Source organism: Komagataeibacter oboediens, assembly GCF_018491655.1.
Taxonomy (GTDB): Bacteria; Pseudomonadota; Alphaproteobacteria; order Acetobacterales; family Acetobacteraceae; genus Komagataeibacter; species Komagataeibacter oboediens.
Window position 1 is genome coordinate 229,003 of the sequence record NZ_JABLUU010000002.1, and the last position, 55,922, is coordinate 284,924.

General features: G+C 62.6%; 56 protein-coding genes and 2 tRNA genes (1 of these 58 running past the window's edge). 34 read left to right on the forward strand and 24 right to left on the reverse strand.

Annotated elements, in window-relative coordinates:
- Positions 1-115 precede the first annotated feature (115 nt).
- On the reverse strand, positions 116-1,081 hold the full coding sequence (locus tag HNO79_RS02975) for a magnesium transporter CorA family protein (RefSeq protein WP_010513612.1): 966 nt from the start codon (positions 1,079-1,081) through the stop codon (positions 116-118).
- Between the two features lie 195 nt (positions 1,082-1,276).
- On the opposite strand from HNO79_RS02975, the gene trpB reads away from it, so the two are divergent.
- The 4 genes from trpB to HNO79_RS02995 all read left to right on the forward strand — a co-directional run bounded on the left by trpB (position 1,277) and on the right by HNO79_RS02995 (position 5,612).
- A complete protein-coding gene (gene trpB, locus HNO79_RS02980) occupies positions 1,277-2,506 on the forward strand; it encodes a tryptophan synthase subunit beta (RefSeq protein WP_010513613.1) in 1,230 nt (409 codons plus the stop codon).
- On the forward strand, positions 2,503-3,327 hold the full coding sequence (trpA, locus tag HNO79_RS02985) for a tryptophan synthase subunit alpha (protein ID WP_214164673.1): 825 nt from the start codon (positions 2,503-2,505) through the stop codon (positions 3,325-3,327). Before trpB ends, trpA begins: the two co-directional genes overlap by 4 nt.
- A 70-nt stretch (positions 3,328-3,397) precedes the next feature.
- Entirely contained in the window at positions 3,398-4,267 is an 870-nt protein-coding gene (gene accD / locus HNO79_RS02990; RefSeq protein ID WP_214164674.1) for an acetyl-CoA carboxylase, carboxyltransferase subunit beta, read from the forward strand.
- Between the two features lie 22 nt (positions 4,268-4,289).
- On the forward strand, positions 4,290-5,612 hold the full coding sequence (locus tag HNO79_RS02995; protein WP_214164675.1) for a bifunctional folylpolyglutamate synthase/dihydrofolate synthase: 1,323 nt from the start codon (positions 4,290-4,292) through the stop codon (positions 5,610-5,612).
- 138 nt (positions 5,613-5,750) lie between these two features.
- Here HNO79_RS02995 and HNO79_RS03000 read toward each other — a convergent pair whose 3' ends face one another.
- From HNO79_RS03000 to HNO79_RS03015, 4 genes are all read right to left on the reverse strand, one after another.
- The gene (locus HNO79_RS03000) at positions 5,751-7,166 is read right to left on the reverse strand and encodes a sugar porter family MFS transporter (protein ID WP_010513617.1); all 1,416 of its coding nucleotides are present in this window, start codon (positions 7,164-7,166) and stop codon (positions 5,751-5,753) included.
- Between the two features lie 43 nt (positions 7,167-7,209).
- Positions 7,210-7,752, reverse strand: coding sequence for a hypothetical protein (locus HNO79_RS03005; RefSeq protein ID WP_244987406.1), 543 nt, complete (start codon positions 7,750-7,752; stop codon positions 7,210-7,212).
- Positions 7,753-7,813: 61 nt separating this feature from the next.
- Positions 7,814-8,317, reverse strand: coding sequence for a Fur family transcriptional regulator (locus tag HNO79_RS03010; protein ID WP_214164676.1), 504 nt, complete (start codon positions 8,315-8,317; stop codon positions 7,814-7,816).
- A gap of 287 nt (positions 8,318-8,604) precedes the next feature.
- Positions 8,605-9,099, reverse strand: a complete 495-nt coding sequence (locus tag HNO79_RS03015) for a flavin reductase (RefSeq protein WP_010513622.1) — start codon at positions 9,097-9,099, stop codon at positions 8,605-8,607.
- A 122-nt stretch (positions 9,100-9,221) separates the two neighbouring features.
- Here HNO79_RS03015 and HNO79_RS03020 point away from each other — a divergent pair, with 122 nt between their 5' ends.
- From HNO79_RS03020 to HNO79_RS03030, 3 genes are all read left to right on the forward strand, one after another.
- On the forward strand, positions 9,222-10,280 hold the full coding sequence (locus HNO79_RS03020) for an enoyl-CoA hydratase/isomerase family protein (protein ID WP_214164677.1): 1,059 nt from the start codon (positions 9,222-9,224) through the stop codon (positions 10,278-10,280).
- Between the two features lie 28 nt (positions 10,281-10,308).
- Positions 10,309-11,739, forward strand: coding sequence for a protein adenylyltransferase SelO family protein (locus HNO79_RS03025; RefSeq protein ID WP_214164678.1), 1,431 nt, complete (start codon positions 10,309-10,311; stop codon positions 11,737-11,739).
- A gap of 64 nt (positions 11,740-11,803) precedes the next feature.
- Positions 11,804-13,282: a sugar porter family MFS transporter gene (locus HNO79_RS03030; protein ID WP_048856121.1), complete on the forward strand. Its 1,479-nt coding sequence runs from the start codon at positions 11,804-11,806 to the stop codon at positions 13,280-13,282.
- A 189-nt stretch (positions 13,283-13,471) separates the two neighbouring features.
- On the opposite strand, the gene HNO79_RS03035 is transcribed toward HNO79_RS03030, so the two are convergent.
- Complete coding sequence (locus tag HNO79_RS03035) at positions 13,472-15,469, reverse strand: S9 family peptidase (protein ID WP_214164679.1); 1,998 nt, start codon at positions 15,467-15,469, stop codon at positions 13,472-13,474.
- Between HNO79_RS03035 and HNO79_RS03040 the strand changes: the two genes are divergently transcribed.
- Together HNO79_RS03040 and HNO79_RS03045 are read left to right on the forward strand one after the other, a co-directional pair.
- On the forward strand, positions 15,468-16,235 hold the full coding sequence (locus tag HNO79_RS03040) for a DedA family protein (RefSeq protein WP_029329336.1): 768 nt from the start codon (positions 15,468-15,470) through the stop codon (positions 16,233-16,235). The genes HNO79_RS03035 and HNO79_RS03040 overlap by 2 nt on opposite strands.
- Positions 16,232-17,173 carry an SDR family oxidoreductase gene (locus HNO79_RS03045; protein ID WP_010513629.1) on the forward strand — a complete coding sequence of 314 codons (942 nt, stop codon included), beginning with the start codon at positions 16,232-16,234 and terminating at the stop codon, positions 17,171-17,173. Before HNO79_RS03040 ends, HNO79_RS03045 begins: the two co-directional genes overlap by 4 nt.
- A gap of 99 nt (positions 17,174-17,272) precedes the next feature.
- On the opposite strand, the gene trmB is transcribed toward HNO79_RS03045, so the two are convergent.
- From trmB to HNO79_RS03075, 6 genes are all read right to left on the reverse strand, one after another.
- The gene (trmB, locus tag HNO79_RS03050; protein ID WP_214164680.1) at positions 17,273-17,977 is read right to left on the reverse strand and encodes a tRNA (guanine(46)-N(7))-methyltransferase TrmB; all 705 of its coding nucleotides are present in this window, start codon (positions 17,975-17,977) and stop codon (positions 17,273-17,275) included.
- A 232-nt stretch (positions 17,978-18,209) separates the two neighbouring features.
- On the reverse strand, positions 18,210-19,397 hold the full coding sequence (metK, locus tag HNO79_RS03055) for a methionine adenosyltransferase (RefSeq protein ID WP_010513632.1): 1,188 nt from the start codon (positions 19,395-19,397) through the stop codon (positions 18,210-18,212).
- 143 nt (positions 19,398-19,540) lie between these two features.
- On the reverse strand, positions 19,541-20,332 hold the full coding sequence (gene dapB / locus HNO79_RS03060) for a 4-hydroxy-tetrahydrodipicolinate reductase (protein WP_010513633.1): 792 nt from the start codon (positions 20,330-20,332) through the stop codon (positions 19,541-19,543).
- Positions 20,333-20,512: 180 nt separating this feature from the next.
- Complete coding sequence (gene dnaJ, locus HNO79_RS03065) at positions 20,513-21,640, reverse strand: molecular chaperone DnaJ (protein ID WP_039733375.1); 1,128 nt, start codon at positions 21,638-21,640, stop codon at positions 20,513-20,515.
- Positions 21,641-21,830: 190 nt separating this feature from the next.
- Entirely contained in the window at positions 21,831-23,735 is a 1,905-nt protein-coding gene (dnaK, locus tag HNO79_RS03070; protein ID WP_214164681.1) for a molecular chaperone DnaK, read from the reverse strand.
- Between the two features lie 185 nt (positions 23,736-23,920).
- A complete protein-coding gene (locus tag HNO79_RS03075; RefSeq protein WP_010513637.1) occupies positions 23,921-24,526 on the reverse strand; it encodes a nucleotide exchange factor GrpE in 606 nt (201 codons plus the stop codon).
- 243 nt (positions 24,527-24,769) lie between these two features.
- On the opposite strand from HNO79_RS03075, the gene HNO79_RS03080 reads away from it, so the two are divergent.
- Together HNO79_RS03080 and HNO79_RS03085 are read left to right on the forward strand one after the other, a co-directional pair.
- Entirely contained in the window at positions 24,770-25,480 is a 711-nt protein-coding gene (locus HNO79_RS03080; protein WP_010513638.1) for a response regulator transcription factor, read from the forward strand.
- A 113-nt stretch (positions 25,481-25,593) separates the two neighbouring features.
- On the forward strand, positions 25,594-27,270 hold the full coding sequence (locus HNO79_RS03085; RefSeq protein WP_244987411.1) for a stimulus-sensing domain-containing protein: 1,677 nt from the start codon (positions 25,594-25,596) through the stop codon (positions 27,268-27,270).
- Here the strand turns inward: HNO79_RS03085 and pqqE are convergent.
- Genes pqqE through pqqA form a run of 5 tightly spaced genes read right to left on the reverse strand, consistent with a single transcriptional unit; the run spans position 27,251 to position 30,429 of the window.
- The gene (gene pqqE / locus HNO79_RS03090) at positions 27,251-28,357 is read right to left on the reverse strand and encodes a pyrroloquinoline quinone biosynthesis protein PqqE (protein ID WP_214164682.1); all 1,107 of its coding nucleotides are present in this window, start codon (positions 28,355-28,357) and stop codon (positions 27,251-27,253) included. The two genes, HNO79_RS03085 and pqqE, sit on opposite strands and share 20 nt — an antisense overlap.
- Entirely contained in the window at positions 28,354-28,635 is a 282-nt protein-coding gene (pqqD, locus tag HNO79_RS03095; RefSeq protein ID WP_214164683.1) for a pyrroloquinoline quinone biosynthesis peptide chaperone PqqD, read from the reverse strand. The genes pqqE and pqqD overlap by 4 nt, the downstream gene beginning before the upstream one ends.
- On the reverse strand, positions 28,632-29,369 hold the full coding sequence (gene pqqC, locus HNO79_RS03100) for a pyrroloquinoline-quinone synthase PqqC (protein WP_010513643.1): 738 nt from the start codon (positions 29,367-29,369) through the stop codon (positions 28,632-28,634). Before pqqC ends, pqqD begins: the two co-directional genes overlap by 4 nt.
- The gene (pqqB, locus tag HNO79_RS03105; protein ID WP_214164684.1) at positions 29,366-30,289 is read right to left on the reverse strand and encodes a pyrroloquinoline quinone biosynthesis protein PqqB; all 924 of its coding nucleotides are present in this window, start codon (positions 30,287-30,289) and stop codon (positions 29,366-29,368) included. The genes pqqC and pqqB overlap by 4 nt, the downstream gene beginning before the upstream one ends.
- Positions 30,290-30,348: 59 nt before the next feature.
- Positions 30,349-30,429, reverse strand: a complete 81-nt coding sequence (pqqA, locus tag HNO79_RS03110; protein WP_010508617.1) for a pyrroloquinoline quinone precursor peptide PqqA — start codon at positions 30,427-30,429, stop codon at positions 30,349-30,351.
- A gap of 295 nt (positions 30,430-30,724) precedes the next feature.
- Between pqqA and HNO79_RS03115 the strand changes: the two genes are divergently transcribed.
- The gene (locus HNO79_RS03115; protein WP_232275606.1) at positions 30,725-31,987 is read left to right on the forward strand and encodes an AI-2E family transporter; all 1,263 of its coding nucleotides are present in this window, start codon (positions 30,725-30,727) and stop codon (positions 31,985-31,987) included.
- On the opposite strand, the gene HNO79_RS03120 is transcribed toward HNO79_RS03115, so the two are convergent.
- Positions 31,984-32,751 carry a Crp/Fnr family transcriptional regulator gene (locus tag HNO79_RS03120; protein WP_010513646.1) on the reverse strand — a complete coding sequence of 256 codons (768 nt, stop codon included), beginning with the start codon at positions 32,749-32,751 and terminating at the stop codon, positions 31,984-31,986. The genes HNO79_RS03115 and HNO79_RS03120 overlap by 4 nt on opposite strands.
- A gap of 228 nt (positions 32,752-32,979) precedes the next feature.
- Between HNO79_RS03120 and HNO79_RS03125 the strand changes: the two genes are divergently transcribed.
- The 7 genes from HNO79_RS03125 to HNO79_RS03155 all read left to right on the forward strand — a co-directional run bounded on the left by HNO79_RS03125 (position 32,980) and on the right by HNO79_RS03155 (position 39,991).
- On the forward strand, positions 32,980-33,444 hold the full coding sequence (locus HNO79_RS03125) for a hypothetical protein (protein ID WP_048856079.1): 465 nt from the start codon (positions 32,980-32,982) through the stop codon (positions 33,442-33,444).
- 120 nt (positions 33,445-33,564) lie between these two features.
- A complete protein-coding gene (locus HNO79_RS03130; RefSeq protein WP_029329342.1) occupies positions 33,565-34,371 on the forward strand; it encodes an OmpW/AlkL family protein in 807 nt (268 codons plus the stop codon).
- A gap of 4 nt (positions 34,372-34,375) precedes the next feature.
- A complete protein-coding gene (hemN, locus tag HNO79_RS03135) occupies positions 34,376-35,743 on the forward strand; it encodes an oxygen-independent coproporphyrinogen III oxidase (RefSeq protein WP_214164685.1) in 1,368 nt (455 codons plus the stop codon).
- A gap of 57 nt (positions 35,744-35,800) precedes the next feature.
- Positions 35,801-36,442: a 2OG-Fe(II) oxygenase gene (locus HNO79_RS03140; RefSeq protein ID WP_214164686.1), complete on the forward strand. Its 642-nt coding sequence runs from the start codon at positions 35,801-35,803 to the stop codon at positions 36,440-36,442.
- A 146-nt stretch (positions 36,443-36,588) separates the two neighbouring features.
- Positions 36,589-38,229 carry an electron transfer flavoprotein-ubiquinone oxidoreductase gene (locus tag HNO79_RS03145; protein WP_010513653.1) on the forward strand — a complete coding sequence of 547 codons (1,641 nt, stop codon included), beginning with the start codon at positions 36,589-36,591 and terminating at the stop codon, positions 38,227-38,229.
- Positions 38,230-38,300: 71 nt separating this feature from the next.
- Positions 38,301-39,050, forward strand: coding sequence for an electron transfer flavoprotein subunit beta/FixA family protein (locus HNO79_RS03150; protein ID WP_200410198.1), 750 nt, complete (start codon positions 38,301-38,303; stop codon positions 39,048-39,050).
- Positions 39,051-39,052: 2 nt separating this feature from the next.
- Positions 39,053-39,991 carry an electron transfer flavoprotein subunit alpha/FixB family protein gene (locus HNO79_RS03155; RefSeq protein WP_214164687.1) on the forward strand — a complete coding sequence of 313 codons (939 nt, stop codon included), beginning with the start codon at positions 39,053-39,055 and terminating at the stop codon, positions 39,989-39,991.
- 69 nt (positions 39,992-40,060) lie between these two features.
- Here the strand turns inward: HNO79_RS03155 and HNO79_RS03160 are convergent, their stop codons facing one another.
- The gene (locus HNO79_RS03160; RefSeq protein WP_010513656.1) at positions 40,061-40,264 is read right to left on the reverse strand and encodes a hypothetical protein; all 204 of its coding nucleotides are present in this window, start codon (positions 40,262-40,264) and stop codon (positions 40,061-40,063) included.
- A 519-nt stretch (positions 40,265-40,783) separates the two neighbouring features.
- Here HNO79_RS03160 and HNO79_RS03165 point away from each other — a divergent pair.
- Positions 40,784-42,217: an MATE family efflux transporter gene (locus tag HNO79_RS03165; protein WP_214164688.1), complete on the forward strand. Its 1,434-nt coding sequence runs from the start codon at positions 40,784-40,786 to the stop codon at positions 42,215-42,217.
- A 257-nt stretch (positions 42,218-42,474) separates the two neighbouring features.
- Here HNO79_RS03165 and HNO79_RS03170 read toward each other — a convergent pair.
- Together HNO79_RS03170 and HNO79_RS03175 are read right to left on the reverse strand one after the other, a co-directional pair.
- Positions 42,475-42,550 (reverse strand) — tRNA-Ala (locus HNO79_RS03170).
- A 97-nt stretch (positions 42,551-42,647) separates the two neighbouring features.
- Positions 42,648-43,292 (reverse strand): Maf family protein, encoded by a 645-nt coding sequence (locus tag HNO79_RS03175; RefSeq protein ID WP_214164689.1) that lies wholly within the window; start codon positions 43,290-43,292, stop codon positions 42,648-42,650.
- 406 nt (positions 43,293-43,698) lie between these two features.
- Between HNO79_RS03175 and hemE the strand changes: the two genes are divergently transcribed.
- The 3 genes from hemE to hemJ are packed head-to-tail and all read left to right on the forward strand — an operon-like array spanning position 43,699 to position 45,919.
- Positions 43,699-44,760 (forward strand): uroporphyrinogen decarboxylase, encoded by a 1,062-nt coding sequence (hemE, locus tag HNO79_RS03180; RefSeq protein WP_010513659.1) that lies wholly within the window; start codon positions 43,699-43,701, stop codon positions 44,758-44,760.
- Between the two features lie 3 nt (positions 44,761-44,763).
- Positions 44,764-45,477 (forward strand): HAD family hydrolase, encoded by a 714-nt coding sequence (locus HNO79_RS03185; RefSeq protein ID WP_214164719.1) that lies wholly within the window; start codon positions 44,764-44,766, stop codon positions 45,475-45,477.
- Entirely contained in the window at positions 45,470-45,919 is a 450-nt protein-coding gene (gene hemJ / locus HNO79_RS03190) for a protoporphyrinogen oxidase HemJ (RefSeq protein WP_048856071.1), read from the forward strand. The genes HNO79_RS03185 and hemJ overlap by 8 nt, the downstream gene beginning before the upstream one ends.
- Before the next feature lie 25 nt (positions 45,920-45,944).
- Here the strand turns inward: hemJ and HNO79_RS03195 are convergent, their stop codons facing one another.
- Together HNO79_RS03195 and HNO79_RS03200 are read right to left on the reverse strand one after the other, a co-directional pair.
- A complete protein-coding gene (locus HNO79_RS03195) occupies positions 45,945-46,394 on the reverse strand; it encodes a YjjA family protein (RefSeq protein WP_010513663.1) in 450 nt (149 codons plus the stop codon).
- A 100-nt stretch (positions 46,395-46,494) separates the two neighbouring features.
- Positions 46,495-46,815, reverse strand: coding sequence for a YggT family protein (locus HNO79_RS03200; RefSeq protein WP_029329345.1), 321 nt, complete (start codon positions 46,813-46,815; stop codon positions 46,495-46,497).
- A 144-nt stretch (positions 46,816-46,959) separates the two neighbouring features.
- Here HNO79_RS03200 and HNO79_RS03205 point away from each other — a divergent pair.
- A tRNA-Ala gene (locus HNO79_RS03205) sits at positions 46,960-47,035 on the forward strand.
- A 212-nt stretch (positions 47,036-47,247) separates the two neighbouring features.
- Here HNO79_RS03205 and HNO79_RS03210 read toward each other — a convergent pair.
- Positions 47,248-47,595: a RidA family protein gene (locus HNO79_RS03210; protein WP_232275609.1), complete on the reverse strand. Its 348-nt coding sequence runs from the start codon at positions 47,593-47,595 to the stop codon at positions 47,248-47,250.
- Between the two features lie 99 nt (positions 47,596-47,694).
- Here HNO79_RS03210 and HNO79_RS03215 point away from each other — a divergent pair, with 99 nt between their 5' ends.
- The 10 genes from HNO79_RS03215 to HNO79_RS03260 all read left to right on the forward strand — a co-directional run.
- Complete coding sequence (locus HNO79_RS03215; protein WP_048856068.1) at positions 47,695-48,138, forward strand: HPr kinase/phosphorylase; 444 nt, start codon at positions 47,695-47,697, stop codon at positions 48,136-48,138.
- A gap of 134 nt (positions 48,139-48,272) precedes the next feature.
- Positions 48,273-49,244 carry an RNase adapter RapZ gene (gene rapZ / locus HNO79_RS03220; RefSeq protein WP_214164720.1) on the forward strand — a complete coding sequence of 324 codons (972 nt, stop codon included), beginning with the start codon at positions 48,273-48,275 and terminating at the stop codon, positions 49,242-49,244.
- Positions 49,241-49,699 carry a PTS sugar transporter subunit IIA gene (locus HNO79_RS03225; RefSeq protein ID WP_010513669.1) on the forward strand — a complete coding sequence of 153 codons (459 nt, stop codon included), beginning with the start codon at positions 49,241-49,243 and terminating at the stop codon, positions 49,697-49,699. The genes rapZ and HNO79_RS03225 overlap by 4 nt, the downstream gene beginning before the upstream one ends.
- Complete coding sequence (locus HNO79_RS03230; protein ID WP_214164690.1) at positions 49,692-49,988, forward strand: HPr family phosphocarrier protein; 297 nt, start codon at positions 49,692-49,694, stop codon at positions 49,986-49,988. Before HNO79_RS03225 ends, HNO79_RS03230 begins: the two co-directional genes overlap by 8 nt.
- Entirely contained in the window at positions 49,975-51,813 is a 1,839-nt protein-coding gene (gene ptsP / locus HNO79_RS03235; RefSeq protein WP_214164691.1) for a phosphoenolpyruvate--protein phosphotransferase, read from the forward strand. The genes HNO79_RS03230 and ptsP overlap by 14 nt, the downstream gene beginning before the upstream one ends.
- Positions 51,814-52,035: 222 nt before the next feature.
- Complete coding sequence (purH, locus tag HNO79_RS03240) at positions 52,036-53,616, forward strand: bifunctional phosphoribosylaminoimidazolecarboxamide formyltransferase/IMP cyclohydrolase (protein ID WP_214164692.1); 1,581 nt, start codon at positions 52,036-52,038, stop codon at positions 53,614-53,616.
- Between the two features lie 98 nt (positions 53,617-53,714).
- Entirely contained in the window at positions 53,715-54,488 is a 774-nt protein-coding gene (locus HNO79_RS03245; RefSeq protein WP_048856063.1) for a hypothetical protein, read from the forward strand.
- Positions 54,489-54,613: 125 nt separating this feature from the next.
- Positions 54,614-54,955, forward strand: a complete 342-nt coding sequence (locus HNO79_RS03250; protein ID WP_010513676.1) for an AtpZ/AtpI family protein — start codon at positions 54,614-54,616, stop codon at positions 54,953-54,955.
- A 12-nt stretch (positions 54,956-54,967) separates the two neighbouring features.
- Positions 54,968-55,717, forward strand: a complete 750-nt coding sequence (locus HNO79_RS03255; protein ID WP_214164693.1) for a F0F1 ATP synthase subunit A — start codon at positions 54,968-54,970, stop codon at positions 55,715-55,717.
- Positions 55,718-55,778: 61 nt separating this feature from the next.
- Positions 55,779-55,922, forward strand: partial view of an ATP synthase subunit C family protein gene (locus HNO79_RS03260; RefSeq protein WP_003616715.1) — the 5' portion only. Its footprint extends 81 nt past the window's final position; 144 of the gene's 225 nt are visible here — the first part of the coding sequence; its start codon is at positions 55,779-55,781; its stop codon lies off the right edge, out of view.

Sequence of the window (55,922 nt, forward strand, 5' to 3'; positions counted from 1 at the left end):
CGCTCCGGCGTTCATGAATTTTCTTTTATTTCGTTTCCCTCGCCAATGGAACATAAATCATTGAAATGATTCGATATTATAATAATTATGATGCCGATATGTCAGGCTGGGCCGCCTATTTTCCCAGCCATCCACGCCGCCAGAACCAGATCAGCGGCAGCACCACCGTCGCCGCCATAAGGGCAAGGGAATACCAGTACCCATATTTCCAGTTCAGTTCCGGTATATCATGGAAGTTCATGCCGTAGATGCCCGCTACCAGCGTGGGAGCCACGCCAATAAAGCTGACCACGGTCAGGATCTTCATGCCATTATTCTGTTCGATGCTGATGAAGCCCAGCGTCGCATCCAGCAGGAACTGCACCTTGTTGGCGGTCTGGGATACGAAATCGTTCAGCGAGCGGATATCACGCCCCACCGTCGCCAGCCGCGCCTGCAGGTGTTCAGACAGGTCATGGCGCTTGTTTTCGCCCAGGAAAATGGAAATCCGTTCCAGTCCCAGCAGGCTGTCGCGCACGGATGAACTGAGATCGCCCGACCGGCCCACCCGGCGCAGCATGTTGCGCAGCAGGGCACCCGCCTGCGCCTGGCTTGGCTCCTCGGACTGGAACACATCCTTCGACATGCCATCCAGCGCCTGCCCCAGATGTTCCAGAATATCGGCCAGCCGGTCCACGATGGCTTCCAGCAGCATGATCCCCGCCTCATTGGAAACCAGGGGCGTCGCCTCGCCCGCCACCGCGCGCGCCACCACGTCAAACGCGCTGAACCCGGTATAGCGAATGGTCAGCAGCCTGCCGGGCATGAGCACGAACCCCACGGGGGATACGAAAAAATCATCCGGCGTCTTACGCACCAGCGGCGTGGACAGATAGACGCCATTGCCTTCGGTAAAGAGCCGTGACGAACTTTCAATCTCATCCAGCTGGGCACGGGTGGGAACACGCAGGCCCGTCACCTCGGCGGCCAGGGCTTCCTCCTCCTCGGTGGGATTGAGCAGGTCCAGCCACGCCGCACCGGCCGCATCCTCCGCAGTCGTAACGGTCCGGGCCGGGGCGCCGGGACGATGGGCGAGAAACATGGGCAGTCTTTCTTTGGTTCGGGTCGTTGTTCATCCATCATGTGACGGCAAACATGTCAAATCATGACATGCCCCACGATACGGCAGGGGCTGGTATTTTGCCGCCATCCGGTCCAGAACCGGCTGACAAGCGGCCAGGGACGGCTGCATGACGATACCATTGAGCCACGCACCTATTCTTGTGGAGTAGCGAAGTTGAGCGCAACAGACACACAGGCAGGCGCCAACAGCCTGCGCAGCGGGCCGGACGGTCGCGGCCGTTTCGGCATTTTCGGCGGCCGTTTTGTCGCTGAAACCCTGATGCCGCTCCTGCTGGAGCTGGATGGCGCCTACAGGGCCGCACAGGCGGACCCCGAATTCCGGCGTGAACTGGATTATTACCTCAAGGATTATGTCGGCCGTCCCAGCCCGCTGTGGTTCGCGCGCCGCATGACCAGGGAGCTGGGCGGCGCCAAAATCTACATGAAGCGCGAGGAACTGAACCACACCGGTTCCCACAAGCTCAACAACGTCATGGGGCAGATCCTGCTGGCCCGCCGCATGGGCCGTACCCGCATCGTGGCTGAAACGGGCGCGGGCCAGCACGGTGTCGCCACCGCGACCGTGTGCGCGCTGTTTGGCATGAAATGCGCGATCTACATGGGCGCCACCGATGTCGAGCGCCAGAAGCCCAACGTGTTCCGCATGCGGCTGCTGGGGGCCGAGGTCGTGCCCGTCACGGCAGGCGCGGGCACGCTGAAGGACGCCATGAACGAAGCCATGCGCGACTGGGTGACCAACGTGCACGACACCTACTTCCTTGTTGGCACGGTGGCGGGGCCGCATCCCTATCCGCAGATGGTACGTGATTTCCAGTCCGTCATCGGCGTGGAGACAAAGGAACAGATCATGGCCGCCGAAGGCCGTCTGCCCGATACGATCGTGGCAGCGATCGGTGGTGGGTCGAACGCCATGGGCATCTTCCATCCCTTCCTTGATGATCCCGAGGTCAGGCTGATCGGTGTCGAGGCCGCGGGCTGCGGTCTGGACAGCGGGCGCACCGCCGCCTCCATCGAACGCGGCAGGCCCGGCGTGCTGCACGGCAACCGTACCTACCTGCTGCAGGACGCGGACGGGCAGATCACCGAAGCCCATTCCATTAGCGCGGGCCTCGACTACCCCGGTGTCGGTCCCGAACATTCATGGCTCAGTGACATCGGGCGCGCCGAATATGTGGGCGCGACCGACCAGGAGGCACTGGACGCCTTCCAGCTGTGCACCCGCACGGAAGGCATCATCCCCGCACTGGAAAGCGCCCATGCCATTGCCTACGCCGCAAAGATCGCGCCCGATATGGCAGAGGACAGGATCATCGTGGTCAATATTTCAGGCCGGGGGGACAAGGACATCTTCACCGTCGCCGAACACCTGGGAGTGAAACTGTGAGCCGCATCGCCCGCCGCTTCGCCACCCTGCGCCAGCAGGGACGTGGCGCCCTGATCCCCTATGTCGAAGCCTGCGACCCCGATTTTGATACGTCGCTTGCCATCCTGCGCGGCATGCCTGCCGCCGGTGCAGACCTGATCGAGGTCGGCGTCCCCTTCTCCGACCCGTCAGCCGATGGCCCGACCATCCAGAAGGCGGCCCTGCGCGGGCTGAAGGGCGGTTCGACCATGAAGCGCGTGCTGGAAATGGTCGCGGCCTTCCGCGAAGGCGATGACGAAACCCCGATCATCCTGATGGGCTACACCAACCCCATCGAAGCCTATGGCCCCGAACGCTTCTGCACGGATGCGCGCAAGGCGGGCGTGGACGGGCTGATCGTGGTCGACATGCCGCCAGAAGAAGCCGACCTGCTGGCAGGTCCCGCCGCTGCCGCCGGGCTGGACATCATCCGCCTTGTCGCCCCCACCACGCCCGATGACCGCCTGCCGGTCGTCTTCAGTGGCGCGTCGGGCTTTGTCTATTATGTCAGCATCACCGGGGTGACGGGTACGCGCACCGCCAGCACCGATGAACTGGCCCACGCCCTGCCGCGCCTGCGCCGGGCTACCGACCTGCCCATCGCCATCGGCTTTGGCATCCGCACGCCCGAACTGGCGGCGAACGCCGTAAGCGTTGCCGATGCCGCGGTCGTGGCCTCCGCCCTGCTCAACACGCTTGAGGCCACGCTCGATGCCGATGGCCAGGCCACGGCCCGGACCGTGCCCGCCGTGCTGGAACAGCTGCGCGCGCTGGCCGATGCCGTGCATGCCGTGCGGAAATAAAAGACAATCTGGCCCAATCGTTCATCTGCCTGTATGGAACAGGCCCCATAAAGCTTAAGGGAGAGGCAATATGAGCTGGCTGACCGAATATGTCCGTCCCAAGATCCGCGGCCTGCTCAAGCGGGAAGTGCCGGACAATCTGTGGACCAACTGCGAATCGTGCGAGCAGATGATCCTGACCAAGGACCTGCGCAAGGCGATGAACGTATGCCCGCATTGCGGCCACCACATGCGTGCAACCGTGCCCGAACGGCTGGAATGGACGTTTGATAACGGGGAATACACCCGCATCGAACTGCCCAAGGTGCCGGTTGACCCCCTCTCCTTCCGTGACCGCAAGCGCTATACGGACCGGCTGAAGGATGAACGCGCCAAATCCCAGCTTGATGAATCCATGGCCGTAGCGCATGGGCAGATCGGCGGGCATAACGCGGTTGTCGCCATCATGGCGTTCGAATTCATCGCGGGCACGATGGGTGCGGGATTGGGCGAGGCCTTTCTGGCCGCAGCCCGCCTTGCCATCCTGCAGCAGTCCCCGCTGATCGTCTTTACCGCGTCCGGCGGCGCACGCATGCAGGAAGGCATGATCAGCCTCATGCAGATGCCGCGCACCACGGTGGCGGTCCAGATGCTGCGGGAAGCGGGGCTGCCCTATTTCGTCGTCCTGACCAACCCGACCACGGGCGGCGTGTCCGCGTCCTTCGCCATGCTGGGGGATGTGCAGATTGCCGAACCCAATGCCCTGATCGGCTTTGCCGGACAGCGCGTGATCGAGGATACCGTGCGCGAAAAGCTGCCCGAGGGCTTCCAGCGCGCGGAATACCTGCTGGAACACGGCATGCTGGATATGGTGGTCAAACGCGGCGACCTGCCCGGCATGCTTGGGCGGCTGATCGGCCAGCTCAATTACCGCCACATTGCGCCGCGGCCTGCGGCCTGATTTCCGGAAAAGAACGCCACGCATGAATGCCCCCACGCTTGGGCCGGAATTCGTTGGCCGGACAGGGCAGATACTCGAACGGCTGAACCGGCTGTATCCGACCCTGATCGACCTGTCACTGACCCGGCTGGAGACCCTGCTGGCACGCCTTGGCCACCCGGAACGCCACCTGCCGCCCGTCGTGCATGTCGCGGGCACCAATGGCAAGGGCAGCACATGCGCGTTCATGCGCGCCGTGGCCGAAGCTGGCGGATGGCGGGTGCATGTCCTGACATCGCCGCATCTGGTGCATGTGACGGAACGATTCCGCATTGCGGGCCAGATCGTGACGGAAAGCGAACTGGCCAGCGTTCTGGAAGAGATCGAGCAGGTCAATGCCGGCGCACCCATTACGGTGTTCGAGGTACTGACGGCTGCGGGTTTCATGCTGTTTTCACGCCATCCCGCCGACCTTGCGATTGTCGAGGTCGGGCTGGGCGGGCGGTGTGACGCCACCAATGTGCTGCGCCATCCGGTCGCCTGCGCGATCACGGCCATTTCCATGGATCACGAGGCGTTCCTTGGCAACACGCTGGGCGCGATCGCGGGCGAGAAGGCCGGCATCATCAAACCCGGCGTTCCCGTCACCACAGGCCGCCAGCCTGCGGAAGTCATGGCCCCACTGACCCGCACGGCGCATGATCTGGGCAGCCCGCTGTGGCGGCGCGATCATGAATGGTCCATCACACCCGCCCCGGACGGCGCCAGCCTGCGGTATCATGACCGTCATGGCACGCTGGACCTCCCGCTGCCCGGCCTGCGTGGGGCGCACCAGATCGACAATGCGGGACTTGCCATCGCCACGCTGCGGGCCAGTGGGCTGCCCCTGCCGCCGCAGGCATGGGCGGGTATCGCCCACGCCCGCTGGCCCGCGCGGATGCAGCGCCTGTCCGGCCATCTGGCGGCACTGCTGCCGCCGGGTTGGGAGCTATGGCTGGATGGTGGCCACAACCCCGGCGCGGGCGAAGTGCTGGCGCAGGTCATGGATGAATGGACGGACCGTCCCACCCATCTGGTCATCGGCATGAAGCAGACGAAAGACGCCACCGGCTTCCTGGCGCCACTGCTATCCCACGCCGCCTCCATTCAGGCCGTGGCGGAGAAGAACCAGCATCTGGCCCAGCCGGTAGCCGACATTATCGCCGCCGCCGGTGGCCGGGCAACGGCAGGCCCCACCCTGCATGATGCGCTGACGCACCTGACGGCAGCGGCAGGGCCGGATGCCGCCCCTGCCCGCGTCATCATATGCGGAAGCCTGTATCTGGCAGGTGTCGCCCTGCAGCTTGATGGCTGGCAGCCCGACTGACAGGTAAGATCCCAATCGTTTCCCGGTGCCACCTTTTTTCAGCAAAGGCGGCGTTCCCTGAAGCCTTTTGAAAAAGCTTCACCAGAACCTGTTACACCCGCCCCCCTGACCACAGGGCGGGTGCACGGTGACCTTGTCCTATCTGCCACCAGGCAGCGGTTCGCCCTGCCCGATCTCACGCAGGGGCAGGCCGGCCATGAGCCTCTGCTCGATCTTTTCCAGTGACATGTCGCGCGTCTCCGGAATGAATCGCCACGTCACCACCACGAAAATCAGGTTGAACCCGGCAAACAGCCAGAAGGTCGGCCCGTTGCCCATCCATTGCAGCAGTGACAGGAAGCTTGCCCCCACGATCATGTTGGCGATCCAGTTGGTCAGCGTGGAAATGGAAATGCCAAGGTCACGCCCCTGCAGCGGCTGCACCTCCGAACACAGGACCCAGATCAGGGGGCCGGCGGACATGGCAAAACCGGAAATATAGATCAGCAGCATGAAGACCGAGATGATCTGTTCCGTCTGCCCCAGGTTGGGCCGGTTCAGCATGAAACCAAGGCAGCCCATGCCCACGGCCATGATGATGAAGCCGGTATACAGGATGGGCTTGCGCCCCCACCGGTCCACCAGACCAATGGCGATAAAGGTGGCCAGCATGTTCACCAGCCCCACCATGGCGGTGCACCACAGCTGCGCCGGGCCGATATAACCGGCCAGCGCGAATATCTTGGGCGCGTAGTACATCACCACATTCACGCCAGCGAGCTGCTGCATGACCTGCAATGTCATGCCCAGAAAGATGGAGCGGCGGAAATTGCTGTTGTGGCGCAGCAGGCTCCAGCCGCGCTGCTTCTGCTGCAGCTGGCGGCTGATGTTCTGGATTTCCTGCATGGCGGCACTCCGGTCATCACGCAGGTCCACCAGTACCTCCAGCGCCTCCTTGCGCCGGCCACGCATCATGAGCCAGCGCGGGCTGTAGGGCAGGAACAGCACCCCGATCAGGAACAGCACCCCCGGCACGGCGGCGATGGCGAACATGCCGCGCCAGTTACCGGAATAGCTGAACATCGTATTGCTGAGGAACGCAATGAAGATCCCGGCCGTAATCATGAGCTGATAGGTCGAGATCATGGCGCCACGCGCCTGTTCGCTGGCGATTTCGGACAGGTACAGGGGCGCGGTGAATGCCGCCACCCCGATCGCCAGCCCCATGATCAGCCGCCCCACGATCATGGACGGGATCGACCATGCCAGCGCACAGGCCAGCGACCCCGCCACGAACACCGCCGCCCCCACCAGCAGCGCATGCTTGCGCCCGATCTGGTGCGACATCCAGCCACCACACAGGGACCCCACTGCGGCCCCCCCCATCATGGCGCTGACAATCCATTCCTGCTGCACGGTGGAGGCATGGAACGTCTGGGCCAGCAGGTCCAGCGCACCGGATATGACCCCGATATCCAGCCCGGCCATAAGGCCGGCGAGTGCGGCAAGACAGCCAATGACGAGAGTACGCAGCCGTGCCGTATCGAATCCGTTAGCTGCGGGCTGATTTTCCATGAAAGCCGGTCCTTTGATCTTTTTCTTGTTGCCGGTGATCAGATTATTCCGACCGGGCAATCCCGGTCAGCAGAAAGAACGATACACCATATCTTCGCGTCCGGTCAGGATCATGTTCCAGCAGCTCATCGATTACAAATCGTTTTACCCTGAGAACGACCGGCATATCCGCTGTATGCCCTGCCGGATCGTCCGATTCCATGATTTCCATCATATTTGCAAGCCATGGCGGCACGCCCGGGCGCTCCGTCAGCACCAGTGGCGCGCGGGGGGAAAACACGATGGTGCCACGCGCCTGTATCGTTTCCAGGTCCGCCTGCGTGGTCACATGGTACAGGTAGGCATCAGTTCCCTCGCCCGCCCGCAGGTGACGCACGTCCACCCGCGTCAGGCCGATCGCCCCGATATCAAGATAGGTCAGGGCATGCGCGATACCCTGCAGGGGTGCGGCAAACAGGTCCGGCTGCCCGGTTGCGTGCGCGGCAGGTAGCGCGTCCCCGCGCTGCCGCGCCTTCGCAGGCTTCCTGCTGCGCATGAGGGACGCAAAGGGCAGTTCCGCCATCCGGCCTTTTCGGCGTTGCGCCATGTCCGTGCCCCATCAATGACCGACAGATGCCGTTATCGCCCGTTGTGGTAAATGCAGGCCGTCAGGCGCATGCGGCGCACACGCCCTCCGCCTCTATGGTGGTCTGGCGGACGGAAAACCCGCGGGCACGCGTCACATCCAGCAGCGCCTGAAGGATAAGGGGATCATCCAGTTCCGTCACGCGCCCGCATTTGCTGCAGATCAGGAACTGCGCCGCATGGACATGGCCATGGCTACGGCAGTCATGGCCGGATTCCAGCATGTGCCGGCACCCGACAAAGGCGGACAGGCGTTCGATCTTGTGGATCAGCCCCTGTTCCATAAGGAAGTCCAGTGCCCGGTAGACCGTGGGCGGCGCCACCGGCTTGCCACGGCTTGCGCGGATCTGTTCCAGCAGGTCATAAGCCCCCAGCGGGCGGTCCGACGCCAGCACCAGCCCCAGTACCAGCCGTCGGATATCTGTCAGCCTGACAGCACGTGCCACACACACGGCCGCCGCCTGGTCAAGCAGGTTTTCCACCCCGTCGGGCAAACCGGTTCCGGCCGTCTGTCTCGTGCGGGCCACTGCTGGTGCTCCTGTATCCGGTTACCGGCATGGCCCCGGTGCGCCCGCATGCCTCCGGGCCGGGTCAGTCCGGCAGGTGATCCGCCCACATGGCCATAAACGCCATGAAAAGGGCAAGGCCAGCATGTATCCAGATCAGTCCGCGCAGCGTCAAGACAGGAACCCTGTCCCGCATGCCTGCCCTGTCGGGCGTGTTCCCCACCATGCCGCCATCCCCCTGCCTGTCGGTCCATCCGGCCCGTCATGCCGCAAAAGGCTGGATTTTTCCTTAACCCTGTGCAGGCGGTCTATTCACCATCCTCATGGGGCAGCATATGGTAGGTGCGGTTGAAATAGACCAGCCCACCGCGCGGGCTGCTGTTGCGCAGGCTCTCCACCGCGCCGAACATGACACTGTGGGTACCCACTTCCACGATCCGCTCGATCCGGCAGTCCAGCGACAGCACCGCTTCAGCCAGCACCGGCGCGCCGGTGGTCAGGGTGTCCCAGTGCCCGCTGCGGAAGCGTTCGGCCTGTTCCAACGGACTGGCGAACACACCCGATATGTCCTGCTGGTCGGCGGCAAGGACGTTGATGCACATGGCGGCGTCCACACGGAACCGGTCGCGCACCCGTGAATTGCGGTTCAAACACACCAGAACGGTTGGCGGCGTATCGGTGACCGAACACACGGCGGATGCCGTAAAACCCGCCGGGTCATCAAGTGTTCCGGTCGTAACCACATTTACCGCCGCGCCAAGTCGCGCCATGGCGTTGCGAAAGGTGAGGGCGTCAATCCCCATGGTGCTCCTGCCTTGGTAGCTGTTGCATGCCTGTGGTCCGCACGCAGCCGTGACGCCGGACGATAGCGGGGGTAGCGCATTCTGTAGCGGTTGAACACAGCAAACAGCACCAGGGAAACACCATGGACAACGGATTGATCGATATACGCCATACCGGCCGGCTGGGCCGCATTACGCTCAACAGGCCTGCGGCACTCAACGCCCTGAACATGGACATGCTGGACCGCATTGACGCCTGCCTGCGCGCGTGGCGTGACGATGGGGCGGTCGAAACCGTGCTGATCGACAGCGCCAGCCCGCGCGCCTTCTGCGCGGGGGGCGATATCCGCGCCATACGCGACCGGCTGGCAACACATGGTCTTGAGGCCGGGGCCATGCCCTTCCGGCGCAGCTACCGCCTTGCCGCCACGCTTGCCGGGTATCCAAAGCCGGTCGTGTCCTTCATGGATGGCATCGCCATGGGTGGCGGGATCGGGCTGGGTGGCCATGTCCGGTACCGGATCGTGACCGAACGCGCCGTCCTCGCCATGCCGGAAACCGCCATTGCGCTTACGCCGGACGCGGGCGGGTCCTACCTGCTGTCCCGCGCGCCCGGCCTGAGCGGACTGCGCCTTGCGCTGACGGGGGGACGGATGAACGCGACAATGGCGCTGGATGCGGGATTTGCCGACCGGATGGCCCATTCCACCTCGCTGGACGCCATAAGGCAGGCGCTGACCCACACACCTGCGGGCCGGGTCATGGACAGCCTCCCGCCATGTCCCCCGATGCCAGGGGGACCGGATACGGCAACCATCGCGACCGTCTATAATGCGCCCGACATGCCCGACCTGCTACGCAGGCTGCAGGCGCATGAGGCCGACTGGGCGCGTGACGACCTGGCGGCAATGGCGCGTGCCTGCCCGTTTTCGCTGTGCCTGACACTGGCGGCCTACCGTGCCGCCCGCACCCTGCCGGATCTGGACCATGTGCTGGAACAGGAATTCCAGCTGGTCTGCCATCTGCTGCTGCGTCCCGACTTTGCCGAAGGCGTGCGCGCCCGCCTGATTGATAAGGATAATGCCCCAAACTGGAGACCCGAATGCGTTGATGCCGTTTCCCCGCATGAAATTGCAGCCTGTCTGCATGACCATGCCTGTTCACCCCTGGGCCTGAGCACCGCCGGCCCGGACAGACGATAATTTATTATCACACATAAAGTATATGAAAATGCCATTTTCTGACCATTACATTCCCCTGACCCATCACAGCAGGCTGGGGGATGAATTCTATGACGTGGTGCAGGCCGCCGCCTTCCCCGCGCACATCCTGCGCTACCGGAATGATGACGTCTCACCCCGCATCGGGCTGGATACGCTCAGTGACGCGGAATGGGTGCGCCATTTCGGATATTTCGATCCCCTGCCCGGTTCGCTGCCGCAGCCACTGGCCCTGCGCTATCACGGCCATCAGTTCCGGGCGTACAACCCCGACCTGGGGGACGGGCGCGGCTTCCTGTTTGCGCAGCTGGAGGACAGCGTGGACCGGCGCGTGCTGGATATCGGCACCAAGGGCAGTGGTACCACGCCATGGTCACGTGGTGGCGATGGCCGCCTGACACTGAAGGGGGGCGTGCGCGAAATCCTGGCCAGCGAACGGCTGGATGCCGCGGGCGTACGGACCTCGCGCACGTTGAGCGTGGTGGAAACGGGGGAAAACCTGCACCGTGGCGACGAACCGTCCCCCACACGTTCATGCGTTCTGGCGCGGCTGAGCCATTCCCATATCCGCATCGGCACGTTCCAGCGCCTTGTCGCCCATCAGGACCGCGCCAGCCTGACCCGGCTGGTGGAATATGTGATCGAAACCTACTACCCCCACCTCGCCGGTGCTGCGGATCCTGCCGCCGCTTTGTATGACGCCGCCACGACCCGCATTGCCGAAATGACCGCGCAGTGGATGACGGCCGGCTTCGTACACGGGGTGCTGAACACCGATAACATCAACATTACCGGCGAAAGTTTCGATTACGGGCCATGGCGGTTCGCGCCCACGTTCAACCCGACCTTCACCGCCGCCTATTTCGATCATTCCGGCCTGTATGCCTACGGCCGCCAGCCAGAGGCGATGATGTGGAATGTGGCACGGCTGGGAGAATGCCTGCTTTCCCTTTCCACGCTTGAGAACATCCAAAGTATTTTTGATGACTTCTGGGAACGATATGAACGTTTTCTTGATATTTCAGTGCTTAATCGGCTTGGGCTGAAAGAGATTTCAAGAAAATCATCCACCAGTCTGCGTGAATGTCTTTTTTCTTTCATGGATGAAAGCCAGATTGGGTTTGAATTTCCATTTTTTGACTGGTATGGTGGCGAACAGAGCCAGAAACGTGCCGTAACAGGACCGCGTGGAGACTTTTATGCGCAGGACAGTTTCCGATCCCTGCACGACCGGATCATGCGCCATGAACCGGTGCCGGGCGTCGATCTGTCACAGCCATATTTCCACAATGGGATCGCGTGCGTGATGTCTGTCGAAACGGTGGAAGCCATCTGGCAGCCCATCGCGACGGCCGATGACTGGTCCCGCCTGCGTGACGCACTACGTCAGGTCGCCAGCATGAAAGCCGCCGTGCAGACCCATGCCCCCCGGGACGGTTGACCCCGCCCCGGGAACCCGGCCGTTACGGATGAATTATAAGAAGAAGGAAGGAAAAGGCACCCGCATGAATAACCAGACCCCACCAGCACACCCCACGCCAGAGGCAACGGAACCGTTGCCCGACATGTCCCAGATCGAGATTTCCCCCAACGCACGCAAGACCTTATGGCTCGCAGCCATCGTGGCCGCAATCTGTGGCGGCCTCTATGGTTACGATACCGGGATCGTCTCGGGGGCGCTGCTGCTGATCACGCATGATTTCCACCTCAGCAGCTTCTATCAGGAGATGGTGGCCTCCGCCATTCTGGCTGGCGCCGTGATGGGATCGCTGCTGACCGGGTGGATGTCCGAACATTACGGGCGCCGCAAGTCCATCATGATCGTGACGGCCATTTTCGTGCTGGGCGCGCTGGCCTGCGCTTTCTCGCCCGATGTCTACACGCTGATCATTTCACGTGTGTTCCTCGGGCTGGCGGTTGGCGGATCCACGCAGGTGGTACCCATGTACATCTCGGAACTGGCGCCAGCGCACAAGCGCGGGCACATGGTCACGATGTTCAACATCGCCATTGGCATCGGCATCTTCGCCGCCAACATCATCGGCTTTGCCGCGCGTGATGCATGGGGCTGGCGGCCGATGGTGGCGATCGCCGCCATTCCCGCTGCCGTCGTGTTCATTTCCATGTTCTTCCTGCCCAAAAGCCCGCGCTGGGCGGCGGAACATGAAAGCCTTGATTCCGCGCTGGAGCAGCTGCAGCGCATCCGTACCTCCGAACGTGACATCCGCCGCGAAATGCGCCGCATCCACGCCAATGCGAACGAGGAAACCGACCCGCGCGACATCGGCTGGCGTGGCCTGCGCCAGCCATGGGTGCGCCCGGCCCTTGTGGCCGCGCTTGGCGTTGCCTTCTTCACGCAGGCAGGTGGCCTGGAAATGATGATCTACTACGCGCCGACCTTCCTGTCGGATGCGGGGTTTGGCAGCTCATCCGCGCTTATGGCCAGCATCGGCATCTCGATCATCTATCTGGTCATGACCGTGCTGGGGTCGAACATTGTCGACCGCATCGGTCGCCGCAGGCTTGTGCTGGTCATGGGACCGGGCAGCGTGCTCAGCCTGATCGGCCTTGGCATCATGTTCCTGCTGCACCCGCAGCCGGGCAGCATGGGCAGCTGGCTGATCATTGCCTTCATGCTGCTGTTCATGGTGTTCAATGCCGGTGGCATCCAGGTCGTGGGCTGGCTGCTGGGGGCGGAAATGTTCCCGCTGTCCATGCGTGGCAACGCCACCAGCCTGCATTCGGCCATGCTGTGGGGCAGTGACCTGCTGGTGACCAGTACGGCGCTGACGCTGGTCACTAAGATCACGCTGGGCGGCACGATGTGGTTCTACGCCGGGGTGAACCTGCTGTCGGTCCTGTTTGTGTATTTCATGGTGCCTGAAACGCGCGGCGCCTCGCTGGAAGACATCGAGGAAGCACTGCGCGAGGGTCGCTTCCGTCCGACACGCGGCAACACCGCCATTGTCGAGGAAGAAGAATAATACTCCACACCGCCGGGTTCGGTCGGTAGCATTAAAAAACGGGCGTCCCGGTCAGGTCAGGGGCGCCCGTTTTGCGTCAGGTGAAGTCATGAAAGTTTCTGGGTGCCGCCTTTTTCCATAAAGGCGGCGTTATCTGAAGCTTTTTGAAAAAGATTCACCAAAAACTTTTTGTCCGGATCAGGCAGCTTCTTATGCGTGGGAGGGCTGGGGGTCAGCAATCAGGGCCACGCGCAGGGCAGGGGAGACGGGCAGCCTGAGCACCTGCTGGTAAAATGCCAGTTCCAGTTCCCATGCCTGCCGGATGGTGGCTTCCTGCCGGAAACCGTGGCCTTCGCCCTCAAACTCGTACAATGCACACGGCACCCCACGTCCGCGCAGGGCGGCGACCATGGACCGTGCCTGCGCGGGGGGCACCACCCGGTCATCCAGCCCCTGCAGGAACAGGACCGGCACCCGGATGTCCGCCACCTGTGTTATGGGCGAACGGGCCAGATAGGTTGCCTCATCCGCAGGGTAGGGGCCAACCAGCGTATCCAGATAACGTGATTCAAACTTGTGGGTATCCTGCGCCAGAGCCCGCAGGTCGGTCACGCCATACAGACTGGTGCCCGCCGCGAACAGGCTGGAGCGCGCCAGTGCCAGCAGCACGGTCAGACCGCCCGCGCTGCTGCCACGTATGACGATACGGGCCGGGTCAACCTGCCCGGTCGTGGCAAGGTACTGGCAGGCGGCAATGCAGTCATCCACGTCCACCACGCCCCACTGCCGTTCCAGCCGTTGCCGGTAGGCGCGGCCAAAACCGGTCGAACCACCATAATTGACGTCAACCACGGCGAACCCCCGGCTGGTCCACCACTGCACCTTGAATGAAAAAGCGGGATTGGCACGTCCGGTCGGGCCCCCATGGGCGACAACAACCAGCGGTGGCTTTTCGCCGTCCGGTCCGCGATACCGGGCATTGGCGGGCGCATAGAAAAAGGCATGTCCCGTGCCCTCACCACCGGGCAGGGGAAAATGGATCGGGGCAGGGCGGGCGATGTCGGCTGCCGCCAGCGGCAGCTCCGTTGCCCGCCGCAGCACCTGTGGCGCATGGCCCGGCTGGCCGCGCACGACCGCCGCCGCGTTATCAGGCGGCGCATCCAGCCACGCGAACCCGTCCCTTTCCACCGGGACGGGGCAGCCGGACGGGTGGCCAAGGTCCAGCGGCGTCACCACGCCGTCACGGATGGAAACCATCCGGGTATCGCCATCGTTGATGACCATGGCAAGGATGCTGCCATCCGCCAGCGGCACGTAACTGCGCAGGCCGAACACCCAGTGGGGCTGGCCGATTTCGGCTTCCATGGGGGCCAGCGCCACGGGGGGGGAGGACGTCGTATCGAACCGGTAAAGATTCCACCATCCGCTGCGATCAGACAGCGCCAGCAACCGCCCCGCCGCGTCCCAGCAGGGTTCAATGACCGATTCCATCTGCGCGTCATCACCCGCGGCACTCCACGGGGCGGCAAGGCGCGGCGGATCATCGCCTTCCTGCAGCAGGGTGGCGACACGCAGGCGCGTCGCATCCCACGGCATGGCGGGATGGTCCCATTCGATCCATGCCATATACCGCCCATCGGGCGAGGGGCGGGGGGAAGACAGGAAATCCGGCCCCATGACCAGCGGCGTCCCCCCATTGAACGCAGGATCCACCGTCGCCGTACAGTCCAGCACCACGATGGCGGCGGCAGGTTCCTCGTCTTCCGCGCGGTGGTCTTCCCGCACGCAGAACAGGAAGCGGCCGTCGGGGCTGAATGTCAGGTCGGCATACCACAGCCCAGCCCCGGTCGAGAGGCAGCGCGGCGTCCCGCCTTCCACCAGCCACAGGCTGCCGTCGCGGCGGTTGCTGAACGCAATGATACCCTGACACACCGCATACGCGCCGCCGCCATATTCATGTACCCGGGTGCCGACATCAAACGGGGCAGGGGTCACGTCTTCCACCTGTCCCGCACGGGCGCGGACCAGCACGCGCCGTCCCCCCTCGGCCGGGCGCCCCTCGATCCAGTAGATGTCACGCCCATCCACCCGCACATCCGACAGGGAAACCGTCTTTCCCGCCACAAGTGCCGCGCTGACGGGTGAGGGCCATGTGCCATAGGGGCGCACCCCGGTGCCTGTCGTGGCGCTGGTGCTGGACTGGGTCATGTTCTTGCTCCTGCCATTTGTGCGTGACAATGGTATCGGAATTGCACACACCGCGTTTTACGCTCTGTCGTCCATACCCTACATACTCTTTTTATTTGTGACAGGTAGTCCGCTGCTTCAGCATCTTGAACATCTTTTCCAGCATTACGGCTATGGCGTGATTGGCGTCATTGTCATGCTGGAAAGCATGGGAATCCCCCTGCCGGCGGAAACCCTGGTCATTTCGGCCGCGATCTACTGCGCCACCACCCACCGGCTGGATATTGCATGGGTGGCGACGGCCGCGATCGTGGGCGCGATTACAGGGGACAACCTTGGCTACCTGATCGGACGCTGGCTTGGCTACCCGCTGCTGGAACGCCATGGGCCCAAGGTGGGGCTGACGCTGAGGCGCCTCCAGACCGGCCGCTATCTGTTCGCGCGGTATGGGGGGATCATCGTCTGCGCGGGACGGTTCCTTGCCATCCTGCGTGTATTCGTGGCCCTGCTGGCGGGGGCCAACCATATGCCGTGGTCCAGATTTCTGGTGTACAATGCGCTGGGCGGCACGATATGGGCCGGTGGATATGCCTATGCCGCCTATTATCTGGGCCACAGGATCACACGCATTTCCGGCCCGGTGGGCATAACCGTCGCAATAGTGGGCGGAATTGTGATGGTATGCGCCATCATCTTCCTGCGCCGGCACGAAGCGCGCCTGACGGCGCAGGTGGAAGCCGCAGCCCTGAAGGAAATGCATCAACCCAAGGAACAGGCGGACACATGACCAGACACTGGACCATTCGGCAGGCCCCACGCATGGACGGACGCCTTGCCCTTGTCACCGGGGCCACTGGCGGCCTTGGCTACCAGACGGCCCTTGGCCTGGCGTCACGCGGGGCACGGGTCATCCTGACGGGGCGCAATCCCGACAAGGGACTGGCCGCACTGACGCGCCTGCAGCTTGACGCGCCCGGGGCGGATGCCACGTTCCGGCTGCTTGATGTCTCGAGCCTTGAATCAATCGCGACCTTTGCCCATGCACTGGCGGAAGAAACCGACAGGCTGGACGTTCTGGTCAACAACGCGGGCGTCATGGGCACGCCGCACCGCATGGAAACACGCGATGGTTTCGAAATGCAGTTTGGCACCAATTTCCTTGGTCCCTTTGCACTGACGGCCCGCCTGCGGCCCCTGTTATGCGCGGTCCCGCACGGTGGCCGGGTGGTGACGGTGGCAAGCCTTGCCGCCCTGACCGGGCAGATCGTGTTTGACGACCTGCAGGCCCGCCGCCGTTATGCCCCCTTCCGCGCCTACCGGCAAAGCAAGCTGGCCGACCTGATCCTGGCGCTCGAACTGGACCGTCAGGCGCGCACGCACGGCTGGCCCCTGCATTCCATTGCCGCCCATCCCGGCTGGGCCAGGACCGATATCGCCACCAGTAGGCTGGATACGGAACAGGGGTTGCAGGAACGGCTTACCCGCATCGGCGCGGTCTGGGCGTTCCGCCTTATGGGACAGTCCGCAGCCCACGGCGCGCTGCCCATCGAATTCGCCGCCATGGCACCGGAAGCCCGTGATGGTGGCTATTACGGACCGAGCGGCCAGGGTGAACGTCGGGGACATGTTACCGACGCCTTCGTTCCGCCCGCCGCCCGCGACCTGACCATTGCACGACGGCTGTGGCAGGTGGCGGAGCGGCTGACCGGCACATCGCTGTCATAAATGAGAAAGAATAAAAATTTCTGGCTGCTGCCTTGTTAAAAGGCGGCATTCCTGAAGCTTTTTGAAAAAAGCTTCACCATAAACTTTTCCAACCGTCTCTCAGCGCCGGATAAAGGTCCAGTACAATGGCTGACGGCCTGCTTTCAGCGCCTTGGCTTCGTAACGGGTGGGGGGCCAGCCTTCGGGACGGAGTGTTGCGGGCGGCGCCGTTTCAAACAGTTCCTGCGCACCCATGACTTCCTCAACCCATACCTGATAGGTCGGGTCATCGCTGGCTACGCGCCAGACCGCACCCGGACGCAGGATACGGGCAGCCTGCTTCACCGTTTCGGGGTGGACAAAACGCCGCTTCGCATGGCGTGACTTGGGCCACGGATCAGGAAACATGAGAAACAGGCGGTCAATGGACGCATCGGGCAGGCCGCGCAGCAGGATGCGGGCATCTTCATCCCATATCCGCAGCATATCAGGGACCGGGGCGGTTGCCTCCCCATCATCCGGCACGACGCGGGACAGCAGGGAACACAGCCCGTTTTCAAAGACTTCACACGCAATATAGCCGACATCCGGATGGGCGGCATGCTGGGCCAGGGAATGTTCGCCACCGCCAAAACCGACTTCCAGCCATATCTGCGCCGGCCTGTGGCCGAAACCGGCCGCCGGGTCCGCAATGGCGGATTCCGGGAACCGCATCCGGGGCAATGTCTGGTCCAGAAGCCGCTGCTGGCGGGGACGCAGCGGATGGCCGCGCTGACGCCCGTAAAGCCGGTCAGGAGATGCCTTTACATCCACAGAGGCCGTCATATATCCGAAAATCCTGCTCCTGCTGCCGCGTGGTGCACGCCGCACGGCATGATTACCCCATTGGGGCGGGGGAAAAACACAGCGGGGGCTGCCATGACCAGCTTTTGCAAGCAGTCATGGCAAGCCCCCGATGGGCTCCGGCCCGTATATAGGCCAAAGCAGGCGGAAGAATGAACCCGCCAGAATGCCGCCTTTCCGAAAAAAGGCGGCATCCAGAAAATTTTACCGTCTTTTAGCGGTTGAAGGCACCACGCAGGGCACCGACCAGATCGGTCTGTTCCCACGTGAAATCGTCCTTCGCCGCATCCGGCGTGCGGCCAAAGTGGCCGTAAGCGGAGGTCTGGGTGTAGATCGGACGGTTCAGGCGCAGATGCTTGCGGATACCGCGCGGAGACAGGTCCATGACCTCACGCAGCACGCGGCCCAGCTTTTCCTCATCGACATCCTTGCCCGTGCCATCCAGGTCAACATAGACCGACAGCGGATGAGACACGCCAATGGCGTAGGAAATCTGCAGCGTGCAGCGATCAGCAAGACCAGCCGCCACAACATTCTTCGCCAGGTAACGGCAGGCATAGGCCGCCGAACGGTCAACCTTCGTCGGATCCTTGCCCGAGAACGCGCCACCGCCATGCGGTGCCGCACCGCCATAGGTATCCACGATGATCTTGCGCCCCGTCAGGCCGCAGTCACCATCCGGCCCGCCGATGACGAACACGCCGGTGGGGTTGACGTAGAATTCATCTTCCGGCGGCATCCAGCCTTCCGGCAGGACGTCGCGCACGATGCTGCCCAGTTCCTCACGGATGGTGGCCTGGCTGGCCCCTTCAACGTGCTGGGTGGAAATCACGACGGAAGTGGCGCCAACGGGCTTGCCATCGACATAGCGCAGGGTGACCTGGCTCTTGGCGTCCGGCTGCAGGGCTGCGGCACGCGGGTCGCCAGCCTTACGCAGGTCACGCACGCGGTGCAGGATATCATGCGCATAGAACAGCGGCGCAGGCATCAGGCTTTCGGTTTCACGCGTGGCGAAACCGAACATGATGCCCTGGTCGCCAGCGCCCTCGTCCTTTTCACCGGCGCTGTCCACGCCCACGGCAATATCGGCGGACTGTGCGTGGAGGTAGTATTCCACCTCGGCATTGCGCCATGAGAAACCGGCCTGATCGTAGCCGATGTCCTTCACCGCGTCGCGCGCGCCCTGAATTAGCAGGTCGGGGGTGACGGAGGCCGGGCCACGGACTTCACCCGCAAGGATGATGCGGTTGGTGGTGACCATCGTTTCACACGCAACGCGCGATTCACCGTCTGCCGTCAGGAATGCATCGAGAACGGTATCACTGATCCGGTCGGCGACCTTGTCGGGATGCCCTTCGGATACCGATTCCGATGTAAACAGAAAATCGCCTTTATTACGCATGATGGTCCTGTCTGCCTCGTGTGGAGTAGAATAACGCCTGCGAAACCGGGCGTACGATCGCATGCGTTTGGCCGAAACAGGACCAAGCGTCAAGCCATTTCCCTGAATACCACCATCCCACGCCACACCCCCGGCATGCCCGGTTATGCAGGGCGGTCCAGCCCCAGTACGTCTTCCATATCATAAAGGCCGGGCGCACGCCCCGACAGCCACCGCGCCGCCCGGACCGCGCCGGTGGCATAGACCCGACGGTCAAAAGACCGGTGGGTCAGGCTGATCTGTTCATGCCCCGATGTGAAAATGACCGAGTGCTCGCCCACGATCTGCCCACCACGCAGGGCGGCGAAGCCGATCGCCCCATCCGCGCGCGGGCCGGTATGTCCGTCGCGACCACTTTCGATATGATCTTCCAGCCTTACACCACGGCCTGCGGCTACCGCGCGGCCCATGGCCAGCGCCGTGCCCGATGGGGCATCGACCTTCTGCCGGTGATGCATCTCCAGAATTTCGGCATCATATTCACTGCCGGGCAGGACGGCGGCCATCTGCCGCGCCAGCCGGGTGACCAGCGTCACACCGGGGGAGAAATTGGCAGCCTGCACCACCGCGATCTTCTGTGCCGCCGCATCAACCGCCTGCTGCTGCGCCGGTGACAGGCCCGTCGTGCCCAGCACCCATGCGGTACCGGTTTCAGTCAGTGCCGTTGCATGCGGGACAACCGTATCGGCATGGGTAAAATCAATCACGACATCGCAATGACGCGCCAGTTCGGCAATATCGGCATATACCGGACATTCGATACCCGCGACTTTCTGCCCATCACGTGTCGTGCCACCAGCCAGAATGGCGTCACCGGCGGGCACTTCTTCAGCCAGCAGGCGACCCACGCGCCCGTTCAGGCCCGCGATCCCGATACGCAATGACTGCGCGTTCATTGAGCTTCTCCACCATTGTCCAGATATAGAAATAGCGGCGCGACCGGGGGATCGCGCCGCCTGGGCTATTCATGGTGCAAGTTGGGGGGGATTCACCATGAATAGTGACCACGACCCTACACCTGAATAATCTGTCATTTCAACCGCCGCCCTTGCATGTCAGTTCAGGAAAGAGGCGGCTTACAGCTTGCCTTCAAAAAAATCCTTCACCTTGCTGAAGAAACCGGTGCTTTCGGGGCTGCCCTTGGCATGACCTGCGGCGTCGCCTTCAAATTCCTCCAGCAGTTCGCGCTGGCGCTTGGTCAGATGGCGCGGCGTTTCCACCACGACCTGGATATACATATCGCCACGGGCGGAAGACCGCAGGACCGAAAACCCCTTGCCGCGCAGGCGGAAATGTTCGCCCGTCTGGGTTCCTGCCGGAATCTTGACCTTGGTGCGCGACCCGTCCACGACCGGCACCTCGATTTCGGTGCCGAGGGCGGCCTGCGCCATGCGCACGGGCACGCGGCAGTAGATGTTGGCGCCATCGCGCTGGAAGATCGCATGCTGTTCAACCGATACATGGACATACAGGTCGCCTGCAGGCACGCCCTTGCCGCCGGATTCCCCTTCGCCGGAAATACGGATGCGGGTGCCATCTTCCACCCCGGCGGGGATCGTGACCTCAATGGTGCGGTTCTTTTCCACCGTGCCGGTACCGTGACATTCCTTGCACGGATTGCGGATCAGGCGGCCCGAGCCATGACAGGTGGGGCAGGGACGTTCCACGAAAAAGAAGCCCTGCTGCGCACGTACCTTCCCCGCGCCATGGCACGACGGGCAGGTCTCGGGCTGTGCATCCTTGTCCGCCGACCCGGTGCCGTCACAGCTTTCGCAGGTGACGCGGGTGGGAACGGTGATCTTTTTCTTAACGCCGGCAAAGGCCTCGGCAAAGGTGATGGTCACCTGCACCTGCAGGTCGGCACCCGAACGGCGGCCACCGCGCCTGCCGCCCATCATGTCGCCGAACATCTGTTCGAAGATGTCGCCCAGACCCCCACCACCGAAATCAAAGCCGCCAGCGCCGGGACCACCGCCCTCGAACGCCGCATGGCCGAACCGGTCATAGGCCGCGCGCTTCTGGTCGTCCTTCAGCACGTCGTAGGCTTCGTTGATTTCCTTGAACCTGTTTTCCGCTTCCGCATCCCCGGGGTTCCGGTCGGGATGGTACTTCATGGCCAGCTTGCGATACGCCCGCTTGATCTCGTCACCATTGGCATCGCGAGAAACTTCAAGGACTGCGTAATAATCTATCTTGGTGGCCATGTGGGTCCTCTAGCAAACGCGGCCGCCCGGCATCCTTGCGGCACGATCCTCGCGTTCCAGAATAGTGTTGTTGTGCAGAATATGAAAAGCGCCCGTCTTCACAGAAGCACGGGCGCCACCCTGGTGGAAAGGTCGGGCGGGCCCGAAGGCCCGCCCTCCATTCCGGAGCCTGTATGACGCCTTGCGGCGATCAGGACTTCTTGGAGTCGTCCACGTCTTCGAAGTCGGCGTCGACAACCTTTTCGTCCTTCGGCGCACCGCCGGGGGCAGCACCGGCCGCACCTTCGGCCTGGCCTGCCTTGTAGACCGCTTCGCCAACCTTCATGGCAACCTGCGTCAGGCGATCGGTCGCCGTCTTCAGGGCTTCGGCGTCGGTGCCTTCAAGTGCCTTGCGCACATCGGCAATCGCTGCTTCCGCTTCGGTCTTGTCAGCCGCCGGAACCTTGTCGCCTGCTTCCGCCAGCGACTTCTCGACCTGGTGGGTCAGACCTTCGGCCTGGTTACGGGCCTCGACCTGTTCCTTCTTCACCTTGTCGGCTGCGGCGTTGGCTTCGGCATCCTTCACCATCTTTTCGATGTCGGATTCCGACAGACCACCAGATGCCTGGATCTTGATCTGCTGTTCCTTGCCGGTCGCCTTGTCCTTGGCCGAGACGGACACGATGCCGTTGGCGTCAATGTCGAACGTCACCTCGATCTGCGGCACGCCACGCGGTGCGGGGGCGATACCGGTCAGGTCGAATGTGCCCAGCAGCTTGTTGTCAGCCGCCATTTCACGCTCGCCCTGATAGACCTTGATGGTCACGGCGCTCTGGTTGTCTTCCGCGGTCGAGAAGGTCTGGCTCTTCTTCGTCGGGATCGTCGTGTTGCGGTCGATCAGGCGGGTGAACACACCACCCAGCGTCTCGATACCCAGCGACAGCGGCGTCACGTCGAGCAGCAGCACGTCCTTGACGTCGCCCTGCAGCACGGCACCCTGAACAGCCGCGCCAATGGCGACCACTTCGTCAGGGTTCACGTTGCGCGCGGGTTCCTTGCCGAAGAACTCCTTAACGGCCTCGATCACCTTCGGCATACGGGTCATGCCGCCGACGAGGATGACTTCGTCAATCTCACCAGCCGAAACCGACGCGTCCTTCATGGCGGCGCGGCAGGGTTCCAGCGTGCGCTGGATCAGGTCGTCCACCAGGCTTTCCAGCTTCGCACGGGTCAGCTTGACCACGAGGTGCTTCGGACCGGAGGCATCCGCCGTGATGAACGGCAGGTTGATCTCGGTTTCCTTGGCGGAAGACAGTTCGATCTTCGCCTTTTCAGCTGCTTCCTTCAGACGCTGCAGCGCCAGCTTGTCCTGACGCAGGTCGATGCCCTGCTCACGCTTGAACTCGTCAGCCAGGAAGCCGATGATGCGGGCGTCAAAGTCTTCACCGCCGAGGAAGGTGTCACCGTTGGTGGACTTCACCTCGATCACGCCGTCGGAGATTTCGAGGATGGACACGTCGAACGTGCCGCCGCCAAGGTCATAGACCGCAACCGTGCCGCCGTTCTTCTTCTGCAGGCCATAGGCAAGTGCTGCGGCAGTCGGTTCGTTGATGATACGCAGGACTTCCAGACCGGCGATCCGGCCGGCATCCTTGGTGGCCTGACGCTGTGCATCGTTGAAGTACGCGGGAACCGTGATGACGGCCTGCGTAACCTTCTCGCCCAGATAAGCTTCGGCAGTTTCCTTCATCTTGCCCAGAATGAAGGCGGAAATCTGCGCAGGGGCGTATTTCTTGCCCTGTGCCTCGACCCATGCGTCGCCATTGTCACCCTTCACGATGGCGTAGGGGACCAGTTCCTTGTCCTTCGCCACGGTGGGGTCGTCGTAACGACGGCCGATCAGGCGCTTGACCGCATACAGGGTGTTGGACGGGTTTGTGACGGCCTGACGCTTCGCTGCCTGACCGACCAGCATTTCACCGCTGTCGGTAAAGGCCACCATGGACGGGGTGGTGCGTGCGCCTTCGCTGTTCTCGATAACCCGCGTCTCGTCGCCTTCGCGCACGGCAACGCAGGAATTGGTCGTACCAAGGTCGATACCGATAACCTTGCTCATTCAGATACTCTCCTTTTCAGCGGCCTGCCCGGACCCGAAGCATCGGGGCAGACCCTTTCTTCAATATCGTCCGGTGAGGGGGCGGACTGTCTGTTCCACATCCGCCCATGACACCGGTGTTACCATCCGATGTAGGCAGCCCCCGCGCAGCTTTCAAGGGTCTGAAGACATGCGCGGAAACGATTTCACCCTGCCTGCGCCGGCCCCTTTGACACGACAACCATGGCCGGCTTGAGCAGCCGCCCGTGCAGCGTCCATGCGGGGGTCCAGGCCTCCATCACGGTGCCCTGCGCGTGTTCGTCGCTATGCTGTTCGGCCATGGCCTGATGGAGGTTGGCGTCAAAGGGCTTGCCCTTTGCGTCTTCCGCCTTGATGCCATTGCGTTCCAGAATGCCCACGAACGACCGTTCGGTGCTTTCGATCCCTTCGCGCATGCGCGTCAGGATGTTGTCCTCGCCTTCGGTCGGCTGGGGCAGGCTGGCCAGCGCACGCTTGAGGTTTTCAGCCGCTTCGACCACGTCCTTGGCGAATTTCTGCACGGCGTACTGCCGGGCGTCTTCCACCTCGCGCTTGGCGCGGTTGCGCACGTTCTGGGTTTCGGCTTCCGCACGGACCCATTTGTCACGCAGGGTCGCGACCTCGGCCTCCAGTTCGGCTATGCGCGGATCGACCGCGGCCTGCCCGGCCTGAGCTTCCGGCGCCTGGCCGGAATGCTCGGCCGTCGCGGGATTGGGTGTGCCGTCGCCGTTTGCGGCATCGGCAAAGGGGGTGGGGTCTGTGTTCTCGCTCATGCTCTTACAAGTAGGTAACGGCTGGCCAATGGACAAGGCATTGCGTTCCCGGCAGGCATGCCGTTTTTGCGCAACTTGTCCCGATTCCATGGAACAGCCGGAACGTCATGGACGTTCCAGTGAAGCAGGATACCCGCATCCCCTCATGACATGCGGGTGAATATGACGCTATGCTACATACGTGCGCCGGACAAGAACCGGCGGCCATGCCCGCATCGGCAGAGGAGCGAAAAGAGACCCCCCATGGAGCCAACGAAACAGACGATCGTGCTGGTTGATGATGACAGGAACATCCTGACCTCCGTGCAGATGACGCTGGAGGCGGAGGGATTCATTGTCCGCACCTATACCGATGGCGAAAGTGCGCTGCACGGTCTGTCGTCACGGCCGGCGGATCTGGCGGTGCTGGATATCAAGATGCCGCGCATGGACGGGATGGAACTGCTGCAGCGCCTGCGCGCGCGCTCGCAACTGCCGATCATTTTCCTGTCTTCCAAGGACGAGGAGGTCGACCAGCTGATGGGCCTGCGGCTGGGGGCGGATGACTACATCACCAAGCCCTTTTCCCAGCGCCTGCTGCTGGAACGCATCCGTGCGCTGCTGCGCCGCAACGAGGTCAGCCGCAGCGAGGCTGCGGGCGTAAGCCCCACCGGCACCATGGTGCGGGGCGGGCTGTCACTGGATGAAACGCGGCACCAGTGCCTGTGGCATGGCCGCGATATCCAGCTTACGGTTACCGAATTCCTGCTGGTCAAGGCGCTTGCCGCACGTCCCGGCCTGGTCAAGTCACGTGACCAGCTGATTGACGCGGCATATGGCGAGAACATCTATGTCGATGACCGCACGATCGACAGCCATATCAAGCGCGTGCGCAAGAAATTCCGCCAGGTCGATGAGGAATTCAACCAGATCGAGACCCTGTACGGAATCGGCTACCGTTACAAGGAAGAATGACCCAGCCGGTGCCGCGTCCCGTTCTTTCCCTGCCCCCGGCTGTCCTTACCCCCCTGCGCCGCCTAATCCCGCGCCGGTGGAGCGGGGAGGGCAGGAACGCAGTCGCGGAATTCATGGAATACCGCACCCGGCTGGTTTCGCCGCTCATGCGGCGCATCCTGCTGGTCAATACGCTGCCGCTGGGGCTGCTGGCGCTAACGCTGCTGTACCTGACGCAGTTTCAGAACAGCCTGCTGGAAGCCGAGGTTTCGGCGCTGCGTGAACAGGCCCGCATCTATGCCGGCGCGCTGGGACAGAGTGCTGTCATCGTCTCGCGCCATGACGTGACGCTGGAACCCAATCTTGCCCGCCCGCTGCTGCTGCGCCTGACCGAACCAAGCCCCAGCGCACATGCCCGCCTGTTCGCCCCCGACGGGCAGATCGTGGCGGACAGCCGCGTGGAACAGGCCGGTCGCCACGGCAATACCGCCAGCCCCCCTGTGCCCCCCGCGGCGGAGGAGGATGAGCATTCCCCGCTGTATCCCCCGTCGGTCAACATGGGCGAACGGCTGTACAACTGGCTCCTGGCGCAGCTGCCCACCCTGTCGGGTGAGCGGATCATGACGCTGGACACGCCGGATTCCGATCCTTCCATCCAGCCCGTGACCCAGCCGGATGGCACGCGGGTCATGGAAATACCGCCCTATATCCGCCGTAACGCCAACCACCAGCTTATGGTTACGGTAGCCGAACCCGTCATGCATGACGGGCGGACAACGGTGGGCATCATCCAGCTTACGCGGGAAGCGCGTGACGTGGACCGTTCGCTGTTTGCCGTGCGGTCGTCCATCCTGTCGCTGTTCCTCATGGCGCTGGCGCTGACCATCCTGCTGTCATGGTACCTGTCACTGACCATCGCGCGCCCGCTGCTGCGACTGGCGGCATCCGCCCATACCATGCGCGAATCCTCCAGCCGTACGGACGTGGTGCCCGAACGCCTGCTGGCGCGACGCGATGAAATCGGTGAAGTCGCCCGCGCGCTTCAGGACAGCGCCAGCGCACTATGGGCCCGGATGGACGCCATCGAACGGTTTGCTGCCGATGTCAGCCATGAAATCAAGAACCCGCTGTCCTCCATCCGCTCGGCCATCGAAAGCCTGCTGCGCATCGACGACCCCGTACGCCAGCAGCGGCTGCTGTCGATCATCAACGATGACGTGCGCCGACTCGACCGCCTGATTACCGACATTGCCGACGCCAGCCGTGTGGATGCCGAACTGTCGCGCGCGCGCGCGGAACCGGTGGCCATAGTGCCGCTGCTGTCGGTACTGGTGGAAATACACCAGACCACCCGCCAGCCGGGACAGCCCTACATGGCGGTGGCCAGCAGTGGCGACAGTCCCGAACGGCGGCTGACCGTTCTTGCGGTAGAAGACAGGCTGGTGCAGGTCCTGCGCAACCTGATCGGCAACGCGATTTCCTTTTCCCCGCCCGATGGCAAGATCCTGCTGAGCGCGGTGCCGGCAGGCGGCATGGTCGAAATCGCGGTCAGTGATGAAGGACCGGGCATTCCGCAGGCCAAGCTGGACAATATTTTCGACCGTTTTTATTCGGAACGCCCCAGCAGCGAGAATTTCGGGCAGCACTCGGGTCTTGGCCTGTCCATCAGCAAGCAGATCATCGAAGCCCTGCGCGGCACCATAAGTGCCGAAAACCGCATTGATGCCGATGGCCATGTTCAGGGTGCGCGTTTCGTGATCTGCCTGCCGCGGGTGGATGTAAAGCCGGAGGTCAGCCGACCTCATCCGTAGCGCGGGCATACCGGCGGTAGCGGAATGGTGGCGGTTCGGCAGGCAGGGTTTCCAGCACCCGGACGACACGGTCATGATCAGGTGCCCGGCTGCATACGGGATCGGTCGCCGCGGCATTCCCCGCCAGCGCAAGCGCCTGACAGCGGCAGCCCCCCCAGTCCTTTTCCCGCTGGTCACAGCTGCGACACGGCTGGGGCATCCAGTCCGTACCCCGGAACATGGTGAACAGCGGGGAGTCGCGCCAGATATGTGCCAGCGTATCATGCCGCACATCGGGAAAGGCGACATTGGGGATCGTTTCGGCCGCATGGCAGGGCAGCACCCGGCCCGAGGGCGAGATATTGATGAACCGACGCCCCCAGCCCCCCATGCAGGGTTTGGGACGGTCGGCATAATAATCGGGCGTGACGTAATCTATGGTCAGGCGACCTGCATATTTCTGACGCGCGGCTTCCACTGCCTGCGTGGTCTGTTCAAGCTGTGCCGCCGTGGGCATGAGGGCCTCGCGATTGGCCAGCCCCCAGCCATAATACTGCGTATGCGCGATCTCGACCCGGCGCGCGCCCATTTCCACCGCCGCATCCAGCATCTGTGGCACGCGGTCGGCATTTTCGCGGTATATGACGAAGTTCAGCGTCAGTGGCATGCCATCCGTCGCAATCAGACGTGCGGCTTCCAGCTTGCGCGCCTGCGCGCCCTTCATGCCGCCCACATGTTCGGCATTGGCGGTATCGATATCCTGAAAGGACAGCTGGACATGATCCAGCCCGGCATCCACCAGCACGGGAAAGGTCTTTTCGTTCAGCAGCACGCCAGAGGTAATGAGGTTGGTGTAAAGACCCAGCCCCACCGCATGACGGATCAGGTCGGGCAGGTCCGGGCGGCTCATCGGTTCCCCGCCCGAGAAATGGACCTGCAGCACGCCCATTTCCGCGGCCTGGTCCAGCACGCTGATCCAGTCCTGCGTGGACAGTTCGTTGCGGCGCGGTTCCAGCGCCAGCGGGTTGGAACAGTACGGGCACTGCAACGGGCAGCGATGCGTCAGTTCCGCCAGAAGGCTCATGGGGGAAAGGATGGTTTCTGTCATGCCACCAGCACCTGCCGCGTCATAAGGTCACTGACCATGACATGGACATCGCGGCCGATCACATCAACCGGGGCCGCGAAACGGTTGGCCAGATCCGCCACGATCTGACCCAGCGTAAGCGTGCCATCAACCAGTTTCAGCACCTCCGCCGCGATGGGATCGGGGATGAAGGCGCGTTCGGGAGCCTGGATGATCCACCGTTCACGCACGCGGTCATGCTGTAGCCGGACCCCGCGCGCGAAACGGATAACGCTGTCATCCGTAAGACCTGTGGTCATGCCACATCCGGGCGGAACGCGCCGGGGGGAATGCGGCCGGGATTGACATAGGCGTATTCCAGTTCATCCAGCATGGCCCACAATACGCCACACTTGAACTTCAGCGCGCCCAGTACCGCCTGCTGCTGTTCGGGCGTGCGGGCATTTTCCTTCACGTAACCCAGCGCGAAATCGGAATCACGCGGGGCCTGCGTCAGACGCGGCTGGAAGTAGGCCAGCGTTTCGGGCGTGATGAAATCATAATGCCGCAGCATGCCCGCGACCCGCTCACTGATGATGGTGGGCGAGAACAGTTCGGTCAGTGATGAGGCAATGGCTTCAAGAATGGACCGGTCGCGCACGAACGCCACATAGGCATCCACCGCGAACCGCGTGGCGGGCAGCAGCCCTTCGAGCGATTCGACATAGGCGCGGTCCAGCCCCAGCCCGTCGGTCAGCTTCAGCCAGCGTGCCACGCCGCCCGTGCCCGGTGCATCACCATCATGGTCCACCAGCCGCCTGCGCCATTCACGCCGCAGTTCCGCCGTGGGCAGGCGGGCAAGCAGCGTTGCGTCCTTGGCCGGGATGCTGGCCTGGTAATAATAGCGGTTCAGCGCCCATGCCTGCACCTGCCCGCGCTTCAGCCGCCCGTCATGCAGCGCACGGTGGAAGGGGTGCAGGTTGTGATAGCGTTCCGCCCCGATGGCGCGCAGTGCGGCTTCCAGTTCATCGGGGGAAAGCAGGGGTGCGCTCATGCCGTAATCCTCATCCCGTCGTGGGAGACTTCCCACCCTGCGGCCTCGACGGCGGCGCGTTCGGGCGAATCCGCCAGAAGGACAGGGTTGGAATTGTTGATATGTATGAAAATCTTGCGTTTGATGCCCAGGTCACGCAGGGCAGCAATGGTGCCGTCCATGCCATCAATGGACATATGGCCCATGCGGCGACCGGTTTTCTCACCCAGTCCCGCGCGGACCATCTCGTCATCAACCCATAGCGTGCCATCAAAGAACACGGCATCCGCCCCACGCAGGCGCACGCGCAGGTTGTCGGTCATGCGCGCGCAGCCGGGCACGAAACAGACACGATGCTGCCCGTCGGATATTTCCAGTCCGACCGTTTCGCCATTTTCACAGATTGCCGCCGGGTCCGGCCCGGACTCGGCATAAAGCGGCACCTTGCCCGGCACCGCGAACGGTACGATGGTCAGCCCGGCTGGCGTGCCGTCACCCAGCTTCAGCGCCAGCGACTGATCGAGTCCCATGGGCGTGCGGGTCACGACCGCGCGGTTCAGGGCTTCAAAAATGGGATTGGCGTCCAGCATGGACAGCACTTCGGGTGTTGCCAGCAGGGTAAAGGGCTGACGTTCGCGCAGGGTCAGCAGGCCGGTGATGGTATCCACCTCGCCGCCCGTCAGGATGACACCGGCGATGGGCGTGGACCGCAGGCCTTCGCTGGGGTGCAGGGCCGGGGTCTGGTTTATCTGGGTCCGCAGGTCGGGGGAGGCATTGACCACGAACCAGTTCTTTCCATCCCCACTTATGGCGATGGAAGCCTGTGTGCGGGGCAGGGCTGCCGGATCGCCGGCCCTGGCCCGCCTGCAACCGGGAGCGTTGGAATTCCATTGTGGAAATCCGCCACCCGCCGCCGCGCCGAGAACGATAATGTCGATCATGGACGCAGACTGTAAAAGAAAATCGCCGCCTGTGCGAGACAGGCGGCGATGTTTCCATCTTACTTCTTTTCGCCGCAGACGTAGCTGTTGATCTCGGCGCCCAGGGGGACTTCAACGATCTTGGGGGTATTCCAGGCCATGGGACTCTCCATTGATTGCAGTTCCAGAAGGCGGCAGGCCTTCGTCTTGGGGTATTTGACCCCTGTCCAATCCTGCTTTCAAGTACCGTCTCCCGCCATATGGGGCCCAAAAATTCACGTTAGCGTGTACGCACCATCACCCCCTGCAATGGTTGCGTAGCGGGAATGTGCCAAAAACCTTGGTCCTGCCCCTCATATGCCGCCATAAGGAACGGATTGGTACGATACGAATTAAGCGGCCACAGGAAACACCACAGCCGTTGGGGCCACGCCAGCACCACCTCAGGACCTGATCATGCCGCCCGAGACAGAGCCACCCCCACAACAGCCATCTTATGAACAGGTGCAGCAGCAGCGCGCCATCGAGGTCATGCGCCACAGCCGCATCGACACGCGTACCGCCTGCCTTCTGCTGCTGAGCGTGCTGGCGGTTTTCTATACCCTGTATTTCGCGTCCGCCATCATCCTGCCCATGATCCTGGCGCTGGTGGTGAACCTGCTGCTGTCCACGCCACTGCGCTTCCTGCACACACGGCTGCGCCTGCCCAAGCCGCTGGCGGCCCTGTGCCTGATCCTGTGTGTATTCGGCATTGTCGGCGCGGTGGGGACCGCAATTTCCGTTCCCGCCACCGGCTGGCTGGAACGCGCACCCGAGGCGATCAATACGCTGCAGGAACGCCTTGCCTTCCTGCGCGGTCCGTTCCAGCTCCTGACCAGCGCATCCGACCGTATCCACAATTTCATGACCATCGCAGGCGGCCATGTGGACCACCCGGCCGCCGTGACCGATACGGCCGATGGGCATGTCATTGTGGTATCAACCCCCAGCACGGGCGGCCTGGACCGGTTCAGTTCGTCCATCCTGCTGGGCACGCAGGCCTTCATGGGTCAGTTCTTCACCATGATCCTGATGCTGTTCTTCCTGCTGGCGCAGGGGGACAGCCTGCTGCGCCGCTTTGTGGAGATCATGCCGACCTTCGCCGACAAACGGCGCACGGTACAGATCGCCTACCAGATCGAACGGAACGTTTCACAGTATCTTGCCACCATCACCATCATCAACAGCCTCGTCGGGCTGGTGAACATGGCGCAGTGCTGGCTGCTGGGCATGCCCAACCCGCTGCTGTGGGGGGTGATGGCGTTCCTGCTGAACTACATTCCCATTATCGGACCGATGATGGGGATCATCATCTATTTCCTTGTGGGACTGTTCGTTTACCCATCCGCATGGCAGGCACTGCTGCCACCCGCCATCTATCTGTGCATCCACCTGACGGAAGGGGAAACGATCACCCCCATGGTGCTGGCGCGGCGGTTCACGCTCAACCCGGTTCTGGTCATGGCCTCACTGATGTTCTGGGACTGGCTGTGGGGCATTTTCGGGGCGTTCCTGTCGGTGCCCCTGCTGGCGGTGTTCAAGATCATCTGCGACCATGTCGAGATCCTGACCCCGATCGGCCATATCGTCGGGGGACCTGCACGCACGACCCCGCCCAAACCGCTGTTTACGGATGCACCCGATCCGCCTGATGACAGGCAGGCGGGACAGGATGACTAGGTATTGCCCGCCGCCAGCACGTCAAGCTTCGCCGCCGACACGATGGTGATGGCATAGCCCTTGCCCACCTCGATCATGCCCTGGCTACGCATCCAGCTAAGCGTGCGGCTGACGGTTTCGATGGTCAGGCCAAGGTAATCGGCAATATCACCACGCGTCATGGGCAGGTGCAGTCGGCCGCCATTACTTTCGTGACCGGGCAGCTGGCTTGCATGCATCTGATCCAGCAGGAAGCTGGCCACGCGTTCGCGCGCGGTCTTGCGCCCGAGCAGCAGCATCTGGTTCTGGGCTGCGACAAGTTCGTTGGATGCTTCTTCCAGCAGGCGACGTTCCAGCTTGGGAAAATCATCCAGCAGGTCGGCCATCTTGTCGCGTGAAAAACGGCAGACCCGCACGGTATCGACCGCTTCCGCGCCAAAGGCGTAATTGTCCGACACCGCAAGCCCGAGGAAATGCCCGGGCGAGGCAAAACCCGTGATCTGCCGCCGCCCATCAGGCAATGCCTTGAACAGCTTGACCGTGCCGGACGTGACGTTGAAAAAGTCGGTGGCCGGCGCGCCTTCCTCGATAAAACCACGACCGGGGGGGATAATGGTTTCCACCGCCGCATCCGACAGGCGGGAAATGTCATCCGGTCCGATCACGCTGCACACGCTGGTGGGGCGGACGCTGCACGTCGTGCAGAAATCCGTCTGCACGCCGGACGACCCGATGACGATACGCCGAGGCCTCGATTCAAACTGACACGAAGGCATATCCGACATAAATTATTCCTAATCACTTTCAGGCGCCTGCGTTCCGGCGCCGAAGTAACCGGACATGCCTGGCTCCCTAGAAATACACTAATGCATTTGCCAAGATGTGGGGAGTATGGCCGATGGATTGATGTAAATCAATGCGTTCCGCCGCGAAATATCAGGTAAACAGGCCTGTAACCAATAAAAACCTCCAGCCCGAGGAAAATCCGACGCGTGCAGGCCGTCCCCCCGCCTATGGTCCGACGACTGGACCCTGCAGATGTCCCGTTGCTCTATCCGTTGATCAGGATCGCCCTGCCGCATATCTCCATGCGGGACTGGATACGCATCGGACGCAGGCTGGCCCGGTCCGGCCCCCGCGTGCGGGAAGGGATTCTGGTCGCCCATTACGGCATTGCCCGGCCACCCTGCGCCATGGCTACCTTCCGCCGGGGGTTCGACCTGTATTCGGGTGATACGCTGACATCGGATTACATCATCACCCTGTCCTATACCCAGCGGCAGAAGATCGTGGATGCGCTGATCCCGGCCATGGAAACACTGGCACGCGAACTGGGATGCGATGCAATACGCATGTTTTCCTATAGTAACCGGGCGATAAATCAGGACAGCCCGGTCCGGAAACTGTGTTCCACAAGCCACATTACCGAAAGAACAGTCAGGCTGGACCGTAATAAGGAAATAGTTCATCCGTCCTGATTGATTCATATCAAAGCCGAATGCTAGGTGAGCGTGATTTCTGCACCTAACAAATCAAATTGAACATTCTTAACGATCCCGTCTGCATGCCAGCCGGAATGAAACTAGGGTCTGCTCACGATGAAGAACATTCGTAAACTCGCCATGTCGGCTGCACTGGGCGCCACGGCACTGGCACCTGTCGCGGTCCATGCGCAGACGACAGCACCCTCCACCTACGTCAATGCACCGCTGGCACAGCCCGTGGCCGTGGCACAGCCCCGTAACGGCCACTGCGGCATCTTCCAGACCTGCGCGACCACCAAGATCGGCCTGGGCAAGGGTGACTTCATGATCCGCCTGTCCGCCGTGGGCGTGCTGCCGGAAGATCGTGACAGCAAGGTCTGGGCCAGCGTCAATGGCAGCCCGTATGGCGTAGTAAGCGGCACCCGCATCAAGACCACCAACCAGGTCATGCCGGAACTGACGTTCGAATACTTCGTGACCGACAACATCTCGCTGGACCTGATCGCGACCAGCACCCGTCATGAAGTGGCGGCCGAAGGTGCCAATGTCGGTGGCAAGCTGGATGTTGGCAGCGCATGGGTGCTGCCGCCGACGGTCACGGTCGCATGGCACTTCCGTCCGCACAAGCGCCTGAACCCGTATGTGGGTGTGGGTGGCACGTTCATGTGGTTCCACAACATGAACGCTGCTGGCAATGCGCTGGGCACGACGAAGCTGAACTCCGGCTTTACCGGTGGTCCGTCCATCAACGCCGGTGTGGATTACCAGCTGGTTGGCAACTGGTTCTTCAATTTCGACGTGAAGCAGATGTTCGTGCGCATGCACGCATGGGCCGAAAATGGCAACGAAAGCGTGAAGGTCATGGCCCACGATTCGCTGGACCCGACCGTCGTTTCCGCCGGTATCGCCTACCGGTTCTAATGGCATGAACGCGGCGGACAGTTCCCTGCTTTCCCGTTATGGGGGCAACCTGCCGCGTTACACCAGTTACCCCACCGCAGCGCAGTTCAGTGATGCGGTGGGACCGGACGACAGCCGTGCGTGGCTGTCCTCCCTCCCGGCGGACCAGCCGGTTTCCCTTTATTTGCATGTTCCCTTCTGTGACACGCTGTGCCGGTTCTGCGGGTGCAATACCGCCGTTCTGCGCAATGCGGATGCGCGGGCCGCCTATGCCGCCCTGCTGCATGAGGAACTGCGCCGCATCATCACCCTGATCGGCCCCGGCCGCCGGGTCACGCACCTGCAATGGGGCGGTGGCACGCCCACGACACTCCCGGCCAGCGCCATGCGCCGCGTCATGCAGGCCATCCGCCGGGATTTCGATATCGCTCCGGATGCCGAAATCAGCATCGAGGTCGATCCCCGGCATCTTCCCCCCGACTATCCGGCCCTTCTGCATGAACTCGGGTTCAACCGCGCCAGCATGGGCGTGCAGGATCTTGATGCGGACGTGCAGGACGCCTGTGGCCGGATCCAGAGCTGGGAACAGACCAGCGACTGCCTGACCGCCCTGCGGGATGCGGGGGTGAACTCCATCAACATCGACCTGATCTACGGCCTGCCACGGCAGGACACGGCAGGCGTGGCGCGCACGGCCCGCGCGGTGGCCAGCCTGCATCCCGATCGTCTGGCAGTTTTCGGTTATGCGCATGTGCCATGGAAACAGAAGCGCCAGAACCTGATGCCGGTGGGCGACCTGCCCGGCCCGCAGGCGCGCATTGCCCAGCGCGCGGCGATTGACGCGACCCTGCGTAACGAAGGCTTCCTGCCGGTGGGCCTGGATCATTACGTCAACCCGCGCGACAGCATGGCCCGTGCCATGGCCTCCGGCACGCTGCACCGTAATTTCCAGGGCTATACCACCGATACGGCACCGGCCCTGATCGGCGTGGGGGCATCGGCCATTTCCTCGCTTCCCGGCGGCATGACGCAGAATGCCGTCTCGTCCGCCGCCTATGCCCGGCTTATGGGAAACAGCCCCGACAGCCTGCCTGTCGTGCGCGGTGTGAAGCTGGATGCGGATGATCATGTGCGCGCCGCGATCATAGAACAGGTCATGTGCGACCTGCGGGTCGATCTGGCAGAGGTCTGCGCGCAGTATCACCTGCCCGCCAGCCATTTTGACCCCGAACTGGCGCATCTGGCCCCCATGGTGGCGGATGGGCTGGTCCGCATCATCGGCCGCCAGATACAGGTCACGGAAAAGGGGCGCCAGTTCGTGCGCCACGTCGCCGCCGCCTTCGACCGGTACCTGACAGCGGACAGTGCCACCCGCCACGCCAGCGCCCTGTAACCCACAGGCCGCCGCCCCCGATGGCAGCGCAGGCCCAGAGCAGCAGAACCTTTTCCCATGGAAACGAATTGCGTCATCGCAGCCCTTGCCGCCACGCCGGCTACGCCGTGGCCCTTTCCGCACTGGCAGCTTTATGACGTACTGCCCGCGCCGGTGGCCGCGGCACTGGTGACATGGACGCCAGATGCCCGTTTCATAGGTGGCGACAGTGGTGGCCAGCGGGCGGGACGTAACGGGAAACGGCTGTTCATCACACCTGCGCAACGCGCGGCGAACACGGCGCTGGACCATCTGGCAACCCTGTTTGACACGACGCAGACACGCGCCGCCTTTGCGGACAGGTGCGACGCCCATCTTGAAAACGCGGCCCTACGCCTTGAACTATGCCTTGATACGGATGGTTTCTGGCTGGAGCCCCATACCGATATCGGCGCCAAGCGGCTGACGCTTGTGGTCTCACTTTCCATGGGTGCGCAGGCGGCACAGTGGGGCACCGACCTCATGACCGCATCGGGCGCGGTCGTGGCGCGGGCTTCGGGCGTGTTCAATTCGGGGTTGCTGTTCATACCATCCGCCCGGTCATGGCACGGTTTCATCCCGCGCCCGATGACGGGCATACGCAGGACACTGATCGTCAACTATGTCGGCCCGGAATGGCGGGCAACGGACGAACTGGCCCGCGGGACGGCAGCACCCTGAACACACCGCCATTGCACGGACCGAAGGAACGGAATGCGCAACAAGCCTTTATTCGCGCACCAAACGGTTCTAGGAAGCACTGCTATACAGTGTAATCCCATTCATCCCATGTCACCCCGGTCATGACGCAAGAGGACAACAGAGGTATGAGCGAGACCCCGCGCGAGACTATGGAATTCGATGTCGTTATTGTTGGCGGCGGCCCATCGGGGCTGGCGGCGGCGATCCGGCTGCGGCAGGTTGCCCCCGAGGCGAGCGTCTGCCTGATTGAGAAAGGCAGCGAGATTGGCGCCCATATCCTGTCCGGTGCCGTGATCGAACCCCGTGCGCTTGCGGAACTCCTGCCGCACTGGCGCGAGGAAGGGGCCCCGCTGAACACGCCCGTGACAGAGGAGCAGATGCTCTACCTGACACGGAACGGCAGCCTTGAAATCCCGTTCCTTGACCGCGTGATGCCGCACATGAGCAACCACGGCAACCATATCGTAAGCCTTGGCGATTTCTGCCGCTGGCTTGCGGGCCGGGCGGAAGAACTGGGGGTCGAGATCTATCCCGGTTTCGCGGGTGCGGAGGTGCTGGTGGACGATAGCGGCCGGGTGACCGGCGTCGCCACCGGGGACATGGGCATCGGCCGCGATGGCAAGCCAGGCGACAATTACGCGCCGGGCATGGAACTGCGCGCGAAATACACGCTGTTTGCAGAAGGGTGCCGCGGGTCGCTGACCAAGCAGGTCACGGCGATGTACAACCTGCGCAAGGGCGTGGACCCGCAGACCTACGGACTGGGTATCAAGGAACTGTGGGAAATCCCCAGGGAAATGCATCGCCCCGGACTGGTGCAGCACAGCTTTGGCTGGCCGCTGGATGACCGGACCTATGGCGGGGCTTGGATGTACCATTTTGGTGACAACCTGGTGTCCTACGGGTTTGTCACGGGACTGGACTATCCCAACACATGGCTGTCCCCGTTTGATGAAATGCAGCGCGTGAAGCTGCATCCGGCCTTCCGCCCGTATTTCGAGGGCGGCCGCCGCATCGCCTATGGCGCGCGTGCGCTGTCCGAAGGGGGGATCCAGTCTATCCCCCGCCTGACCTTCCCCGGCGGGGCACTGATTGGCGATACGGCAGGCTTCCTGAACGTACCCAAGATCAAAGGCACCCACACGGCCATGAAGTCGGGCATGCTGGCGGCGGAAGCCGTGGCGGAAGCGCTGGCGACGGACCGGGTGGAACCGGGATCCTATACCCGCCGCATCCGGGATTCCTGGCTGTGGACGGAACTGCGTTCGGTGCGCAACATCCGCCCCGCCTTCGCCAAATTCGGCATGAAGGGCGGCGCGCTGTATTCGGGCATCGACGCCATGCTGCTGCGTGGCCGCGCACCATGGACGCTGCATACGCGGCACAGCGACAACGAAGTGCTGGAACCGGCCTCGATTTCGGAAAAGATCAGTTATCCAAAGCCCGATGGCAAGATCACGTTCGATCGCCTGTCCTCGGTCTTCCTGTCCAACACCAATCATGAAGAAGACCAGCCGGTTCACCTGAAGGTCCGCAACATGTCGCTGTGGAAGACGGTGAACTGGGATGTGTTCCGCTCTCCCGAAAGCCGGTACTGCCCGGCGGCCGTTTATGAAGTGGCGGATGAGGGCACGGACCCCCACCTGCAGATCAACGCGCAGAACTGCGTCCACTGCAAGACTTGCGACATCAAGGATCCCGCCCAGAACATCGACTGGGTCACGCCGGAGGGGGCAGGCGGTCCGAACTATCCCGGCGGGATGTAATCATATGGCGGGTACGGTATGTATCTGCCACACCGATTGCCCTTATCCGAAGACAGACAGGCAAATATGCAATGAAGGTTCTTGTACCCGTTAAGCGCGTGATTGATTACAACATCAAACCGCGAGTGAAAGCCGATGGTTCCGGTGTTGAAACCGCCGGCGTCAAGATGTCCATGAATCCGTTTGATGAAATCGCGGTTGAGGAAGCCGTGCGCCTGAAGGAAAAAGGCGTGGTGAGCGAAATCGTCGCGGTTTCGATCGGTGAGCCCAAGGCGCAGGACACGCTGCGCACGGCCATGGCCATGGGGGCCGACCGGTCCATTCTGGTGGAAACCGATGTGGTGACCGAACCGCTTTCGGTGGCCAAGGTGCTCAAGGCACTGGTGGAAAAGGAAAAGCCCGACCTGATCATCCTTGGCAAGCAGGCCATTGATGATGACATGAACGCCACCGGGCAGATGCTGGCGGGCCTGCTGGGCCGTCCGCAGGCGACCTTTGCCTCCAAGGTGGACGTGGCCGATGGCGCGGTAACCGTCACGCGCGAGATTGATGGCGGGTCCCAGACCGTGAAGCTGGCGCTGCCGGCCATCATTACCGCAGACCTGCGTCTGAACGAGCCGCGCTACGCTTCGCTGCCCAACATCATGAAGGCGCGCAAGAAGCCGATGGAAAAGATCACGCCTGCCGATCTGGGCGTGGACATGACGCCGCGACTGAGCGTGATCTCGGTTGCCGAACCGCCCGAACGCAAGGCGGGGATCAAGCTCGACTCGGCAGCGGAACTGGTGTCGCGTCTGCGTAACGAAGCAAAGGTGATCTGATCATGACCGTACTCGTTTATCTGGATCATGAAGCCGGGGCGATCCGCCAGGCCTCGCGTTCCGCCATTGCGGCCGCCAGCCAGCTGGGCGATGTCGATGTGCTGGTCACCGGGCCGGACGCGGCTGCCGCTGCAAAATCCGCCGCTGCCATTCCGGGCGTGAAAAAGGTACTGCAGGTTACCGACACCACCGGCAGCAGCGAACTGGCCGAACCGGTTGCCGACCTGCTGGCGGATCTGGCGTCGGGTTACAGCCACATCCTGGCGGCGTCATCTGCTACGGCGAAGAACGTCCTGCCGCGCACGGCCGCGCTGCTGGATGTGCAGCCGATCCCTGATATCGTCGCCATCAACGACGCCGATACCTTTGTCCGTCCCATCTATGCCGGCAGCGCGCTGGCAACGGTAAAGTCGGCGGATGCAAAAAAGATCATCACGGTCCGCGCATCTTCCTTCGATCCGGTGGCAAGCGAAGGCGGCAATGCGGTGATCGAGGAAGTGGCCCTGCCCGCAGGCCCGGGTGGGTCCACTTTCGTCGCCACCGAACTGTCGAAGTCCGAACGGCCGGAACTGGAATCCGCCCGCGTTGTGGTTTCGGGCGGCAATGGCATGCAGAACGAAGAAAACTTCAAGCTGCTGGAACCGCTGGCCGACCGTCTGGGGGCTGCCATCGGCGCTTCGCGCGCAGCGGTGGACAAGGGCTTCGTGTCCAACGAATACCAGGTGGGCCAGACCGGCAAGATCGTGGCGCCGGAACTGTATATCGCCATGGGGATTTCGGGCCAGATCCAGCATCTGGCCGGGATGAAAGACAGCAAGGTGATCGTTGCGGTGAACAAGGACCCCGAAGCACCGATCTTCCAGGTCGCGGATTACGGGATCGTGGGCGACCTGTTCACCATCCTGCCGCAGCTTGAAGCGGAACTGGACAAGGCAGGCTGACGCCTGACCGCTTCATACGCACGCAAAAGGGGCGCGGAGGGATACTTCCGCGCCCTTTTTCATGCGTGCCTATTCATTTTCCAGCACGGCATGGGCGCGGGCGACCACGGTGTCGTATTCCTGTTGTGTCAGGTCACCGCGATGCAGCATTTCGCTCGCCCGGGCCAGCGCGTCGCGCGCGTGGGTCGCATCCGGTATCGGATAGCGCCGCCCCGGCAAGGCAAAGGCTGAATCCGGCAGGGCATTGCGTTCGGCCGCAGTCAGTCTGGACATTGGTATTCCTCCCTCAACGGAATGGTTTCCACCAGCGTGGGAACCGACGCCACAGTAGAGAAAGCCAATCGGGACAAGATACGTAAAAGACGGATGGCACCCATTATTTTATGCCATGCGCAAAAAAAACAGGGCCCCCCGTTACGGGGGACCCTGTCAGGGGGATGCGGACACTGAAGGTGCTGCACCCATTCCGGTATTTTTTCCGGATGTTCTTTGTGTTTATGGAAGCCTGATCGCTTCGTGTGATTCTGTATGACATGCTTATTTTAACAGGTCAACATAAATATAAATAAAAATGAAATTTTACTTTTTTTGCACTGCACAATTCATCTGTTTATTTTGCACCGCACAATGCACTGACAATATATACGGCATGCGCCCATATTTTTTTCGGACCGGTCGAAAAGACCGGCTGCACATGGCCCTTGTGCCAGATTTCATTGCCCCGCATCATGCACGCCACGAGCGCGGCAGCTCCGGCCTGACCATATGAACGCCAGCAGACAGGACACCCGAATGGGGGGACATACCGTAACCCGACCAAAAGCCACCTTCTGCACGGGGCATATCGTTCGCCACGTTGTGGTCATGGCCGGGACCGGCGCCATCGGGCTTATGGCGGTCTTCATTGTCGACCTGCTGAACCTTTTCTACATCTCATGGCTGGGTGATCCCGCGCTGACCGCCGCAATCGGGTTTTCCGGCGTGATCAGCTATGTGCAGATTGCCGTGTCCATCGGCCTGTCCATCGGCATCGGGGCCATTACCGGCCGGCTGATTGGCGCAGGCAAGATGGAGCAGGCGCAACGTGTCGCGTCTTCCTTCGGTATGTTCATGATGGGCGCGTGCCTGGTGATCGGCCTGTTCACGGCATGGCTGGCCACACCACTGCTTGCACTGCTGGGGGCAAAAGGGGAAGCCGCACGACAGGCGACCCTTTTTCTTGAAATCGTCTCGCCCGGGCTGCCGCTGATCGCGGCGGGAATGGGGTGTTCAGGCCTGTTACGGGCCATCGGGGCAGCACGCATTTCCATGAACGTGACCCTGATGGGGGCCATGATCTCGGCCATTGCCGATCCGCTGCTGATCGTGGTGATGGGGCTGGGGCTGAAGGGGGCTGCGATCAGCACCATCCTTTCGCGCCTGGCTGTAGCACTGGTGGGCTTTCGCTGTGCACGTCGGCACGGGCTGCTGGCACTGCCGGTACGCACCCATGTCATGGCGGACACCCGTCTGGTGGGTCAGGTGGCGATGCCTGCCATCCTGACCAATCTGGCGACCCCGGTGGGCAGCGTGTTCGTCACCCATGCCATGGCCAGCTTCGGGCTGGCGGCCATTGCGGGGCAGGCGACCATCGACCGGATCGTACCGGTGGCGTTCGCGTTCGTCTTTGCCCTGACAGGATCGGTGGGGCCGATCATGTCGCAGAATCTGGGGGCGGGAAAGCTGGACCGGGTGCGCGACACACTGGTGGCCTCCCTGTGGCTGGTCGCGGGGTGTGTGGCCATTACCTGGGCCGTTCTGTTCATGGCGCAGGACATTGTGGTGCGGGTATTTTCGGCGCAGGGCACGGCGGCCATGCTGATCCACCTGTTCTGTAACTGGACAATTGCCGGTTACGTTTTTATCGGCATGCTGTTTGTGGCCAATTCCGCCTTCAACAATCTGGGCTTCCCGCTGTATTCGACCCTGTTCAACTGGGGACGGGCGACACTGGGCACTATTCCGTTCGTATGGTTTGGCATGCAGTTCGGTCCCGCCGGAGTACAGGTGGGACAGGTGCTGGGGTGCGTATTATTCGGGTCCTGCGCGGTCATGACCGCCTTTGGCGTGGTCCGCAGGCTGCATCCGGGCGACAGGGCGACGGAACCGGCCATGCCGGATCTTCCCCCCGCGCAGACGGGCGAGGCGGGGCTGATCGAACTCGACGAACTCGATCATTCCACCTGAGCCGTGGCCTGGCAGATCCTGGAAAAGGTTGTGGTGAAGCTTTTTTCAAGGAGATTCAGGTAACACCGTCTTTTTGAAAAAAGGCGGCACCCAAAAACTTCTTGTTTTTGAAATCGCAAGCGGAGGTCGAACAGTATATGTCCACAATCCGATAGACAGGGCACCTGCACAGGCAGGTACGTGCTTACCCTATCTCTCACTAAAACAGTGAAAACACACTATTCTGTTTTTTTAAGGGGGGTACCAGATAAGGAATCTGGTGGAGCCAAGGGGAGTCGAACCCCTGACCTCCTGAATGCCATTCAGGCGCTCTCCCAACTGAGCTATGGCCCCACTGTCCTGACTGACTGACCGTTTCGATGGTCCGCCGTGGTCCGGTTCGCGGGGTATAACCGTAAGCCCCGGGCAATGCAACCCCCCACAATCCAATTTATTGCAGGATGATATGCTGTGCCCGCAGAGCCTGCAGCACCGCCAGCAGGGGCAGTCCCATAATGGCGGAATGTTCCCCTTCCACCCGGGAAAACAGGTGAATGCCCATGCCCTCCAGCCGGTAACACCCGACACAGGACAGAATCGCATCGCCTTCGATCGCCAGATACCGCTCGAGAAAGGAGTCGCTGAACACACGCATGTGCAGCACGGGACAGGCGACATGCCGCCAGACCTCGACCCCGTCACGCAGCATCACCACCGCCGTATGCAGGACATGCGGCCTGCCGCGCAGCATGCGTAACTGCTGGCGGGCCCTGTCCATGCTTTCCGGCTTGTCAAACCATGCCCCTTCACATGACAGCATCTGATCCGCCCCGATCACGATCGCGCCGCGGTCCACACTGACGGCGCGGGCCTTGGCGCGGGCCAGTTCAAGGGCCGTCTGCCCCGGCGCCATGCCGCGGGCACGGGCATCATCGCGAATGGCGTGTTCATCAACATCCGCCGATCTGTAATCCGCCCGCACTCCCGCCGATTCCAGCAGACTCCGCCGTGCGCTGGAGCGGCTGGCGAGTACTATCGCGGGCGACTCCGCCTGTAATGGCAGGGGCTTTAGTACTAAATTCGAGTCGTCTGGCATTGCCCTCTCCGTACTGCCGAAGTGAAACATGAATTTCGGCGCGTTCGAGTACTGGGGTACATGGGGACAGTACTCCAAACAATTCTGTGCCGTACCGAGTACCGTGGACAATGGGTACACCTCCATTCGCGGTGGGTTGTACACAGGCTTATGTCGGTACATTCTGGATAACCGTCCACAGGCGCGGGAATCCTTGGAGTCGGAAACTGTACACTCTGTGGGAAAAGTGGGGTACATTTTCGGAAACGTGGGTACCCCGTCATCCACAGCACTTAAAGCACATCAAAAATTTTCTTTCTCTTTTCTTTTATTGTTTTGAAAGAGGCGCGCGCGTCGTGCCTGCCCGCTATCCGTCACGGCGAAAGTACGAGATAGTCCGGCCACAACGAAACAGAACGACGGATCGATGACTGAAACACGCAAACCCCTGCTCGCCACCCTGTTGGGAGAGGCAACATGGCCACCTCCGGTATGGCTGATGCGGCAGGCGGGCCGGTTCCTGCCAGAATTCCGGGCGCTGCGTGAAAAGGCGGATTTCATAACCCGCTGCATGACCCCGGACATGGCGGTGGACCTCACGCTGCAGCCCATCCGCCGCTTTGGCATGGATGGGGCGATCCTGTTTTCCGATATCCTCATCCTGCCATGGGCAATGGGGCAGTCGCTGGAATTCGTGCCGGGCAGGGGGCCGGTCCTGGGGGCGGTCCGTTCACAGGCCGACCTGGACCAGCTGGACCCGACACGGGTGGAACAGGCGACCCGCCCGGTCATGGAAACGCTGGGGCGGCTGCGCAAGGCTGTTGACGGTCCGGAGGCGATCGGTCCGGCCAGACCGGGACAGGTCACGCTGATCGGCTTTGCCGGCGCGCCGTTTACGGTGGCGTGCTACATGGTGGAAGGTCATGGATCGCGTGAGTTCGAGGAAACGCGCAGGCTGGCCTATACCGATCCCGCATTCTTTGACCGGCTGATCGACCTGCTGACCACCTCCACCGCGGACATGCTGTGCAACCAGATCAGCGCCGGGGCGGAAGCGGTCATGCTGTTTGACAGCTGGTCGGGTCTGCTGCCGCCGTCACAGTTCCGCAAGCATGTCATTGAACCCGCACGCCGGATTACCGAAATCATCAACGCCCGCCATCCCGGTGTGCCGGTCATCGGCTTCCCGCGTCTGGCCGGGCTCATGGCGATTGAATACGGGCATGTGACCGGCGTAAACGCGATGGCCCTGGATACCGGGGCCGACATGAAGGCCGTTGCGGAAAAAGTGCCCGACACGCTGGTGCTGCAGGGCAACCTTGACCCGATCCGCGTGCTGGCGGGTGGTGAAGGCATGCGTGCCGAAGCCCGCGCCATCCGTGATGCGATGAAGGGACGCCCCCATGTCTTCAATCTTGGCCATGGGGTCATTCCCACCACGCCCCCGGAACATGTGGGCGACCTGATCAAGACCATACGGGATGTATGAATGATGTTACCTGCCGCCCTGCGTCCTGATGGCGCGCTCAGACTGGTCATTTTTGACTGTGACGGTGTCCTGATCGACAGCGAGGGGCCGTCATGCCGCATGATTGCCCGCGCCTTGCGTGAATATGGTCTGGCCATCAGTGACGAGGACGCGGTCCGGCGCTTTGCCGGTCACGCCCTGACGGCGCTGAAACATGAAATCGAGCAGGCGGAGGGCATAATCCTGCCCGATGACTGGCCTGCGCAGATGCAGCACAACCTTGTCACCCTCATGCGCAGCGAGGCGGAAACCATAGACGGTGCGCCCGCCATGCTGCGCGGTGTGGCGGCGCTGGGCCTGCCCTACCGGATCGGTTCCAATTCCTCTGTCATGGAAATGGAGGCGAAATTCGGCCGCACCGGGCTGGATGAACTGATCGCGCCTGCGCACATCCATTCCGCCCGTGACATGGGCCAGCCCAAGCCGGACCCGGCGGTCTATCTGGCGGCGGCGAAGGCGCAGGGCGTGCCGCCTGAGAACTGCATCGTGCTGGAAGATACCGATACCGGCGCACGCGCAGCACAGGCGGCGGGCATGGCATGCGTGCTGTTACGGTCTGCCGACCTGCCCGCGCCATCATGGCCGGGGCTGCTGCGGATCACGCATCTTGACCAGTTCGTGCCGCTGCTGCGGCGTATCCTGGACAGCCAGAAACCGCACGGTGCCGCGCATGATTGATGCGCTGGCGTCCGTCATGCTGTGGCTGAAGGCATTCCACATCATGTCGTTCATTGCATGGATGGCGGGGCTGTTCTATCTGCCGCGGCTGTTTGTCTATCACTGCCAGGTGGCGCCGGGCACGGCGGAATCCGAACGGTTCAAGGTGATGGAATACAAGCTGCTGCGCTTCATCATGATGCCGGCCATGATCAGCACATTCCTGTTTGGTGGGCTGCTGTCGGCCATCCCAGGGCTGGTTGACTGGCACTCGGGCTGGTGGATCACCAAGCTTGCCTGCGTGCTGGCGATGGCGGGGTTCAATGGCGCGTGCGGGCGGTGGCGGCGTGATTTCGCCAATGACAGCAATACCCGTCCCGAACGGTTCTATCGCATGGCGAATGAAGTGCCGACCGTTCTTATGATGATCATCGTCATCATGGTGGTTGTCCGCCCATTCTGAGGCAGGCGGACAACCATTCACCGGATCAGAGCAGGGACTTGCCCTGCTTCAGCACGGCGTTACACACCTTGGTCGATACCTTCTGCTTGAGGTTCCCGGTCAGCGACGACAGCGAGAACGTGTTGCCGTTTCCGGTATCCAGGATACCGTTCTGGCCGTTGGTGTACTGGGTGCTGGAGGTATCAAGGCCAGCCTTCTGCTTCAGCGAGGACAGCAGCGTGGTGGGGCTGTTGCCCTGCAGGTAGTTGTTCTGTACGCAGTAGCTCAGCAGGCCCGTGACGTTGGAGGGAGCGAGCGACGAGACGGACGGCACGTTCAGGCCGCTGCCCGACAGCAGGCCGGCAGCCTTGCCAAGTTCACCCGACGAGCCACCGGTCAGGCCGCCAAAGCCCTGTGCATGTGCAGGCGCGCCGGACAGGGCGGCTGCAAGCGGCAGGGCCGCGACGAGCGCCAGGAAACGGTTCGTTTTTTTCATTTAATGATAACTCCTGAAATCCGGCCCGAAGGAAAGCCAAGGCCACAATACCTGTTATATCCGCCTTCGCCGTGGGGGGGATAGCCCGCCGCCACGGCTTTTATGCAATGCCGACCATAAGCATGCCGTAGATCTTGCCCATGACGGGCATCACCACGTACTGCAGCAGGAGCAGCAGTACGAGCGGGCTGAGATCGATATTGCCGATGTTCGGCAGGATGTTGCGGATGGGGCGCAGCACCGGCTCGGTCATGCGGAACAGGAAGTTGGAGATGTTCCAGACAATCTGGTTCCGCGGGTCCAGAATGCCGAATCCCAGCAGGAAGCTGAACAGACAGGCCAGCATCACCACATAGTAATAAAGCTGTATGAGTTCAGCCAGCAGGTTAAAGATAATGGTGATCAACGGGCCAACCTTCATGGATGATGGGAAACAGAATTTAGTGTCCGGCACGCCCGCATACAACTGCTATGACGGCGGCGGGCAGGAGAGAAAAGCGATTGTGCGCCCAAAAATGGGTCTTGACTTACTGCCTGTGCACGGTATCTATCGCGCGAGGAATGTGGGGCTGTAGCTCAGATGGGAGAGCGCCTCGTTCGCAATGAGGAGGTCAGGGGTTCGATTCCCCTCAGCTCCACCACTTTCCTTCTTTCCAGAAATAAATGTCTGTCCGACAGACAGTCTCCACACGGAACTGATCTGCGTTTGCCGCCTTTCTTCCAGACGGTCTGCGCAGTGAACTTCCGGCGCTTATTCAGGATGTGTCTGACAAGATTTTGCTGAATCTGTCCGGAAAAAGCGCAAGACGGAAACTTTTGTCTTCTGACCAGGTGTTTATTGCAGGTGGCTGTATCAGGATAGTGTGTCGTCAGCCTGTGTGGGCAAAGCGACCAGTTCGATTTCCGCCAGTTGCCCGGTCCGCTCGAACTGCTTGACCAGCCGCAGTGTCGTTGCGGGACAGGTGCGGCCGAACAGATCGTTCAGAAGGGGAAAGCAGGTGCTGAACCCGTCGGTTTCACGCAGCGTAAAGGTGATGCGGGTGACATTGTCCGCCCCCATGCCCTGCTGGTCCAGTTGGGCCATGCCCGTTGCCAGCGCCTGCCGGATCTGGGGAAACAGGCCAGCAGGGAACTGCCCGGTTGTGGCATCGAAGCCGGTCAGGTGCCGGATGTGTATTTCCGGTGAAGGGCGGAACGGCATGATTTCTTCCATTGAAGTCAGAATCACAAAATGGTCATGTTTTGTCCATAAAAAATTTTCCATCCTCGAAATGACGTTTTTCGGATACCTCCTTCATCCATGAATGACCCGGTCCAGATCCATGCGTCCTGCGCCGCGCGGGGGGAGCAGGGCATCATGCTCTGCGGGCCGTCGGGTGCCGGGAAATCCGACCTGCTGCTGCGTCTGATCGACGCGGGGTATGACCTTGTGGCCGATGACCGGGTCTGCATGCATGCAGGCTGGGCCAGTGCGCCCCCGGCCCTTGCGGGCCTTCTGGAAGTGCGCGGCATCGGGATCGTGCGCATGCCCTATCGCGCGCGCGTGCGCGTTGTGGCTGTTGCAAGGCTGGTTTCTCCCACGGATTACCCGCCGCGACTCCCCCCGGCGCCCAAGCGTGATAAGGTAGTGGGGCAACCGGTGTTTTTCCTTGATCCGGCACAGCCCTCCGCCGTAGCCCGGATCGGGCTGGTCCTGGATTGCGTTGCCGGTAACAGGCAACTGCTGGATGAAAGACAGATGTGATATCGTCGCCACTTTCCATTGCAGCCCGTTCGGGGAACAATGGATTCACGAAAAGGTTCCGATCCCGCCATGAGACCGCGATTTGTCATTGGGCATGTGGCTGACAGAAGTCAGGGTTTTGCGTGACTGACACCATGCATGAAGACACACCCCTTCCCCGTCGTATCCTGCTTGTCACCGGGCTGTCCGGGGCAGGCAAGTCCTCGATCCTGCGTATTCTGGAGGATCTGGGGCACGAGGTGATCGACAATCCGCCACTGGGCATGCTGGACGAAATCGTGGCGCGTGCCGAACGTCCGGTGGCGGTGGGTGTGGATTCCCGCACGCGCGGGTTTGATGCGTCTGCCGTGCTGGAGGCGCTGGCACGGCTGCGGGTCAACCCGGCGCTGAATGCGGAACTGATTTATGCAACAGCCGAGGAAAGCGTCCTGCTGCGCCGCTACACGGCCACCCGAAGGCGTCACCCTCAGGCCGTTCATGGCACAGTGAAGGAAGGGATCGAGGCTGAAATCCGCCTGACATCCCCGCTGCGTGAAGCGGCAGATGTGGTGATCGACACTTCCGACCTGCCCCCGCCGGAACTGCGGCAGCTGGTCGAGGCCCGGTTCGGGGAATGGACGGCGGGGGGACTTGATGGCCTGACGGTGGCCCTCATGTCCTTCGCCTTTCCTGCAGGCCTGCCGCGGGAAGCTGACATGGTGTTCGACGCCCGTTTCCTGACCAATCCCTATTATGACCCAGCCCTGTCCTCCATGACCGGGCTGGACCAGGACGTGGCTGATTATGTGGCCCGTGACCCGGATTATCAGGAATTCCTGGATCGGATTGCGGGGCTGCTGGAACTGGTGCTGCCGCGCTTCGTGCAGGAAGGCAAGAAATACGCCACCATCGCCATTGGCTGTTCGGGGGGGCGGCACCGCTCCGTCACGCTGGTGGAGGCACTTGCCCTCAGGCTTGCACAACGTGTCGGGCATACCCATCCACATGATGCATGGCCGGTGGTGATCATGCATCGTGAACTGGCCCGTCAGGGCCGCAGCAGCTGGCGGTGGGCCAACCGGCCCCGCGGGCTGTCGGAAACAACGGAGCAGAAAGACCCGCAATGATCGGTCTTGTGTTCGTGATGCATGGTGTCCTTGGCGAGACCCTGAAGGGGGAACTCGAACACGTCGTCGGTCCGCAGGCGCAGGCGACGGTGTTCAATGTTACCTCCACCTCCCTGCCTGGTACATGCCGGACGGCCCTGCAGCAGGCCATCGACTCGGTTGATAGCGGTCAGGGCGTCATTCTGCTGACCGACATGTTTGGCAGCACGCCATCGAATGTCGCGGTGTCCGTTCTGGAAACCGACCGGGTGGAAGTGCTGGCGGGGGTCAACATGCCCATGCTGGTCAAGCTGGCGCAGATGCGGGGCCATGCGGATATGCAGGACTGCCTCAATGGCGCGGAAGCGGCAGGCAGGCGGTACATATCCGTGGCATCCCACCTGCCGGCGGCCTGTCTGTCCGGTGTCGGGGAATGCGTGGGCGAGACGGACAGCGTGGCAGGCCACGGTGGCTGAAGCGGCAGCGCAGCCCGCATCGCACCAGGCGGATGTGGAAATAGTGAACCAGCGCGGGCTGCATGCGCGCGCGGCCGCGAAATTCGTGACGGTAGCGGAAAAATTCGATGCGGGCGTTGATGTCACCCATGCGGGCATGACGGTTTCGGGCCATTCCATCATGGGACTTATGATGCTGGGTGCGGGCAGGGGGGAGACTGTCACCATCACGACCTCCGGTCCGCAGGGGCTGCAGGCGCTCAGGGCCCTGACGCGGCTGGTCGGGGCCGGGTTTGATGAAGACGACTGAACGCCGTCCGAAGCAGCGTCCCCGCGCGGGAGAAGTCCGGCTGGAAGGCCAGCCCGTTTCATCCGGGGTTGCGATCGGGTATGCCGCCGTCGCGCATGAACCCGCCCCCCCGCCAGTGGACATGGCGCGCCGGGATTGTGATTCCGCGCATGAACGTACCCGCCTGCATGACGCCATAAGCCGTTCCGTGGCCCAGCTTGGCCGGCTGCATGACCGTCTGGCGCTGCTGCCGGAAGACGGACAGGTGGAAATCGGTTCCCTGCTGGAAGTCTACCGCCGCATGCTCGGGCCGTCGCGCCTGCGGCGCGGGATCGAGGCGCGGCTGGAACAGGGCATGCTGGCCGAAGCCGCCGTCATGCAGGAAACCGAGACGCTGGCGGCCCTCATGCTTGTCCCGCCCGGCCGTCCTGCACCGCAGGGGGAAGATGCCGTGGCCGCACGCAGGCGGGCGGGCGAATTCCGTGAAATCGGGCGCAGGCTGGTCCGTAACCTCAGTGGCACGCCCTACCGGTCCTTTTCCACCCTGCCCGATGGGGCCATCCTGGTCGCGGAGCAGTTGCGTCCCGCCGATGCCGCCCTGATCGATCCCTCCCGCATTGCCGCCGTCGTGACGGAAGAAGGCGGCAGCACCGGGCATACCGCCATCCTGCTGCGCGCGTTGGGCATTCCCGCCGTGCTGGCGGCCCATGGTCTGCTGGCGCAGGTGGGACGGCGCACGCGGCTGGTGGTGGACGGGGCGACGGGACGGGTCATCGTGCGTCCGTCCAGCCGCACGGCGGCGGCGGCCCGGGTCGAGGTTGCGTCCTACGCCCGTGAACGCCAGATGCTTGGCCGCCTGCGTCGCCTGCCCGCGCGACTGTCCAGCGGGGAGGTGCTGACGCTTCAGGCCAATCTGGAAATCCCGGCCGAACTGCCCATGGTCGCGCAGTCGGGGGCGGCGGGCATCGGGCTGCTGCGCAGCGAATTCCTGTTTATGAACACGGATACGCTGCCTGATGAAGAGCTGCAGGAAGCCATCTATCTGCCCCTGATCGAGGCCATGGCGGGGGACCCGGTCACGATCCGCGTGGTGGACTGGGGCAGCGAAAAAAACAGCGATGCCCTGTCACGCGTGGGAATTGGCAATGGAGGTGACGCCAATCCGGCGCTGGCGGTGCGTGGCATCCGGCTGCTGCTCCAGCATCGTACGCTGCTGGAAACACAGTTTGCCGCGATCCTGCGCGCGGCCCATGCGGGGCCGGTACGGGTGCTGCTGCCCATGGTTTCCCTGCTGGAGGAACTGCAGGCCGCGCGTGAGATCTATGCCCGCGTCGGGCGCAGGCTGCGGCGCAGGGGGGTGAAGATACCGGATCCCCTGCCGCCGCTTGGCATCATGATTGAAACACCTGCTGCGGCCCTGATGACGGATGTGCTGGCGCAGGAAGCCGAATTCCTGGCCATCGGCACGAATGACCTGACCATGTACACTCTCGCCGCCGATCGTGCCGCGACGGATGTGGCGGCATTGTATGACCCGCTGCACCCGGCCGTCCTGCGGCTTGTGCGCATGACGGCGGATGCGGGGCTGCGGCAGCGCAGGCCGGTTTCCGTCTGTGGGGAACTGGCGTCCGATCCGCAGGCGGTGCCGCTGCTGGTGGGGCTGGGGGTGCGGTCCTTTTCCATGCATGCGTCCGCGGTACCACGGGTGAAGCGGGCCATCCGGGCCGCTGCCATGGATGACTGCCGCCGCATGGCCTGTCGTGCACTGGAAGCAACGGACGGGCAGGAAGTCCGCGCCATGCTGGCGCAGTATGCCCACACCCTGCAGCCCCCGGATGATGGATAGGGCACAGGCCATCCGCCTGGCTGTGGGCGGGCAGTGCCTGTCCGGTTGGTGCGGGTTGGTCTGACGTGCGTGCCGCTGCTGGCGGACAGCGGTCGTGCTGCCGGGCCGGTTTCCGACGGGCACGGGGCCATTATGCCATTTCGCTTATTGCCCCGCCTCCCGCGGTTGGACTAAGCCTCCCGCATTGGCTCATTTCCAGCTTGCGTGAAAGGTCACCCGCTGATGACCCCCCCGAAGACCGTGCCGGTTCGGCGTGCCCTGATTTCCGTTTCCGACAAGAAGGGCCTGCTTGACCTTGCCCGCGTCCTTGTCGCCCATGGCGCGGAAATCCTCTCGACGGGTGGTTCCGCCCGAACCCTGCGTGAGGCCGGGATCGCCGTGCGCGACGTGTCCGAACATACCGGTTTTCCGGAAATCCTTGATGGTCGTGTCAAGACACTGGTGCCGCAGGTGCATGGTGGCATCCTTGGGCGGCGGGACCTGCCTGCGCATGTCAGTCAGATGGAAGAACACGGGATCGCCCCGATCGACCTCGTGGCCGTCAACCTGTACCCGTTCGAGGCCACGGTGGCGTCCGGTGCCGGTGCGGATGACTGTATCGAGAATATCGATATCGGTGGCCCCGCCCTGATCCGTGCCGCGGCCAAGAACCATGCCCATGTCGCCATCGTCACTGATCCGGCGCAGTATGGCGACATCATCACCGCGCTGGAAAACGGTGGCACCACGCTTGAACAGCGTAAGGTGCTGGCCGGTGCCGCCTATGCCCGCACGGCGGCGTATGACGCCGCCATCGCCGCATGGTTTGCGAAACAGGAAGGCGAGGTGCTGCCGTCGCGCATGATCGTTGCCGGCGAAAAGCGCGAGAGCCTGCGCTACGGCGAAAACCCGCACCAGAAAGCGGCTTTCTATACCGACGGGTCCACCCGCCCCGGCGTGGCCACGGCAACACAGGTGCAGGGCAAGTCCTTGTCCTACAACAACATCAACGACACGGATGCGGCGTTCGAGGCCGTGGCCGAATTCGACGCGCCCGCCGTGGTGATCGTCAAGCACGCCAACCCCTGTGGGGTGGCCGTGGCGGCGACACAGGCGGAAGCATGGGACAGGGCGCTGCGGTGTGACCCGGTTTCGGCCTTTGGCGGGATCGTGGCGCTCAATCGCATGCTGGAAGCCGAAGCGGCATCACGCATCGCCGCGATTTTCACCGAAGTGATCGTGGCCCCCGACGCTACTGAGGAGGCACGCCAGATCCTTGCGCGCAAGAAGAACCTGCGCCTGCTGCTGACCGGCGCACTGCCGGACCCGGCAGCCGGTGGCGTGGTGGTGCGGTCGGTGGCTGGCGGCTTCCTGGCGCAGACGCGCGATAATGGGCGCATCACGCCCGATGCCCTGAAGGTGGTGACGAAGCGTGCGCCGACTCCGACGGAAATGGCGGACCTGATCTTTGCCTTCCGTGTGGCCAAGCACGTCAAGTCGAACGCCATCGTCTACGCCAAGGACCAGAGCACGGTGGGGATTGGCGCAGGCCAGATGAGCCGCGTTGATTCCGCGCGCATCGCCGCAACCAAAAGCGCCGACGCGGCAAAGGAAGCAGGCATCGACCATCCGCTGACACAGGGCAGCGTCGTGGCGTCGGATGCGTTCTTCCCCTTCGCGGACGGTCTTGAGGCCGCCATTGCCGCAGGCGCCACTGCCGTGATCCAGCCCGGAGGCTCCATCCGTGATAACGAGGTGATCGCCGCTGCCGACAGGGCCGGCATCGCGATGGTTTTCACAGGTATGCGCCATTTCCGGCACTGATCCCACAGCCAGCCCCCTTGCCTGCGCGTCAGGGATGGCATGAGATAGCACGCCCGGTGGACGACCGGGGTTAAGACAGACGAAAGACGGGTACCCGCATGGACATTCATCGACGTTCCTCCTGCCGCCTGCTTGCGGGCGTGCTTGTGGCTGGCAGTCTGGCGGCGGGCGGTGCCCATGCCGCCGGCAAGGGCGGCGCACAGCCTGCACCAGCCGCCCCGGCTGCGGCACAGGTCGCGCCGGTGTTCGACATGAGTCCCCTGCCGGTCACCACCGGCCTGATGACGCAGTATATCCTGAGCCCGGCGGGACAGCTGTCGGGCATGCTGCTTGCCGATGGCACGCAGGTCTTTTTCTCCCATGACCTTGGTGAGCAGCTTCCCGCCATCGCGCGTCCGGGCGAACAGGTCAGCGTCAATGGCCTGAAGGGTATCGGTCATCCCATCGTGCGGGCCTATGCCGTAACGGGCCCACGTGGGCGGCGTATTGCCGACGTACGCCCGCCCGCTACGGCGCCGATGCCGGTGGACTCCCCCAGCATCGGGCCGGACGTGCCGGTGGACGGCACCATCCTTGCCCCGCTGTATGACATGCAGGGCGGGGTGCAGGGCGTGATCATGCGCGACCATAGCGTCGTGTACGTGGGGGAAAAGAATGCAAGCCGCCTTGTCGCCTGGCTCAAGCCGGGGGCGACGCTGCACGCCATCGGCACCGGCGTCACGGGGGACCATGGGACCGCAATCAACGCGCGTGAGATCGGACCCGACGTGAACCAGGCCATTCATGTCGAACCCGCTGATGCCCCCCCGCCCGGCGCGTTCCCCGGCAGTGCCGGGTATGACGTCATTCCCGGCGGTTCCTCGGGCGATTGAAGGGCGGGCGTACTCCCCGATATGGGAAAAAAGATGCAGGGGTGGCGTGTTTGTTTGCCACCCGTTGCTTGACAGGTTATTGCAGCATCGTTAGCTAGCGCCTGCACCCTTGGGAGGTGCGAGAAGTGGATAAGGATAACGATCCGTCCGACGAGTCCTTTGACCGGCGACTGGAAGCGGCCCGTGAGCGTCTGAACCCGCCCGCAGCCGTGGAACGTGACACCGGTGGGACACTGTCCGATCTGGGCCTGGTGATCAGGTCAGGAACGGAACTTGTGTCGGCGCTTGTGGTCGGGGTTGCGATTGGCTGGGGGCTTGACCACTGGCTGCATACGAAGCCCTGGTTTCTTATTGTCTTTTCGCTCTTGGGCGGTGTGGCAGGTGTGCTTAATGTCTGGCGTCTTGTCAGGCCCGATGCCATAAACACTAAGGCAACGGGACCGGATGACGGTCCCGGACGGATATAGGGAAGAACGAAGTTGGCGGCCGGATCATCCATCGACGCGCTCGGTCAGTTCGAGCTCCATCCAGTTTTGGGTGCACTTGGCGAATCCCTGCGGTTCAGCCAGTCCCCCATGATGATGATTGTTGCCGCCATTGTGGTTCTGGCATTCCTGTACGTGGGCATGCGGCCCGCTGCGGTGGTGCCGGGGCGGCTGCAGTCCGCGGCCGAAATGTGCTACGACTTCATCTACAACATGGCGGTTGATACGATTGGCCCGGAAGGCCGGGCTTTCTTCCCGTTTGTGTTCACACTGTTCTTCTTCATCCTGGTCGGGAATTACCTCGGCCTGCTGCCCTTCTCCTTTGCCTTCACCAGCCATATCGCCGTGACACTGGCGCTGGCACTGATGGTGTTCTGCCTCTCGATCATCGTGTCGCTCAAGATGCAGGGGGCAAAATTCTTTGCCCACTTCATGCCCGCCGGCGCCCCAAAGGCCCTGGCCCCGCTGCTGATCCCGATCGAGATCCTTTCCTTTCTTTCGCGTCCCGTGAGCCTGTCGATCCGTCTGTTTGCCAACATGGTCGCCGGTCACGTGATGTTCGACATGTTTGCCGCCTTCACGATCATGCTGGCCGGTCTGGGCTTCTTCGGTGACATCATCGCCGTTGGTCCCGTGGTCATCAATATCGCGCTGATGGCACTCGAATTGCTGGTTGGTGCCTTGCAGGCCTATGTGTTTGCAATCCTTACCTGCATCTATCTGAGGGAGGCGGTGGCCCACTAACGGGTCGCTCCCCGCTTCCATCTATTTCAATCCAGAACGTCTGAAACAAGGAAAACAAGACATGGATATCGCAGCAGCCCGTGAAATTGGTGCCGGTATCGCCGTTATCGCCCTCGCTGGCGTTGGCATTGGCCTGGGTAACATCTTCTCCACGCTGGTCAGCAGCATCGCGCGCAACCCGTCCGCGCGTCCGCACGTGTTCGGT

Excerpts from the sequence above, each read along its gene's own strand:
- HNO79_RS02975 (WP_010513612.1), bottom strand. The coding sequence starts at position 1,081 with ATGTTTCTCGCCCATCGTCCCGGCGCCCCGGCCCGGACCGTTACGACT.
- accD (WP_214164674.1), top strand. The coding sequence starts at position 3,398 with ATGAGCTGGCTGACCGAATATGTCCGTCCCAAGATCCGCGGCCTGCTC.
- HNO79_RS02995 (WP_214164675.1), top strand. The coding sequence starts at position 4,290 with ATGAATGCCCCCACGCTTGGGCCGGAATTCGTTGGCCGGACAGGGCAG.
- HNO79_RS03000 (WP_010513617.1), bottom strand. The coding sequence starts at position 7,166 with ATGGAAAATCAGCCCGCAGCTAACGGATTCGATACGGCACGGCTGCGT.
- HNO79_RS03005 (WP_244987406.1), bottom strand. The coding sequence starts at position 7,752 with ATGGCGCAACGCCGAAAAGGCCGGATGGCGGAACTGCCCTTTGCGTCC.
- HNO79_RS03015 (WP_010513622.1), bottom strand. The coding sequence starts at position 9,099 with ATGGGGATTGACGCCCTCACCTTTCGCAACGCCATGGCGCGACTTGGC.
- HNO79_RS03020 (WP_214164677.1), top strand. The coding sequence starts at position 9,222 with ATGGACAACGGATTGATCGATATACGCCATACCGGCCGGCTGGGCCGC.
- HNO79_RS03025 (WP_214164678.1), top strand. The coding sequence starts at position 10,309 with ATGCCATTTTCTGACCATTACATTCCCCTGACCCATCACAGCAGGCTG.
- HNO79_RS03030 (WP_048856121.1), top strand. The coding sequence starts at position 11,804 with ATGAATAACCAGACCCCACCAGCACACCCCACGCCAGAGGCAACGGAA.
- HNO79_RS03040 (WP_029329336.1), top strand. The coding sequence starts at position 15,468 with ATGTTCTTGCTCCTGCCATTTGTGCGTGACAATGGTATCGGAATTGCA.
- HNO79_RS03035 (WP_214164679.1), bottom strand. The coding sequence starts at position 15,469 with ATGACCCAGTCCAGCACCAGCGCCACGACAGGCACCGGGGTGCGCCCC.
- HNO79_RS03045 (WP_010513629.1), top strand. The coding sequence starts at position 16,232 with ATGACCAGACACTGGACCATTCGGCAGGCCCCACGCATGGACGGACGC.
- trmB (WP_214164680.1), bottom strand. The coding sequence starts at position 17,977 with ATGACGGCCTCTGTGGATGTAAAGGCATCTCCTGACCGGCTTTACGGG.
- metK (WP_010513632.1), bottom strand. The coding sequence starts at position 19,397 with ATGCGTAATAAAGGCGATTTTCTGTTTACATCGGAATCGGTATCCGAA.
- dapB (WP_010513633.1), bottom strand. The coding sequence starts at position 20,332 with ATGAACGCGCAGTCATTGCGTATCGGGATCGCGGGCCTGAACGGGCGC.
- dnaJ (WP_039733375.1), bottom strand. The coding sequence starts at position 21,640 with ATGGCCACCAAGATAGATTATTACGCAGTCCTTGAAGTTTCTCGCGAT.
- dnaK (WP_214164681.1), bottom strand. The coding sequence starts at position 23,735 with ATGAGCAAGGTTATCGGTATCGACCTTGGTACGACCAATTCCTGCGTT.
- HNO79_RS03075 (WP_010513637.1), bottom strand. The coding sequence starts at position 24,526 with ATGAGCGAGAACACAGACCCCACCCCCTTTGCCGATGCCGCAAACGGC.
- HNO79_RS03080 (WP_010513638.1), top strand. The coding sequence starts at position 24,770 with ATGGAGCCAACGAAACAGACGATCGTGCTGGTTGATGATGACAGGAAC.
- HNO79_RS03085 (WP_244987411.1), top strand. The coding sequence starts at position 25,594 with ATGGAATACCGCACCCGGCTGGTTTCGCCGCTCATGCGGCGCATCCTG.
- pqqE (WP_214164682.1), bottom strand. The coding sequence starts at position 28,357 with ATGACAGAAACCATCCTTTCCCCCATGAGCCTTCTGGCGGAACTGACG.
- pqqD (WP_214164683.1), bottom strand. The coding sequence starts at position 28,635 with ATGACCACAGGTCTTACGGATGACAGCGTTATCCGTTTCGCGCGCGGG.
- pqqC (WP_010513643.1), bottom strand. The coding sequence starts at position 29,369 with ATGAGCGCACCCCTGCTTTCCCCCGATGAACTGGAAGCCGCACTGCGC.
- pqqB (WP_214164684.1), bottom strand. The coding sequence starts at position 30,289 with ATGATCGACATTATCGTTCTCGGCGCGGCGGCGGGTGGCGGATTTCCA.
- pqqA (WP_010508617.1), bottom strand. The coding sequence starts at position 30,429 with ATGGCCTGGAATACCCCCAAGATCGTTGAAGTCCCCCTGGGCGCCGAG.
- HNO79_RS03115 (WP_232275606.1), top strand. The coding sequence starts at position 30,725 with ATGCCGCCCGAGACAGAGCCACCCCCACAACAGCCATCTTATGAACAG.
- HNO79_RS03120 (WP_010513646.1), bottom strand. The coding sequence starts at position 32,751 with ATGTCGGATATGCCTTCGTGTCAGTTTGAATCGAGGCCTCGGCGTATC.
- HNO79_RS03125 (WP_048856079.1), top strand. The coding sequence starts at position 32,980 with ATGGTCCGACGACTGGACCCTGCAGATGTCCCGTTGCTCTATCCGTTG.
- HNO79_RS03130 (WP_029329342.1), top strand. The coding sequence starts at position 33,565 with ATGAAGAACATTCGTAAACTCGCCATGTCGGCTGCACTGGGCGCCACG.
- hemN (WP_214164685.1), top strand. The coding sequence starts at position 34,376 with ATGAACGCGGCGGACAGTTCCCTGCTTTCCCGTTATGGGGGCAACCTG.
- HNO79_RS03140 (WP_214164686.1), top strand. The coding sequence starts at position 35,801 with ATGGAAACGAATTGCGTCATCGCAGCCCTTGCCGCCACGCCGGCTACG.
- HNO79_RS03145 (WP_010513653.1), top strand. The coding sequence starts at position 36,589 with ATGAGCGAGACCCCGCGCGAGACTATGGAATTCGATGTCGTTATTGTT.
- HNO79_RS03150 (WP_200410198.1), top strand. The coding sequence starts at position 38,301 with ATGAAGGTTCTTGTACCCGTTAAGCGCGTGATTGATTACAACATCAAA.
- HNO79_RS03155 (WP_214164687.1), top strand. The coding sequence starts at position 39,053 with ATGACCGTACTCGTTTATCTGGATCATGAAGCCGGGGCGATCCGCCAG.
- HNO79_RS03160 (WP_010513656.1), bottom strand. The coding sequence starts at position 40,264 with ATGTCCAGACTGACTGCGGCCGAACGCAATGCCCTGCCGGATTCAGCC.
- HNO79_RS03165 (WP_214164688.1), top strand. The coding sequence starts at position 40,784 with ATGGGGGGACATACCGTAACCCGACCAAAAGCCACCTTCTGCACGGGG.
- HNO79_RS03175 (WP_214164689.1), bottom strand. The coding sequence starts at position 43,292 with ATGCCAGACGACTCGAATTTAGTACTAAAGCCCCTGCCATTACAGGCG.
- hemE (WP_010513659.1), top strand. The coding sequence starts at position 43,699 with ATGACTGAAACACGCAAACCCCTGCTCGCCACCCTGTTGGGAGAGGCA.
- HNO79_RS03185 (WP_214164719.1), top strand. The coding sequence starts at position 44,764 with ATGTTACCTGCCGCCCTGCGTCCTGATGGCGCGCTCAGACTGGTCATT.
- hemJ (WP_048856071.1), top strand. The coding sequence starts at position 45,470 with ATGATTGATGCGCTGGCGTCCGTCATGCTGTGGCTGAAGGCATTCCAC.
- HNO79_RS03195 (WP_010513663.1), bottom strand. The coding sequence starts at position 46,394 with ATGAAAAAAACGAACCGTTTCCTGGCGCTCGTCGCGGCCCTGCCGCTT.
- HNO79_RS03200 (WP_029329345.1), bottom strand. The coding sequence starts at position 46,815 with ATGAAGGTTGGCCCGTTGATCACCATTATCTTTAACCTGCTGGCTGAA.
- HNO79_RS03210 (WP_232275609.1), bottom strand. The coding sequence starts at position 47,595 with ATGCCGTTCCGCCCTTCACCGGAAATACACATCCGGCACCTGACCGGC.
- HNO79_RS03215 (WP_048856068.1), top strand. The coding sequence starts at position 47,695 with ATGAATGACCCGGTCCAGATCCATGCGTCCTGCGCCGCGCGGGGGGAG.
- rapZ (WP_214164720.1), top strand. The coding sequence starts at position 48,273 with ATGCATGAAGACACACCCCTTCCCCGTCGTATCCTGCTTGTCACCGGG.
- HNO79_RS03225 (WP_010513669.1), top strand. The coding sequence starts at position 49,241 with ATGATCGGTCTTGTGTTCGTGATGCATGGTGTCCTTGGCGAGACCCTG.
- ptsP (WP_214164691.1), top strand. The coding sequence starts at position 49,975 with ATGAAGACGACTGAACGCCGTCCGAAGCAGCGTCCCCGCGCGGGAGAA.
- purH (WP_214164692.1), top strand. The coding sequence starts at position 52,036 with ATGACCCCCCCGAAGACCGTGCCGGTTCGGCGTGCCCTGATTTCCGTT.
- HNO79_RS03245 (WP_048856063.1), top strand. The coding sequence starts at position 53,715 with ATGGACATTCATCGACGTTCCTCCTGCCGCCTGCTTGCGGGCGTGCTT.